At 62.1% G+C, this 57,671-nt stretch carries 46 protein-coding genes and 1 pseudogene (1 of these 47 only partly in view); 21 read left to right on the forward strand and 26 right to left on the reverse strand.

Going from position 1 to position 57,671, the window contains the following annotated elements; translation table 11 throughout:
* Positions 1–779, reverse strand: a pseudogene (locus HX875_RS30175) (type IV secretion protein Rhs); the annotation flags it as partial.
* 338 nt (positions 780–1,117) lie between these two features.
* On the opposite strand from HX875_RS30175, the gene HX875_RS30180 reads away from it, so the two are divergent.
* The 7 genes from HX875_RS30180 to HX875_RS30210 all read left to right on the forward strand — a co-directional run bounded on the left by HX875_RS30180 (position 1,118) and on the right by HX875_RS30210 (position 8,590).
* Positions 1,118–2,548, forward strand: coding sequence for an amidase (locus HX875_RS30180; protein WP_177048379.1), 1,431 nt, complete (start codon positions 1,118–1,120; stop codon positions 2,546–2,548).
* Between the two features lie 212 nt (positions 2,549–2,760).
* The gene (locus HX875_RS30185) at positions 2,761–3,519 is read left to right on the forward strand and encodes a DeoR/GlpR family DNA-binding transcription regulator (protein WP_177048381.1); all 759 of its coding nucleotides are present in this window, start codon (positions 2,761–2,763) and stop codon (positions 3,517–3,519) included.
* A complete protein-coding gene (locus tag HX875_RS30190) occupies positions 3,497–4,777 on the forward strand; it encodes a M20 family metallo-hydrolase (RefSeq protein WP_177048383.1) in 1,281 nt (426 codons plus the stop codon). The genes HX875_RS30185 and HX875_RS30190 overlap by 23 nt, the downstream gene beginning before the upstream one ends.
* Positions 4,778–4,785: 8 nt before the next feature.
* Positions 4,786–5,742: an aminoglycoside phosphotransferase family protein gene (locus tag HX875_RS30195; RefSeq protein ID WP_177048385.1), complete on the forward strand. Its 957-nt coding sequence runs from the start codon at positions 4,786–4,788 to the stop codon at positions 5,740–5,742.
* Positions 5,739–6,674 (forward strand): choline kinase family protein, encoded by a 936-nt coding sequence (locus tag HX875_RS30200; RefSeq protein ID WP_177048387.1) that lies wholly within the window; start codon positions 5,739–5,741, stop codon positions 6,672–6,674. Before HX875_RS30195 ends, HX875_RS30200 begins: the two co-directional genes overlap by 4 nt.
* 132 nt (positions 6,675–6,806) lie before the next feature.
* Positions 6,807–7,061, forward strand: coding sequence for a hypothetical protein (locus HX875_RS30205; RefSeq protein ID WP_088427136.1), 255 nt, complete (start codon positions 6,807–6,809; stop codon positions 7,059–7,061).
* Positions 7,058–8,590 carry a sodium:solute symporter family protein gene (locus tag HX875_RS30210; protein WP_177048389.1) on the forward strand — a complete coding sequence of 511 codons (1,533 nt, stop codon included), beginning with the start codon at positions 7,058–7,060 and terminating at the stop codon, positions 8,588–8,590. The genes HX875_RS30205 and HX875_RS30210 overlap by 4 nt, the downstream gene beginning before the upstream one ends.
* Positions 8,591–8,712: 122 nt before the next feature.
* On the opposite strand, the gene HX875_RS30215 is transcribed toward HX875_RS30210, so the two are convergent.
* Entirely contained in the window at positions 8,713–10,557 is a 1,845-nt protein-coding gene (locus HX875_RS30215) for a sigma-54-dependent Fis family transcriptional regulator (RefSeq protein WP_177048393.1), read from the reverse strand.
* Positions 10,558–10,896: 339 nt separating this feature from the next.
* Here HX875_RS30215 and HX875_RS30220 point away from each other — a divergent pair, with 339 nt between their 5' ends.
* The 6 genes from HX875_RS30220 to HX875_RS30245 are packed head-to-tail and all read left to right on the forward strand — an operon-like array spanning position 10,897 to position 16,823.
* Complete coding sequence (locus tag HX875_RS30220) at positions 10,897–11,991, forward strand: ABC transporter ATP-binding protein (protein WP_177048395.1); 1,095 nt, start codon at positions 10,897–10,899, stop codon at positions 11,989–11,991.
* Positions 11,991–13,088, forward strand: coding sequence for an ABC transporter ATP-binding protein (locus HX875_RS30225; RefSeq protein ID WP_177048397.1), 1,098 nt, complete (start codon positions 11,991–11,993; stop codon positions 13,086–13,088). The genes HX875_RS30220 and HX875_RS30225 overlap by 1 nt, the downstream gene beginning before the upstream one ends.
* Positions 13,085–13,951 (forward strand): carbohydrate ABC transporter permease, encoded by an 867-nt coding sequence (locus HX875_RS30230; RefSeq protein WP_177048399.1) that lies wholly within the window; start codon positions 13,085–13,087, stop codon positions 13,949–13,951. Before HX875_RS30225 ends, HX875_RS30230 begins: the two co-directional genes overlap by 4 nt.
* Before the next feature lie 10 nt (positions 13,952–13,961).
* Positions 13,962–14,762, forward strand: coding sequence for a carbohydrate ABC transporter permease (locus HX875_RS30235; protein WP_008433050.1), 801 nt, complete (start codon positions 13,962–13,964; stop codon positions 14,760–14,762).
* 10 nt (positions 14,763–14,772) lie between these two features.
* Entirely contained in the window at positions 14,773–15,045 is a 273-nt protein-coding gene (locus tag HX875_RS30240; RefSeq protein WP_010173082.1) for a DUF2160 domain-containing protein, read from the forward strand.
* Between the two features lie 35 nt (positions 15,046–15,080).
* Complete coding sequence (locus HX875_RS30245; RefSeq protein ID WP_003218534.1) at positions 15,081–16,823, forward strand: ABC transporter substrate-binding protein; 1,743 nt, start codon at positions 15,081–15,083, stop codon at positions 16,821–16,823.
* A gap of 174 nt (positions 16,824–16,997) precedes the next feature.
* Here the strand turns inward: HX875_RS30245 and HX875_RS30250 are convergent, their stop codons facing one another.
* The 7 genes from HX875_RS30250 to HX875_RS30280 form a co-directional block, all read right to left on the reverse strand.
* Positions 16,998–18,638, reverse strand: a complete 1,641-nt coding sequence (locus HX875_RS30250) for a BatD family protein (protein ID WP_177048400.1) — start codon at positions 18,636–18,638, stop codon at positions 16,998–17,000.
* Positions 18,635–20,377: a tetratricopeptide repeat protein gene (locus tag HX875_RS30255; protein WP_177048402.1), complete on the reverse strand. Its 1,743-nt coding sequence runs from the start codon at positions 20,375–20,377 to the stop codon at positions 18,635–18,637. Before HX875_RS30255 ends, HX875_RS30250 begins: the two co-directional genes overlap by 4 nt.
* Positions 20,374–21,462: a vWA domain-containing protein gene (locus tag HX875_RS30260; protein WP_177048404.1), complete on the reverse strand. Its 1,089-nt coding sequence runs from the start codon at positions 21,460–21,462 to the stop codon at positions 20,374–20,376. The genes HX875_RS30255 and HX875_RS30260 overlap by 4 nt, the downstream gene beginning before the upstream one ends.
* Positions 21,455–21,949 (reverse strand): DUF4381 domain-containing protein, encoded by a 495-nt coding sequence (locus HX875_RS30265; protein WP_177048405.1) that lies wholly within the window; start codon positions 21,947–21,949, stop codon positions 21,455–21,457. The genes HX875_RS30260 and HX875_RS30265 overlap by 8 nt, the downstream gene beginning before the upstream one ends.
* Positions 21,946–22,878 carry a DUF58 domain-containing protein gene (locus HX875_RS30270; RefSeq protein WP_003218540.1) on the reverse strand — a complete coding sequence of 311 codons (933 nt, stop codon included), beginning with the start codon at positions 22,876–22,878 and terminating at the stop codon, positions 21,946–21,948. The genes HX875_RS30265 and HX875_RS30270 overlap by 4 nt, the downstream gene beginning before the upstream one ends.
* Before the next feature lie 5 nt (positions 22,879–22,883).
* Entirely contained in the window at positions 22,884–23,843 is a 960-nt protein-coding gene (locus HX875_RS30275) for an AAA family ATPase (RefSeq protein WP_003218556.1), read from the reverse strand.
* Positions 23,844–24,174: 331 nt separating this feature from the next.
* Entirely contained in the window at positions 24,175–24,531 is a 357-nt protein-coding gene (locus tag HX875_RS30280) for a hypothetical protein (protein ID WP_177048407.1), read from the reverse strand.
* A gap of 469 nt (positions 24,532–25,000) precedes the next feature.
* Between HX875_RS30280 and HX875_RS30285 the strand changes: the two genes are divergently transcribed.
* Positions 25,001–29,860, forward strand: coding sequence for an NAD-glutamate dehydrogenase (locus HX875_RS30285; RefSeq protein ID WP_177048409.1), 4,860 nt, complete (start codon positions 25,001–25,003; stop codon positions 29,858–29,860).
* 99 nt (positions 29,861–29,959) lie between these two features.
* Here the strand turns inward: HX875_RS30285 and HX875_RS30290 are convergent, their stop codons facing one another.
* From HX875_RS30290 to HX875_RS30305, 4 genes are all read right to left on the reverse strand, one after another.
* Positions 29,960–30,955, reverse strand: coding sequence for a tetratricopeptide repeat protein (locus HX875_RS30290; RefSeq protein ID WP_177048410.1), 996 nt, complete (start codon positions 30,953–30,955; stop codon positions 29,960–29,962).
* A gap of 192 nt (positions 30,956–31,147) precedes the next feature.
* Entirely contained in the window at positions 31,148–31,840 is a 693-nt protein-coding gene (locus tag HX875_RS30295; RefSeq protein WP_177048411.1) for a GntR family transcriptional regulator, read from the reverse strand.
* 17 nt (positions 31,841–31,857) lie between these two features.
* Entirely contained in the window at positions 31,858–32,562 is a 705-nt protein-coding gene (locus HX875_RS30300) for a FadR/GntR family transcriptional regulator (protein ID WP_177048412.1), read from the reverse strand.
* Between the two features lie 140 nt (positions 32,563–32,702).
* The gene (locus tag HX875_RS30305; protein WP_177048413.1) at positions 32,703–34,013 is read right to left on the reverse strand and encodes a C4-dicarboxylate transporter DctA; all 1,311 of its coding nucleotides are present in this window, start codon (positions 34,011–34,013) and stop codon (positions 32,703–32,705) included.
* A gap of 232 nt (positions 34,014–34,245) precedes the next feature.
* Here HX875_RS30305 and HX875_RS30310 point away from each other — a divergent pair, with 232 nt between their 5' ends.
* Complete coding sequence (locus HX875_RS30310; protein ID WP_177048414.1) at positions 34,246–34,875, forward strand: DNA-3-methyladenine glycosylase I; 630 nt, start codon at positions 34,246–34,248, stop codon at positions 34,873–34,875.
* A gap of 109 nt (positions 34,876–34,984) precedes the next feature.
* Here HX875_RS30310 and HX875_RS30315 read toward each other — a convergent pair whose 3' ends face one another.
* Positions 34,985–35,386, reverse strand: coding sequence for a cupin domain-containing protein (locus HX875_RS30315; protein WP_177048415.1), 402 nt, complete (start codon positions 35,384–35,386; stop codon positions 34,985–34,987).
* Between the two features lie 84 nt (positions 35,387–35,470).
* Entirely contained in the window at positions 35,471–36,904 is a 1,434-nt protein-coding gene (gene pdxR / locus HX875_RS30320; RefSeq protein WP_177048416.1) for a MocR-like pyridoxine biosynthesis transcription factor PdxR, read from the reverse strand.
* 162 nt (positions 36,905–37,066) lie between these two features.
* Between pdxR and HX875_RS30325 the strand changes: the two genes are divergently transcribed.
* Entirely contained in the window at positions 37,067–37,510 is a 444-nt protein-coding gene (locus HX875_RS30325; protein ID WP_177048417.1) for a carboxymuconolactone decarboxylase family protein, read from the forward strand.
* On the opposite strand, the gene HX875_RS30330 is transcribed toward HX875_RS30325, so the two are convergent.
* From HX875_RS30330 to HX875_RS30360, 7 genes are all read right to left on the reverse strand, one after another.
* Positions 37,511–38,278 carry an SDR family oxidoreductase gene (locus HX875_RS30330; RefSeq protein WP_177048418.1) on the reverse strand — a complete coding sequence of 256 codons (768 nt, stop codon included), beginning with the start codon at positions 38,276–38,278 and terminating at the stop codon, positions 37,511–37,513.
* Between the two features lie 19 nt (positions 38,279–38,297).
* Positions 38,298–39,365, reverse strand: a complete 1,068-nt coding sequence (locus tag HX875_RS30335; protein WP_076014879.1) for a phosphotransferase family protein — start codon at positions 39,363–39,365, stop codon at positions 38,298–38,300.
* Positions 39,366–39,495: 130 nt separating this feature from the next.
* Entirely contained in the window at positions 39,496–41,349 is a 1,854-nt protein-coding gene (locus HX875_RS30340) for a pilus assembly protein TadG-related protein (RefSeq protein WP_177048420.1), read from the reverse strand.
* A 90-nt stretch (positions 41,350–41,439) separates the two neighbouring features.
* Complete coding sequence (locus tag HX875_RS30345; RefSeq protein WP_177048422.1) at positions 41,440–42,390, reverse strand: 2-hydroxyacid dehydrogenase; 951 nt, start codon at positions 42,388–42,390, stop codon at positions 41,440–41,442.
* Positions 42,391–42,521: 131 nt separating this feature from the next.
* A complete protein-coding gene (locus HX875_RS30350; protein ID WP_177048424.1) occupies positions 42,522–43,058 on the reverse strand; it encodes a cysteine hydrolase family protein in 537 nt (178 codons plus the stop codon).
* A 217-nt stretch (positions 43,059–43,275) separates the two neighbouring features.
* A complete protein-coding gene (locus HX875_RS30355; protein WP_177048426.1) occupies positions 43,276–43,872 on the reverse strand; it encodes a TetR/AcrR family transcriptional regulator in 597 nt (198 codons plus the stop codon).
* Positions 43,873–43,924: 52 nt separating this feature from the next.
* A complete protein-coding gene (locus tag HX875_RS30360; protein WP_003210790.1) occupies positions 43,925–44,308 on the reverse strand; it encodes a tautomerase family protein in 384 nt (127 codons plus the stop codon).
* A gap of 252 nt (positions 44,309–44,560) precedes the next feature.
* On the opposite strand from HX875_RS30360, the gene HX875_RS30365 reads away from it, so the two are divergent.
* Positions 44,561–45,838: a serine/threonine transporter gene (locus HX875_RS30365; protein WP_177048428.1), complete on the forward strand. Its 1,278-nt coding sequence runs from the start codon at positions 44,561–44,563 to the stop codon at positions 45,836–45,838.
* A gap of 80 nt (positions 45,839–45,918) precedes the next feature.
* Positions 45,919–47,565, forward strand: a complete 1,647-nt coding sequence (locus tag HX875_RS30370) for a SulP family inorganic anion transporter (protein WP_177048429.1) — start codon at positions 45,919–45,921, stop codon at positions 47,563–47,565.
* An 8-nt stretch (positions 47,566–47,573) separates the two neighbouring features.
* Here the strand turns inward: HX875_RS30370 and HX875_RS30375 are convergent, their stop codons facing one another.
* Entirely contained in the window at positions 47,574–49,079 is a 1,506-nt protein-coding gene (locus HX875_RS30375) for an FAD-dependent oxidoreductase (RefSeq protein WP_177048431.1), read from the reverse strand.
* 52 nt (positions 49,080–49,131) lie between these two features.
* Here HX875_RS30375 and HX875_RS30380 point away from each other — a divergent pair, with 52 nt between their 5' ends.
* Entirely contained in the window at positions 49,132–49,632 is a 501-nt protein-coding gene (locus HX875_RS30380; protein WP_371321508.1) for a MarR family winged helix-turn-helix transcriptional regulator, read from the forward strand.
* A gap of 55 nt (positions 49,633–49,687) precedes the next feature.
* On the opposite strand, the gene HX875_RS30385 is transcribed toward HX875_RS30380, so the two are convergent.
* Both HX875_RS30385 and HX875_RS30390 read right to left on the reverse strand, forming a co-directional pair.
* Positions 49,688–50,182, reverse strand: coding sequence for a DUF934 domain-containing protein (locus tag HX875_RS30385; protein ID WP_017479943.1), 495 nt, complete (start codon positions 50,180–50,182; stop codon positions 49,688–49,690).
* A complete protein-coding gene (locus HX875_RS30390) occupies positions 50,166–51,824 on the reverse strand; it encodes a nitrite/sulfite reductase (RefSeq protein ID WP_177048435.1) in 1,659 nt (552 codons plus the stop codon). The genes HX875_RS30385 and HX875_RS30390 overlap by 17 nt, the downstream gene beginning before the upstream one ends.
* 451 nt (positions 51,825–52,275) lie before the next feature.
* On the opposite strand from HX875_RS30390, the gene HX875_RS30395 reads away from it, so the two are divergent.
* Entirely contained in the window at positions 52,276–53,355 is a 1,080-nt protein-coding gene (locus HX875_RS30395) for an ABC transporter substrate-binding protein (RefSeq protein ID WP_177048437.1), read from the forward strand.
* A 6-nt stretch (positions 53,356–53,361) separates the two neighbouring features.
* On the opposite strand, the gene HX875_RS30400 is transcribed toward HX875_RS30395, so the two are convergent.
* The gene (locus HX875_RS30400) at positions 53,362–53,577 is read right to left on the reverse strand and encodes a DUF2970 domain-containing protein (protein WP_177048439.1); all 216 of its coding nucleotides are present in this window, start codon (positions 53,575–53,577) and stop codon (positions 53,362–53,364) included.
* 148 nt (positions 53,578–53,725) lie between these two features.
* On the opposite strand from HX875_RS30400, the gene HX875_RS30405 reads away from it, so the two are divergent.
* A protein-coding gene (locus HX875_RS30405; protein WP_177048441.1) for an NEL-type E3 ubiquitin ligase domain-containing protein crosses the window boundary here: on the forward strand, positions 53,726–57,671 show its 5' portion. Its footprint extends 3,053 nt past the window's final position; the window shows 3,946 of its 6,999 coding nt (coding positions 1–3,946); the start codon lies at positions 53,726–53,728; its stop codon lies beyond the right edge, outside the window.

Below are 57,671 nucleotides of genomic sequence, written 5' to 3' on the forward strand. Positions count from 1 at the left end.
GACAGGTAGATAAACAGCAGCGGCTCATCGCTGAGGATCAACAACCCTTTGGCAATCGCCTCGTTACTGAGCTTCAGCAGCGCCGCAAGCTCGGCCTGGGAGAGGTACTGCAGCAGCTTTTCGCTGTTGGGCTTGATGTCAGCCAACCATTGGTACAGTTGCGCAATACCGTCCCAGAGACCGTAAAGCACGTTGCCAAACCCTTGCGCATAGGCCATTTGCAGCGAGGTGTACCGATCGACATAACCGGCCTTGGAATAGCTCTCCCATATCGGCTTGAACGTGCTCGTCCACTCGCCACGCAGGCGACCTTCCAGCGAGCTGATCTCGGACTGATAGGAGGCATACAGCGCCTTGACGTGGTCCTTGGAAACGTTGGGATAAAAGCTGACCCGGTACTGCCGGTCGACGGTGCACTCGGTGACTTCGAGAATGCCGCTGGGGCCGATGGTTTTATGGAGGGGGTCGCCGAGCGGGCCGCCGTCTTGCGCGATTTCCTGGAGCATCACCGGCGTGTTGCCGATGGGTACGAACCGTGTGCTCTGGAACATGTGCACCAGGGTCAACGGTGAGTTGGCCTTGCAGGTCGCGACGGTGCTGCTGGGATACAGAGCGCGGGTGATGGGCGCGACCAGTGAAACCTCATCCCCCACCTTGAACACTTGCTCGACATCCAGTGCCGAAAAACTCCAGAAGCTCTCGGCCCATGCGTCGTAGGTGTTCAGGCAGTGTTTGAAGTCATTGAGAACCGCATTGACGTCGCGCGTCTTCGGGTCCATCGCCGCCACGACGAAAAAGCCAATGGCGGGAATCAAGAGGCAGCCCCACTGGGCAGAGCAGTAATCGAAAAAGACATCGGCGTTCCCTCGCGCTGTGTGATCAGGCGAGGGACTTTGCAGAGGTTTGTGAGAGAAAGAAGTCAGAGCTATCCACTGCTACTGATAGGACGTTTCGCCAAATTCCCGGCTAAACCGGCCCATTTTCGTAAGCCAAATCTCCGACAAAAATAAAACCCACAAAACCCACATACACAACAAATCCAACTTGACAGCCGCCATTCCCTTGGCGTCTATTGACGTACCCGCTGGACCATTTCGCAGATGTCCCAGGATGCTCAATGAAGACTGATACCTCACTCACCGATATGCCCAGCGTCCTGCAGGCAGCCGAACGCATTCGCCAAGGCTCACTCACTCCCGTGCAACTGGTGGAGCAAAGCCTCGAATCCATCAAAACCCACAATCCCACACTGAACGCGTTTGGCGACGTCTACACCGAATCCGCACTTGAGCAGGCCCATGCCATGACGGCGGCCGCCGAGGCCGGGCAGATAAAAGGCCCGCTCCACGGCATCCCCTTCGGCATCAAAGACCTGTTCTCCACCGCCAACCTGCGCACCACCCGTGGCTCGCTCACTGGGCTGGATAACGTCCCCACACAAGACGCCCCGATCATCCGCCGTCTCAAAGACGCCGGTGCGATCATCCTTGGCAAGACCGCCACCACCGAATTCGGCTGGACCGGCGCCAGTACCTCCCGCGTCTTCGGCAACGGTCGCAACCCGTGGAACCCGCAACTCACCAGCGGCGGTTCCAGCTCCGGCTCGGCCATCGCCGTGGCGGCGCGGATGGTCCCGGCCACGCTGGGCTCCGACGGCGGCGGTTCGGTGCGTATTCCGGGCGCCTTCTGCGGTGCATTCGCCCTTAAAGGCTCCCTTGGGCGAATCCCTACCTGGCCCTGGTCCGCCACCGAAATGCTCAGCCACGCCGGGCCGATCACGCGCACCGTGCGCGACAGCGCGTTGCTCTTCGATATCCTCTCCGGCCCCGACCCGCTGGACCACCAGGCCTTGCCCGCGCCCACCGAGTCCTACCTGGCGCGCTGCGACCAGCCGCTGGGCCCTTTGCGCGTGGCGTACTGCCCGACCTTGTTCGATACACCCGTGGACCCGGTCATCGCCGCCACCGTCGAAGCGGCGGTGCATTACCTCGCAGATGAGCTGCCGGTCACTGTCACCACCCTGACCCTGGACTGGCAAGACCCGCTCTCCACCTTCGAAACCCTGTGGGTCGGCGGGCGCGGGATTGCCTACGGTAAATCCCTGGCCGATCGCCTCGACCAACTGGACCCCGGCTTCGCCGCGCTGATCAAGCGTTCCGCCGACTACGATCTGGCGGCTTACCTCAAGGCCGTGCAGCAACGCGCACTGTTCGCCAATCAGGTACACGCCTTGTTTAACGACTACGACGTGCTGTTGATGCCGACGATGCCGATCCTGCCGTTCGCCGCCGATCGCGTGGCCCCGCAAGGTTGGCCAGGCGAGGAGGGTGCAGTGCCGTGGGCGCGCTGGACGCCGTTTACCTACCCGTTCAATATCACCGGCAACCCCGCCGCCAGCCTGCCCTGTGGCTTCAGCCCGAGCGGTTTGCCGATTGGCTTGCAGGTGATCGGCCCGCGGTTTGCCGACGCCCAGGTGCTGCAATTCTGCGCAGCCGTGGAAGCTATCGCACCCTGGGATCAGCACCTTCCCCCGCTGCTGAATCCCTGATTGATTGCACCCGGAGTGGGCTCGATAGAAGCCCGCCCGTGATAAACGCTTTGTGTTGTCCTGCCCTTTCACACCCCGATGAGTGAGAGGTACCCGTGACCCTGTCCATGGCCGTATTACGCTCTATGCTCCCTGCTGGACCGGCGTGTGCCGCGTCTCGCCGTGGGCCGCGCAATACCGGCCGCCTGAACCTGCCCTGGAATACCTCTTTTATGCTCAACCAGCCACGTCTCGACGAAATCATGCTCCTGCTCACCCAACACCAGCGCGTCAAGGCGTCGGACCTGGCGCAGACGCTGTTCGTCTCCGAAGAAACCATCCGCCGCGACTTCAAGTACCTGGAAGAAGCCGGCAAGCTGCGGCGCATCCACGGTGGCGCGATCCTGCCGCGGCTCAACGAAGAGCAACCGCTGCAAGTGCGCAGCCGCATCAAGCCCCAGGCCAAGACGCGCATCGCGGTGTGTGCGGCGAAGCTGGTGAGCGAAGGCATGGTGCTGTTTCTCGACACCGGCACCTCGACCCTGGCCCTGGCCCAGCAACTGATCGGGTTCAGCCAGTTGCGCATCATCACCAACTCCCTGGACATCGCCCGCCTGATCACCGAACAAAGCGCCAACCAGGTGCTGGTGGTGCCCGGCGATGTACGCCGTAACGACAACGCGCTGATTGGCGCCCACACCCTGGAATTCGTCCGACAGTTCCACTACGACATTGCCTTCATGGGCATCGGCGCCGTCGACCTGGAACTGGGGTTCATGGACTACCAGGAACCCGAGGCGCTGCTGCGCCGGGAACTGACCAAACACAGCCTGCGCAGCGTAATCCTGGCCGACGACGCCAAGTTCGGCCACCGCACGTTCATCAATACGCTGCCATTTAGCGCCATCACGACCCTGGTCACCAATCGTGCGCCGTCCGACGATTTTGCGACCCGCCTGGAGCAAGCCCATGTCGACATCCTTTACCCCTGAGTTACTGGCGCCCAGTGAACAGGACCTTGAAACCTTCGAGGCGCTGTTTCGCGACTCTTCAGCTATCGGAGCGACCAAGGCCGGTGGGCTGCACCGCCTGGCAGCGTCGGCCGAGGACGGCGCCGTACGCGACCTGTTCGCCGCCTGGCTGACCGAGCGTGGCTTTGAAGTGCGGGTGGATGCAGTGGGTAATATGTTCGGCTTGATTACCTTCAATCCAGACGCGCCCTACGTGCTGTGTGGCTCACACCTGGACAGCCAGCCCAGCGCCGGGCGTTTCGATGGTGTCTATGGCGTGCTGGCCGGCGCGGTCGCGGTGGCGAGCCTGGCCCGCCAATTGCGCGAACGCGGCGAAGTACCGGCGTGCAACCTGGCGGTGGTGAACTGGACCAACGAGGAGGGCGCACGCTTCCAGCCCAGCCTGATCGGCAGCAGCGTGTTCACCGGCGACCTGGCCCTACAAGACGCCTGGGCGTGCCGCGATGGCGACGGCATCAGCCTCAAGCATGCGCTGCAACAGATTGGTTATTTGGGAGAGGGCCGGGTCGAGCTGGACGTGGCCGGTTATGTGGAGATCCACGTTGAACAAGGCGACGGCCTTGAGCGCGACGGCCTGGCCATCGGCGTGGTTCGCGACACTTGGGCCGCCCTCAAGCAACGGATTCGGTTTATCGGCGAACAGAACCACACCGGCCCCACACCCATGGCTGCGCGCAAGGACGCCTTGCTGGCCGCCGCCCATGGGATCATCGCGGTGCGGGCCGAGGCCGACCTGCACGGCACGCAACTGCACAGCTCGGTGGGGCGCCTGGAGATCTACCCCAACTCTCCGAACGTGGTGCCCTCCAGCGTGACACTGCACGTCGAGTACCGTTCGCCAGACACCGAGTTGCTGGCCGCCGCCGGCGTGCGCCTGGACGCCACGCTCAAGGCCACAGCCACCGCCACGGCGACGGACTACACCATCGAAAGCCGCGCCTTGCGTGAGCCGACTCATCTGCACCACGGTTTTGCCGAGTTGGCCTACAGCGTCGGCCAGCAACTGGGTTTGCCCATCGGCAACAGCGTCACCGTTTCAGGCCACGACGCCATCAGCCTGAGCCGGCATTACCCGGTGTGCCTGCTGTTTATTCCGAGCAGCAATGGCGTGTCCCATAACGAAGCGGAGTTCACCAGCGAGCAGGACATGCGTAACGGTTTGCACATGCTGACTGCGTTGCTGCACCGCGCCTGTTCCACCCCCAACGCCTACCGCTGAGGTCTGCCATGTCGAGTCGTTTGCAAGCTAAGTCACGGCTGCTGGGCGCCCTGGAGGCGGCCGGTTTGTCCGCCCATGTGGTGGTCGAAGAGGGCACCGCCGGGATTGCCTCGCCGGTACGGCTGGCCACCGAGTGGGCCGGTTATACCGTCACCGCGCCGTGGGGCCAGTGTTACGCCAAGGTCTTGCATGACGACATGCGCGCGCTGATCGACATCGAACGCACCGCCCGCGCCACACAACTGGCGGCCGATTGCGACGTGACGCCGGGCGTGCGTCTGGTGGATGCAGCCGCCGGTGTGTTGCTGCTGGATGCGTTGCCCGCCAGTGAATGGCGCTGGGCCCGCCTCGACGAATTGATGCAGCCCCAGCGCCTGCAGGCGCTCTGGGCCCTGAAGAAACAACTGCACACCGGCACTTCCCCGGGTTTCAACCGCTCGCCGCTGCAAGACATTCAGCACCTGCGCGAGTTGTGCGTGCGCTACAGCGTGGCCTTGCCCCTCGACCACGCCTGGATCAGTACCTGCATAGACCTGGCCTGGACTTCCCTGCAACTGAACGCCAGCGCGTCGGTGCCGCTGCACGGCGACGGCGTGGCCAGCAACGTGATGATTGGCCCGGAGGGCGCCTTGCAACTGATCGACTTCGACTACGGCGGCTGCGGTGACCCCTGGTACGACGTGGCCATCAGCCTTAACGAGCTGTATGTCTTCGAAAGCGACTGGCGTGAAGGCATCACTGCCTGGGCCGGCCAATGCCGCGAAAGCGACTACGCCCGTTGCCGCCTCTATGCCCTGATCAACGATTGGTACTGGACCCTCTGGGGCCTGTGGGTCGGCGCCACCTCGGTGCGGCCGCTGGAGTTCTCCAAGGTGGGGCAGTGGACGCTGTTGCGCTGCCGCCAGAGTCTGCAAGACCCACGGTTTGAAAGTTGGCTACGTCAGGTACAGGAGGGGCAGGCATGAAAGCGTTAGGTGAGGCGTGTACGCCACAAGAGTGTCAGCTGGAAGCGGCGGTGCGCGGGGTCGCCAGTTGGGGCGGCAGCGGAATTCGCTATGAGCCGGTCAGCGGCGGGATTTCCAACACCAACTGGCGGGTGGAAGTGGCCGGCATCGATACGGCGTATTTCTTCAAGGTGCCCGGTGTGGGCACCGAGATGTTTATCGACCGCCGCACCGCCCACGACGCCAGCCTCAAGGCGGCGCAAACCGGCTACGGCGCGCCGGTGTTTGCCTTCCTTGAGGAATTCGGCGTGGAAGTCTTCGAATTCATGGAAGGCTGGCGCGCCTCGTCCAACCACGACTTCCTCGACCGCGACGTGCGCCACAACGCACTGCACGCCCTCAAGGCCTTCAACGACCAGCCGCCACTGGTGCAGACCAAAACCGTGTTCGACATGATCGCCGAGCACCAGCGCCAGGTGGAGCAACTCAACGGCTGCAAACCCGCCGACGACGCCTGGCTGCGCCGCCAATGCGATCGCGCGCGGGGCGTGCTGCAAGCCTCCGGCATCGACCTGGCGCCGTGCATGAACGACACCCTGGCGGGTAACTTCATGCTCAACGACCGTCGGCAGATTCGCCTGGTGGACTTCGAATACGCCTCCAACAACGACCGGCATTACGAACTGGCGCTGTGGTTCGGCGAGATGTTTTTTACCGACGACATGGAGCTGGCCCTGATCGAAGACTACTTCGGCCAGGTCACCCCGCAGAACCTGGCGCGCATCAAGTTGCACAAGGCCCTGGCGGACATCAAATGGTCGACCTGGGCGATGGTGCAGCACGCGGTGTCGCAGCTGGATTTCGACTTCTACAAATACGGCACCTGGAAGCACATGCGCGCCCGCAGCATCATCAACGATTCGCAATGGGAAACCTGGCTAAGACAGGCTTGAGCCTGCGCCATAACAATAACGACGACACCTCAGGTTCCGCCTTTGGCGCTGGTTTGCGCTGACGTTTCACTGCTTGATTTTTTGTTTGATCACATAACAAACCGATCCAGAAATTCAAGGAGCACCCGACTCATGAAATCCGATACCGCACCACCCGGACGCCTGAAAAGCCAAATCTTCGGCGTGTACTTTTTCCTGTTGCTGATGCTCGCTTTATTCCCGCCGTTCTATTTGAGCGTGAGCGGCAGTACCGCGTTGGTACTGGGCATTCCGTTGCCGATCTTCTACTGGATCGCCATTGCCGTCCTTGCAGGCCTGGGCCTGTGGGCGCTGTACGTCGCCGAGCTGAAAGCCGGCGAAATACCCGAAGAGGGGGATGCGCAATGATCAGCACCACCAGCGATGCCAACCTCTTTATCACCTTTGGCGTGATCGGCCTGTTCCTGGCCGGGATGATCGCCGTGCTCTACGCCACCAACCGCGAGAGCACGAGCTTTTCCGATTACGCCGTAGGCGGGCGTTCCTATGGGCCGTGGTACATCGCCATGTGTTACACCAACTCCTGGTGGCCGGGCTCGACCTTTACCGCGTTTTTCGCCCTGACCATCGGCGGCGCCCTGGGCTTCTACGGCATGGTCTACGCCACCCTCGGCGTCACCGCGATGTACCTGATGGCGCGCCGCGCCTGGACCTGGGGCCAGCGCTTCAACCTGCGCACCCAGCCAGACCTGCTCGGCATGCGCTTCAACAGCCCGGTGGTCAAGCGGGTGGCCTCGATCATCGGCATCATCTCGGTATTCCCGTGGGTGGTGATGGGCATCCAGGCCTTGGCGATGCTGTTCCAGTTCGCCAGTTTCGGCCGCTGGGGCGTCACCACCTGCCTGATCGCCGGCGTGGTGGTGGTGCTGGTGCGCCAGTACTGGACCGTGAGCATGGGCATGCGCGGGCTGATCATGACCGACATGTTCCAGGGCCTGATTGCCTACGTGCTGTGCGCGGCGCTGTGTGTGTTCCTGCTGTTCGGCGACCAGGCGTCGTTCTCCAACCTGTCGCACCTGCCGGCCAAGATGTTGCTGATTCCCGGCGCCAGCGGCACCGGTTATGGCCCGTTGTACATGTTCAGCCTGATCTTCACCGGGGTGATCGGTTCGATGTGTTGGCCCATGAGTTTCCAGCGTATCTACACCGCCAGCGGGGTCAAGGCGGTGAAGAAAGGCACGCTGTATACGATCCTGTTGGTGGGTGGTTTCTACGGCATCCTGATGCTGTTTGCCGCAGCCATCAGCCAGGACCCGAACGTCATCGCGCACCCGCAACAAGGCTGGTTCCTGTCGCTGTTCGACATCGGCGGGCCGTGGATGCTGGCACTGGCGATCGTCATCGTGCTGGCGGCGAGCATCGGCCACGTGGACGGTTGCGTGCAGGTCTGCGGAACGCAGTTCGCCAATGACCTGGCCACCTGGAACACCCCCCGTACCGACCGGCAACTGACGCTGCTGGCCAAGTCCGGAATGGTGGTGTTTATCGTCGCCGCCTCGGTGCTGGCGTACCTGACCTTTGACTATGCGCGGCTGCAGTTGCTGGCGCAGATTTCCTACCAGGGGATCATCCAGTTGGCGGTGCCGCTGTTCTTCGGGATCTTCAGCCGTCGTGGCAACAAGCAAGGCGCGATTGCCGGGATGCTGGCCGGGATTGTGGTGGCGATTGTGCTGACGACGATGTACCCGGATGACATTCCCGGGCTGGGCTCGTTGACCAGCGGGATTGTCGGGTTGGTGGTCAATGCGGGGATTTTTGTGGTGTGTGCATTGGCGATCAAGCCGAGCGCGCAAGAAAGTGCCCGGGTTGAGCAGCTGTTCGAGATGGCGGCGCCGGGTCGCAAAGTGCCAATGGGGGCAACGCCGATCCTGAACTGAGCCCATATCTCAAACCCGACGCAGTTCCAATGTAGGAGCTGGCTTGCCTGCGATAGCGGTGGATCAGTGACAGAGATGTTGACTGACACTCCGCCATCGCAGGCAAGCCAGCTCCCACAGGTTTAACCGTGTCCCTGACCAGAATCCCCGTTTTGCTTAAGGCGCTTGTACAGCGTATTACGGCTAACCCCCAGCTCCCTCGCCAAGTGCGAGATATTACCGCCCGCCGCCTTCAGCCGCTGGGCCAGGTCCATGCTGTCATCCAGCCGTTCACCGGCTGGCTCCGGCACCACCCCATTCAAATCCACAAAAAAATCATCCGGCAAATGCTCCGCCCGGATCGGCTGCTCTTCCGCCATCGCCAACGCGACCTGCAACACACTGCTCACCTGGCGCAGATTCCCCGGCCACGGATGCTGCTCAAACAGCGCCAGCACCTCGTTACTCAACCCGGCCCACTGCGTCGGCTCCCGATGCTGTTGCCACAACTGCTTGAACAACGCCTGTTTATCCGTGCGCTCCCGTAGCGGCGGCAATTCCAGGGTCAGGCCGCCGATGCGGTAATACAGGTCTTCACGAAAACGCCCGAGCTGCACCTGTTCTCGCAGCGAGCGGTTGGTGGCGGAGATGATCCGCAAGTCCACCGGGAACAACTCGCTGCTGCCGACGGGCTGTACGCAGCGTTCCTGCAACACTCGCAGCAGCCGGGCCTGGGTCGGCAGCGGCATATCACCGATCTCGTCGAGAAACAGCGTGCCTTTGTCCGCCTTGCGGATCAGCCCGATGCTGCCTTTCTGGTTCGCGCCGGTGAACGCACCTTTTTCGTAGCCGAACAGTTCAGACTCCACCAGTTCGGCGGGGATCGCTGCGCAGTTGACCGCGATAAACGCCTGTTGGCTGCGGGAGCTGGCCTGGTGCAGGGCTTTGACGAACACTTCCTTGCCCACCCCGGTTTCGCCGTGGATCAGCAGCGGGATGTCCTTTTCCAGCAAGCGTTCGGCCTGGCGTACGGCCTTTTCCACCCGGGCGTCGCCAAAGTGCAGGGTCTTGAGACTGATGGCTGTGGAGGCGGGTGCGCTGGGTTTCTTGCTTTCCACAAATACGCGAGCCTGCACCGGTGCCTGTTTCGGGCGTTTCAACAGGCATTGGAAACGGTTGCGCCCGGCGGCTTGCAGTGAAAAGGGCAGGCCTTCGGGCTGGTTGAGCAGTTCCAGCAGCGAGACCTTGAACAGGCTATCGATCAGCACCCGCGACAGGCTGATGCCCAGCAGATTGTCCGCACGGCGGTTGGCTGACAGCACCTGGCCGCTTTCATCGAAGATCAGCAACCCGGCCCACTGGCTATCAAGGTTGTTCAACCCGGTGTTGAACGTCAGCTGGAAATGCTCACCGCGAAACAGGTTGAGGATCAGCCGGTTCTCCACGGTCTGGCTCATCATCTTGACCATGCCGAGGGTGTGGGAGGGCGGCAGGTAGCTGTCGCTGGACACATCCAGCACTGCGATGATTTCCCGCTGGGCATCGAAGATCGGCGCCGCCGAGCCGGTCATGAAACGGTTGGCCTTGAGGAAGTGTTCGTCGTGTTCGATATGCACCGCCTGGGCACAGGCCAGGGCCGTGCCGATGGCGTTGGTGCCGCTGGAACGCTCCATCCAGCTGGCGCCGGCGCTGAAGCCACGGGCCAGCTTGGGTTCGATAAAGCGCTGGGTACCCCACGAGGTCAGCACCTGGCCCTGGTTGTCGGCGAGCATGATCAGGCAGTTGGAGTTGCTGAGGATGTTTTCGTAGTAGGGCAGTACTTCCTGGTGGGTGGTTTGCACGAGGGAATGCTGGCTCTCCAGCAACTGGCTGACACCGTCTGCGGGCAGTTGGTCGAAGCTCGGGGTGCTCTGGTGATCCAGGCCATAGGCCCGGCAGCGGCGCCAGGAGTCCTGGATGATGGCATCGTGCGCCAGCGGTGTGCTCATGGCGGTGACCCTTGTTTTATTGTTGTTCTGGGTTCTATCTCTACCTATGTAGGAGCGAGCTTGCTCGCGAAGAACGTCAACGATAACGCGCCCATCCAGAATGAACGCGGCGTCCTGAAGTTCTTCGCGAGCAAGCTCGCTCCGACACAAAGTGTTGTTCAGAACTGTTCATTGTCAACCCGCCACGTGTTCAGTTGTTCAGGCCGGCCTGTTCATTTCTGTTCAGAGGTGAACGGCCGTTTTGCCTAACCCGTTGACCGGCCTGGATTTTGGGTTTTTGGCACGGAACTCGCTCTGTGCTCCCAGCCAGAACCATTCCAATAATAAAAAGGTCGTGTCATGTCATTGACCCTGGAGCACGTCACTCGCGTCGTCGAAGGCCAGACCTGGATCGACGACGCCAACCTGCGTTTCGAAGCCGGTTCCTTCAATGTACTGCTGGGCCGTACGCTGTCTGGCAAGACCAGCCTGATGCGCCTGATGGCCGGCCTGGACAAGCCCGACAGCGGGCGCATCCTGATGAACGGCGTCGACGTCACCCATAAGCCGGTACGCCTGCGCAACGTGTCGATGGTCTATCAGCAGTTCATCAATTACCCCACCATGACCGTGTTCGAGAACATCGCCTCGCCGCTGCGCCAGGCCGGTGTGTCGGCCGAGCAGATCCAGAGCAAGGTCCTCGAAACCGCGAAAATGCTGCGCATCGAGAAATTCCTCCAGCGCCACCCGCTGGAGCTTTCCGGCGGCCAGCAGCAGCGCACCGCCATGGCCCGGGCGCTGGTCAAGGACGCCGAGCTGATCCTGTTCGACGAACCCTTGGTAAACCTGGACTACAAACTGCGGGAAGAACTGCGCCAGGAAATGCGCGAGCTGTTCAAGGCCCGCCATACCATCGCCATCTACGCCACCACCGAACCCAATGAAGCCCTGGCACTGGGCGGCACCACCACCATTCTCCACGAGGGCCGGGTGATCCAGAGCGGCAAGGCCGCCGAGGTCTATCACCAGCCGCAAACCGTGCTGGCGGCCGAGCTGTTTTCCGAACCGCCGATCAACCTGATGCCCGGACGCATCAGCGGCAATGAGGTGAGCTTTGCCAACTTTGTGCACTTCCCGCTGAACGTCGACCTGCGGCCCATCGGCGAAGGCGAGTTCCGCTTTGGCGTGCGCCCCAGCCATATCAGCCTGGTGCCGAGCAACGACGATGACCTGGAGCTGGCAGTGACGGTGGAAGTCGCCGAGATCAGCGGCTCGGAAACCTTCCTGCATGTGCGCAGCGAGCATTTCCTGCTGGTGCTGCATTTACCCGGCGTGCACGAGTACGACGTCGACGCGCCGATCCGCGTCTATATCCCCACCCACAAACTGTTTGTGTTCGATGGCCAGGGGCGTCTGGTCCAGGCCCCGGGCCGCCGTGTCGCGAGGGTTGCCTGATGGCAGAGATCCATTTGCAGAACCTGGCCCACAGCTACAGCGCAAAGCCGGCCGGCCCCGAGGACTACGCGATCCGCGAAATGAACCACGTCTGGGAGCAGGGCGGCGCCTATGCCTTGCTCGGGCCTTCGGGGTGCGGCAAGTCGACCTTGCTCAACATTATTTCCGGCCTGCTCAGCCCATCCGAAGGCCAGGTGTTGTTCGACGCCAAGGTGGTCAACGAGCTGACCCCGGAAAAGCGCAACATCGCCCAGGTGTTCCAGTTCCCGGTGGTGTACGACACCATGACCGTGTTCGACAACCTGGCTTTTCCCCTGCGAAACCAGGGCATGGCCGAGGCGAAGATTCACAGCAAGGTGCAGGAAATTGCCGAGGTGCTCGACCTGCAAAACCTGCTGGACAAAAAAGCCCGCAACCTCACCGCCGATGAGAAACAGAAAGTCTCCATGGGCCGCGGGCTGGTGCGTGACGACGTGTCGGCGATCCTGTTCGACGAACCGCTGACGGTGATCGACCCGCACCTGAAGTGGAAGCTGCGGCGCAAGCTCAAGCAGATCCACGAGCAGTTCAACATCACCATGGTCTACGTCACCCACGATCAACTGGAGGCCTCGACCTTCGCCGACAAGATCGCGGTGATGTATGGCGGGCAGATCGTGCAGTTCGGTACGCCCCGGGAGCTGTTCGAGCGGCCGAGCCATACCTTTGTCGGCTATTTCATCGGCAGCCCGGGGATGAATCTGATTGAGGTGCAGGCGGAGGCGGGCGGTGTGCGCTTTGCCGGCACGCATCTGGCGCTGCCCGAGGCGTTGCAGCAACGCATTGGCGAAACGCCTTACAAGAAGCTGCAGGTCGGCATCCGCCCGGAATTTATCCATGTGTGGGATGAGCACAATCCTGACGCGCTACAGGCACAGGTCACTCATGTGGAAGACCTCGGCACCTACAAGATCATGACCCTCAACCTCGACGGCGCCCCGCTGAAAGTACGCCTGGCAGAAGACAAACCGGTGCCCGAGGGCCAGGCGTCCATCAGCTTCCCGGGGCAATGGCTGATGGTGTATGCCGACGACTACCTGCTGGAGGTGCAGCCATGAACAAGGTGCAGAACAACAAGGCCTGGTGGCTGGTGTTGCCGGTATTTCTGCTGGTGGCCTTCAGTGCGGTGATCCCGATGATGACCGTGGTCAACTATTCGGTGCAGGACATCTTCGACCAGTCCAGCCGCTACTTTGTCGGCGCCGACTGGTACAAACAGGTGCTGCTGGACCCGCGCCTGCATGACTCGCTGTTGCGCCAGTTCATCTATTCGGCGTGTGTGCTGCTGATCGAGATTCCCTTGGGGATTGCCATCGCCCTGACCATGCCCACCAAGGGCCGCTGGTCCTCGCTGGTGTTGATCGTGATGGCGATTCCGCTGCTGATCCCATGGAACGTCGTCGGCACCATCTGGCAGATCTTCGGCCGTGCCGACATCGGCCTGCTGGGTTCATCCCTCAATGCGATGGGCATCAGCTACAACTACGCGGCCAACACCATGGACGCCTGGGTCACGGTGCTGGTGATGGACGTGTGGCACTGGACGTCCCTGGTGGCGCTGCTGTGTTTCTCGGGGCTGCGGGCGATCCCGGATGTGTACTACCAGGCGGCGCGGATTGATCGGGCTTCCAGCTGGGCGGTATTCCGGCATATCCAGCTGCCGAAGCTGAAGAGCGTGCTGCTGATCGCGGTGATGTTGCGCTTCATGGACAGCTTCATGATCTACACCGAACCCTTTGTACTGACCGGCGGCGGGCCGGGGAATGCCACCACCTTCCTCAGCCAGACGCTGACCCAGATGGCCGTAGGCCAATTCGACCTGGGCCCAGCGGCGGCGTTTTCCCTGGTGTATTTCCTGATCATCCTGTTGGTGTCCTGGCTGTTCTACACCGCCATGACCCACTCCGACGCCAACCGCTGAGGCCGCCAACATGAGCAAGCGCAAGGTTATCCCGCTGTTGGTCTACATCCTGTTCCTGCTGGTGCCGATCTACTGGCTGTTGAACATGTCCTTCAAGAGCAACACCGAAATCCTGGGCGGCCTGACCCTGTTTCCCCAGGACTTTACCTTCGCCAACTACAAGGTGATTTTCACCGACCCGAGCTGGTACACCGGTTACCTCAACTCGCTGTATTACGTCAGCCTCAACACCGTGATTTCCCTGAGTGTGGCGCTGCCCGCCGCCTATGCGTTCTCGCGCTACCGCTTCCTCGGCGACAAGCATCTGTTCTTCTGGCTGTTGACCAACCGCATGGCGCCGCCGGCGGTGTTTTTGCTGCCGTTTTTCCAGCTGTATTCCTCCATCGGCCTGTTCGACACGCATATCGCGGTGGCCCTGGCCCATTGCCTGTTCAACGTGCCGCTGGCGGTGTGGATCCTCGAAGGCTTCATGTCCGGTGTGCCCAAGGAAATCGACGAAACCGCCTACATCGACGGGTACAGCTTCCCCAAGTTTTTCGTGAAGATTTTCATCCCGCTGATTGGCTCGGGCATCGGCGTCACGGCGTTTTTCTGCTTCATGTTTTCCTGGGTCGAACTCCTGTTGGCGCGCACGTTGACGTCGGTGAACGCCAAGCCGATTGCGGCGGTGATGACCCGCACGGTGTCGGCCTCCGGTATCGACTGGGGCGTGCTGGCGGCGGCGGGGGTGCTGACCATCCTGCCGGGCATGCTGGTGATCTGGTTTGTTCGCAACCACGTGGCCAAGGGCTTTGCCCTGGGCCGGGTCTGAGGAGTCGATGATGGAATGGATGGCCTGGACCACCCCGACTGCACTGTTCTTCGCCGCGATCGGCCTGCTGCTGGTGGGCATGACAACCTGGGAATTGCGCTCGCCGAGTATCCCCCGGCGCGGCTTGTTACCGATCAGCACCACCCGTGGTGATCGCTTGTTTATCGGTCTTCTCGGCAGCGCCTACCTGCATTTGTTGGTGATCGGCGTAACCGGCTGGAGCATCTGGGTGGCGTCCGCGCTGTCTCTGGTGTGGCTGTTGTCTGTGATGCGCTGGGGCTAGTTGCCCCGTTTGAACCCCAAAACCAGGAGGTCTCTATGTTCGATAAAAACAATAAGCTGCGACATAGCATTTCATTGGCGGCCGTGCTGGCGCTCAGCGGGCTCAGTGCTGCGGCCTGGGCCGATGCCTATGAAGACGCTGCGAAAAAATGGATCGGCAGTGAGTTCAAGCCGTCGACCCTTACCGAAGCCCAGCAGCTCGAAGAGCTGAAGTGGTTTATCAAGGCCGCGGAGCCGTTTCGCGGGATGAAGATCAACGTGGTGTCGGAAACCCTCACCACCCACGAGTACGAGTCCAAGGTACTGGCCAAGGCCTTCAGCGAAATCACCGGGATCAAGCTGACCCACGACCTGCTGCAGGAAGGCGACGTGGTGGAGAAGCTGCAAACCCAGATGCAGTCCGACAAGAATATCTATGACGGCTGGGTCAACGATTCCGACTTGATCGGTACGCACTTTCGCTATGGCAAGACAGAATCCATCACCGACCTGATGGCCAACGAAGGCAAGAACTTCACTTCGCCGACCCTGGACATCAAGGACTTCATCGGTATTTCGTTCACCACCGCGCCGGACGGCAAGATCTACCAGTTGCCCGACCAGCAGTTTGCCAACCTGTACTGGTTCCGCGCCGACTGGTTTGAACGGGCGGACCTGAAGGCCAAGTTCAAGGAAAAGTACGGCTATGAACTGGGCGTGCCGGTGAACTGGTCAGCCTATGAAGACATCGCCAAATTCTTCAGCGAAGACGTCAAGGAAATCGACGGCAAGCGCGTCTATGGGCACATGGACTACGGCAAGAAAGACCCGTCCCTGGGCTGGCGTTTCACCGATGCCTGGTTCTCCATGGCCGGTGGCGGCGACAAGGGCCTGCCCAACGGCTTGCCGGTGGACGAGTGGGGCATTCGCGTGGAGGACTGCCACCCGGTGGGCTCCAGCGTGACCCGTGGTGGCGACACCAACGGCCCGGCGGCGGTGTATGCCACGCAGAAATACGTGGACTGGATGAAAGCCTACGCGCCACCGGAAGCGGCGGGCATGACCTTCTCCGAATCCGGGCCGGTGCCGTCCCAGGGCAACATCGCCCAGCAGATCTTCTGGTACACCGCGTTTACCGCCGACATGACCAAGCCGGGCCTGCCGGTGGTGAACGCCGACGGCACGCCGAAATGGCGCATGGCCCCATCGCCGGTCGGGCCGTATTGGGAAAAGGGCATGAAGAAGGGTTATCAGGACGTGGGCTCCTGGACCTTCCTCAAGTCGACGCCCGAGAAGCAGAAACTCGCGGCCTGGCTGTACGCGCAGTTCGTGACCTCGAAAACCGTGTCGCTGAAGAAAACCATCGTGGGCCTGACGCCGATTCGTGAGTCGGACATCAACTCCCAGGCCATGACCGACCTGGCGCCGAAGCTCGGTGGCCTGGTGGAGTTCTACCGCAGCCCGGCCCGGGTGGAATGGACCCCGACCGGTACCAACGTGCCGGACTATCCACGCTTGGCGCAATTGTGGTGGAGCCATATTTCGGAAGCGGCCAGCGGGGAGAAGACGCCGCAGCAGGCACTGGATGGCTTGGCCAAAGACCAGGACGCGATCATGACGCGCCTGGAACGCTCCAAGGTGCAGCCGATTTGCGGGCCGAAGATGAACGAGGAGCGGGATGCGCAGTACTGGTTTGACCAGCCGGGTGCACCGAAGCCGAAGCTGGCCAATGAGAAGCCGCAGGGTGAGACGGTCAGCTATAACGAGTTGCTCAAGTCGTGGGAGGCGGCGCGCAAATAACCCAAACGCAGCAGATCAAAAAATGTGGGAGCCAGGCTTTTGTGGGAGCCGGGCTTGCCCGCGATGCAGGCACCTCGGTCTGTCAGCCAGACCGCGGTGATGCCATCGCAGGCAAGCCAGCTCTCACATAAGCCCGGTTCCCACATTGGGTTTCTGGTGTTGGTAAAAGAGGGGCTACTTGGGATACAGCGGCGGCAAGCTGGTGCTGTCGCCCGCAGGGTCCTGCTCGCGCTCCGCCATCGGAATCGCCTTCACCGCCCGCCACAATTCCTCACCCTGCCAATACTGCCCCGTCTCGCTGTAGAGCGCGCCATTCAACCCGTCCAATGCATCCGACAGCGGCACAAACCGTGCGGCCATGTCGGCCAGGGTCTCCGGCTGTTGCCGTGCCCAGGCATCCAGTGCCTGGCGCGTGGCTTGCGGGTCGTTGGCCTGGCTCGCGCGCTTGAGGTCGTCCAGCAACGTACGCGGGCTCGGGCCGGTCTGGGCGGCACGCAGGATCGCCGGCTGCCAGCGCGCACGCCACCACAAGCCGAAGCCCAGCAGGGTGGTGCAGGCCAGGATCAGGCTGGTCAGTTGCCAGATCCACAGGCTGTCGTTGTCCGGTGCGGTGATCACGGTCGGGCTGGCCGGTGTGTCCACCACCAGGCTCGGGTTGGTCGCCACTTGCAGGGTGCGCGCCGGCAGGCTGGTGCGTTCCAGGTGGTCTTCGTGGGTGTTCCACCACACCACTTCCACCGCCGGCAGCTCCAGTGCTCCGACGCGGTTGGGCACCAGGGCTTCGCGGTCTTCGCGGCTGCCGATCAGGCCGCGGTCGTTGTTCTGGTTGCTCAGCACCGGCTGGTCCGGGTAGCGGCGCAGGCCGGGAATGTCGCTCAGGGCCAGTGGCGGCAGTTGCGCGCCGGCCAGGCCTTCGGCTTTCAGGGTCAGGCTGCGGGTCAGGGAGTCGCCGACCTGTACATGGTCCGGCTCGGGGTTCCAGCTTTCAGTGAGGGTCAGGCTGCGTGCCGGCAGCCAGGGTGCGTCCGCCGGGTAGGCAGCCGGCTTGGCCTTGACGGTCAGCGACAACTCCGGCGAGCTGACGTGGATCAGCTTGCCGGGCTTGGAGCCTTGGGGGTTGTTGTCCTGGGCGGGCCGTGGCTCCACCAGGGTGGCGCTGAATGTCTGCGTCGGGATCGTCAGCGTGCCACTGTGCTGCGGGTAGATCGCATAGCGGGTTTCGATCACGCCATGGCGAATGCCGTTGATGACTTTCTCGTAGGTGCGCGACTCACCCAGTTGCTCGATGCGGGTATCGGCGACCTGCAACGGCGTGAGGCTGCTGTCGTCATACAGCGACACCGAGTGGTAGACGCGCAGGGTCAGCAGCGCCTGGGCCTGGACGTAGACGCTGTCCTGGTCGAGGCTGGTTTCGATAAATACCGGGGCCAGTTGGGCCTCGGTGTTCTGGCTGACGGTTTCCACCACTTGCAGGGTGATCGGCTGGGTCTTGAGTTCGCCGATCTGCAACGGCGGAATCACCACGGTGCCGTTTTCCTTGGGCAGCAGGGTGATGATCCAGCGGGTGGTGGCGTGGTTGTCGCCCCCCAGGGTGGTGAGCTGGTTGATCTGGCGGGTGCCGCTGACTTCAAACAGCGGGTCGAGGGGCGCCAGGTCCGGTTTGCCGAACAGCGTGACGTCGTTGGACTCCACCGTCAGCTCCACTGTCTCCCCGGAATTGATGCGGCTGCGGTCGACACTGGCCACCAGGCCGGCAGCCTGGGCCTGGCTGGCCCACAACGCGAGGGTGAGAAGAAGGGCGGTGCAGCGGTTCATCGAGTCTTGTCCTGATGTTGTTGCTGTTCGTACCAGAATTTGCGTCGCAGCAGCTCACCGGGGTTGTCCGGGATCTGCCGCAGCCATTGTTCCAGGGCCTGGCGCTGTTCGCCTTCCAGCGTCCCGTCGGCGGGGCGCAGGGGCGGTGTGGTGGTTTGCTCGTCCCCCAACTCGCTGCCGGGTACCTCGTTGCTGCCGGCGTGGGGCGTGGCGCCGGTTTGGGTGTCGGTGGCGCCGGGCTGGCCCTGGCCTTGGGACGTCTGCTCGCCACCGGTGGCGGTCTGGCTGCTGGCGCCCGGTTGCGCAGTCTGGCCGGGTTGCGTGGTTTCGTCATCCTCGTTTTTCGCAGGTTTGGCCGGCTCGGTTTTTTCCGGTTCCTGCTGCATCAGACTTTCCACCAGGGCTTTGTTCTTCAACGCTGGCTGCAAGTCTGGCTGGGCTTCGAGGGCTTGTTCGTAGGCGTCGATCGCCGCTTCCAGCTCGCCGCTTTTGGCCAGGGCATTGCCTCGATTGTAGTGGGAATAGGCGTCGCTGCCTTCGGCAAAACGCTTGCCGGCTTCGGCGTAGTTGCCTGCTTCGTACAGTGCGACGCCTTGCCATTGCGGGTCTTCGAAATGTTCGGCGGCCTCGGCCGGGCGTTTTTGCTTGAGCAGCAATTGGCCCTGTTGGTCCGGGCGCAGCCACAGGTCCTGGAAGTCGAAGGCGTAGCTGGGCTGCGGCGCGCCCAACAGCAGTAACGGCAGGCAGAACAGCCAGCCGCGGCGCCCGGCGCAGGCGGCGAGCAGCAGCAGTGGCAGGAGCAGCCAATAACCCTGGTCGGCCCAGGTGTCGAGGTGCAGCAGTTGGCCGTCATTGCGCAGGCTTTGCGGGCCGTCCAGCAGGCCCAGGCTGCGCAGGTCCTTGTCGTCCAGGCGCGCCTGGCGGTAGCGGCCGCCCATCTCGCTGGCGAAGGCCTTGAGGGTCGGGCTGTCGAGGCGCGGCACGAGGATTGCGCCTTGGGCGTCCTTGAGGAATTCACCGCTCTCCTGGGTCACCGGCGTGCCTTCGCGGCTGCCGATACCGAGGATCGACAGGCTCGGTGCCTGGCTACCTTGCAACTGCAGGCGAATGCCCTGGCGTTCCTGCTTGGACAGCGACGAGCCAATCAGCAGCAGTCGACCCTGGCCCAGGCCGCCATGCTTGAGCAGGCTCAGGGCTTTTTCCACGGCCAGGTCGGCGCGGTGGCCGGGCTCGGGCATGATCGAGGGGCGCAGGGCTTCCAGCAGGTTATGGCTGGTGGCCAGGTCGTCCGAAAGCGGCACCAGGGTGTGGGCGCTGCCGGCGTAGACCACGATGGCGGTCTGCGCATCGCTGCGGGCCTGGAGCAGGTCGAACAGCTTGCGCCGCGCCTGTTCGAGGCGGTTGGGCGGGCTGTCGGTGGCGAGCATTTCCGGGGTCAGTTCCAGCAGCACCACCAGCGGGTCGGCGGGTTTCTGGCTGGACTGTTCGACGCGCTCCCAGCTCGGACCAAGCAACGCCAGCACGGCCAGCAGCCAGGCAATCCCAAGCACCACCCACGGCGATTTGCTTTCCCGGCCACTGCCGCCGCTGAGCAGCGCGGCATGGAAGGCTGGTGGCAGGATCATCTGCCAGCGCCCGGCGCGTTTCTGGCGGTGCCACAACTGCCACAGCAACCAGCCGAGCAGCGGCAGCAGCAATAGCCACCAGGGGCGGAACCAGTGGGGCCACAGGGCGATCATCGACGCCTCCGCAAACGCAGGCGTTTGAGGCGTTCGCGCCATTCAGTATTGGGTTGCAGGAAACGGCCCTTGCTCGAGAGTTTGTTGAACAGGCGTTGCAGGGCGTTATCCGGCCAGCGCTCCTGGATCACCAGCAGCATGCTGAGGATCAGCGCCAACGCCAGCGGCGCGCTGTACAGCGCCTGGGCGGGGCGGGCCTGGGTTGGTTGCTGGGCCACGGGTTCGAGCTGGTCGAGGGTTTCCTTGATCTTCAGCAGTTCGTTACCGTCGCGGGCGCGGAAGTAGCGGCCCCCGGTGGCCTCGGCGATGGCCTTGAGGGCCGGCTCGTCGAGGTCCAGGCTCGGGTTGACGCCGAGGATGCCCAGGGAGCCGGTTTGTTCCGGGTCGGCGCCGATGCCGATCGGGTAGATTTTCACGCCTTCCTCGGCGGCCAGGCGGGCGGCGGTCAGCGGGTCGATTTCGCCGGCATTGTTGGCGCCGTCGGTGACCAGGATCAGCACCCGGCTTTGGGCCGGACGCTGGCGTAGGCGCTTGAGGGCCAGGCCGATGGCGTCGCCGATCGCGGTGTTTTTGCCGGCAATGCCGATTTTTGCTTCATCGAGCCAGGTACGCACGGTGCGCCGGTCGAAGGTCAGCGGCGCTTGCAGATAAGCCTGGCTGCCGAACAGGATCAATCCTACACGGTCGCCTTCGCGGCCTTCGAGGAAATCCCCCAGCAGGTGCTTGACCAGGCTCAGGCGGCTGACGTCTTCTTCCTGCCACTGCATATCGGGGAAGTCCATCGAGCCGGAGACGTCCACCGCCACCAGCAAATCGCGGCCACTGGCGGCAATCGGCAGCGGTTCGCCGAGCCATTCCGGGCGGGCGGATGCGGTCAACAGCAATAGCCACAGGAATACGAACGGCGCTTGCTGGCGCCAGCCCGGCAGGTTGACCCGCGCACGGCGTCGGGCCAGGCCTTCGAGGTCGCTGAGGAAGCTGACTTTCAGCGCCGGCTCGCCGCTGTCGGCCACCGGCAAGATGAGCCGCAGCAACCACGGCAAGGGCAACAGGGCAAAGATCCACGGCCAGGCGAACTCAAACATGTTTGCGAATCCAGGTGTCGACGGCCTGGGTCAGGCCGGCGATGGCCTTGTCGTCGAGTTTGCATTCGGGCTTGTAGGCGCCTTCTACCAGCACCATCCAGCGGGTCAGGCCGGCGGCGGGGCAACGGTTGTCGAGGAACGCCAGCCACTTGCGGCCGTTGAGGGTGTGGCTCTGGCTGTAGGGGTAGTCGTTGCGGCACAGGCGTTTGAGCAGACCGTTGAGTTGTTGCAGCCAGGCACCGGCGGGCGCGCCGTCGTAGGGTTTGGGCATCAGCGCCAGCTCGGCGAGGGCAGCGATGCGCAGCGGGTCCAGGGGTTGCTCGGCGCGCGCCAGCGGGCGCTTGGCCGGCAGGAAGCGGCGCAGCCACCACAGGCCCCAGCCCGCCAGCGGGATGATCAGCAGCAACAGCCACCAGCCCGGCGCCGGCGGCCAAAAGCCGATCACCGGTGGGGCGATCAAGGGTTGCAGTTGGTCGAGGCCGCTCATTGCTTTTTAACCGGGCGTTGCGGGTTCAGGTATTCGCGCAGTTGCTCGACCATTTCACCCTGGGTGCTCAAGGGCATCAACAGCACCCGCAGCTTTTGCGCGAGCAATTCCCAGCGCGCGCTGCGGGCTTCGGCCTGGGCCTTGTAGGCCTGGCGCAGATCAAAGTTCAGGGTGTCCAGTTCCAGTTGAGCACCGCGTTCGGCGAAACGCAGCAGCCCGGCGGCGGGCAGGGCGTGGTCCAGCGGGTCGGAGACCGGCAACAGCAGCAGGTCGCAGTGGCGCGACAACAGGCTCAGCTGTTGCTCGGCGCCTTCGGTCAGGGCGCGTTCGTCGCAGATCACAATCACCAGGCTGCCCGGGCGCAGTACTTCCCGGGCCCGGCGCAAGGCCATGCCGAGGGCGTCGGCTTCGGGGCGACGTTCGGTGTTGAGGCTCTGGTTGACCCGCACCAGGCGGTTGAGCAGTTGCAGCAGGCTCTGCTTGCTGCGACGGGGTTTGATTTCGTAGTGCTCGCTGTCGCCGAACACCAGGCCGCCAACCCGGTCGTTATGGCCGAGCGCGGCCCAGCCGATCAGGCTCGCCGCCTGGGCCGCCAGCACCGACTTGAACATCTGCCCCGAGCCGAAAAACAGCCGGCAGCTTTGCTCCACCATGATGAAGATCGGCCGTTCGCGTTCTTCATGGAACAGCTTGGTATGGGGTTCCTGGGTGCGTGCGGTGACGCGCCAGTCGATGGTGCGCACATCGTCGCCGGCCTGGTACACCCGCACCTGGTCGAAGTCGACCCCGCGCCCGCGCAGTTTCGAGTGGTGCAGGCCGATCAGCGGGCTGCGCTGGCTCGGCGTGGAAAACAGCTGCACTTCCCGCACGCGATGGCGCATCTCGATCAATTCGCTCAGGGTGACACGGGTTCCATCGCCAGCGTTCATGGGCGTCAAGCGACGGCAACGACGTCGAGAATGCGTTGCACCACGCGGTCCTGGTCGATACCGGCCGCTTCAGCCTCGAACGACAGAATGATGCGGTGGCGCAGCACGTCGAACAGCACCGCCTGGATGTCTTCCGGGCTGACGAAATCGCGACCGGCCAGCCAGGCGTGCGCCCGGGCGCAGCGGTCCAGGGCAATCGAGCCACGGGGGCTGGCGCCGTAGGCAATCCACTCGGCCATTTCCGGGTCGAACTTGGCCGGGGTGCGGGTGGCCATCACCAGTTGCACCAGGTATTCCTCCACCGCGTCGGCCATATACAGGCCAAGGATTTCCTTGCGGGCGGCGAAGATCGCCTGCTGGCTGACCCGGCGTTCGGGCTTGGTTTCACCGTTGAGGGCTTCGCCACGGGCCTGCTGCAGGATGCGGCGCTCGACGGCGGCGTCGGGGAAACCGATTTTCACGTGCATCAGGAAGCGGTCGAGCTGGGCTTCAGGCAACGGGTAGGTGCCTTCCTGCTCGATCGGGTTTTGCGTGGCCATCACCAGGAACAACGGCGACAGCTCATAGGTACTGCGTCCGACACTGACCTGACGCTCGGCCATGGCTTCGAGCAAGGCAGACTGCACCTTGGCCGGGGCGCGGTTGATTTCGTCCGCCAGCACCAGGTTGTGGAAAATCGGGCCTTGCTGGAACACGAAGCTGCCGGTTTCCGGGCGATAAATCTCGGTGCCGGTGATGTCGGCGGGCAGCAGGTCGGGGGTGAACTGGATGCGATGGAACTGTGCTTCGATCCCTTCGGCAAGTTCCTTGATGGCCTTGGTCTTGGCCAAGCCGGGAGCGCCTTCAACCAGCATGTGGCCATCGGCGAGCAGGGCAATGAGCAAGCGCTCGATGAGTTTTTCCTGGCCGAGAATCTGCGTTGAAAGAAAGGTTCGCAGCGCAAGCAGCGCTTCACGATGTTCCATCGATGACGGTTCCTGGAGAGGTGAGCCCGGGCGTTGTCAAAAACGCCAGGGCCTGGGGGGCTTACTTTAATGCATCAGAGGGGGTGGCGACTAACGGCACAGGGGGTATTTTTTGGGAATTGTGGGAAATGTCCGAGGTTTTTACAGGCTGACTCCGGCCTGTGTGGTGAGGGAGCTTGCTATGTGGCGAGGGAGCTTGCTCCCGTTGGGCTGCGAAGCGGCCCCAAAACAGCGAACCGGGATCTGCCTGGAAAAATGCGGCGGCCTTATTGGGGCTGCTGCGCAGCCCAGCGGGAGCAAGCTCCCTCGCCACATTGAGCGGTTTTGGCAGTCAGGCCCGGATATAGGTGCCGGTGCCTTTGAGAATGTTCTGCAGGGTTTCTTCCACTTCGGCCAAATCCGACTCCGCCGTGCCGTGGGTGATTTCCAGATGATCGTTGCCGCCCAGTGCGTCGGCGTCCGCCGCGCCAATCTCCACGAGCAATGTCGTGGCACCGAGGGTGATCTTCAGCCCGTCCAGGGTCGACGGCTCGTAATCCCAGGTGATTTCCACCTCATCCTCATCCGGATAACGGGTGACCATGAACATCTCGCCCTTGTCGCCGTGGCAGCAGAGCATGGCCATGTTGTCTTCCTCGTCATCGCACGGGTTGACGATCAGGTGGGCGGTGGTCAGTTGCAGTGGCATGGTCAATCCTGTCTTGGGGGAGGGCGCAGCAGGGCAATTGTGCCATTGCGGCGAATTTTGTGCTGCATCGTGTGTCAGACCTTGTGGCATGACCTGGCGGGCAATATCAGTCATTTCCGGTACTCGGCGCCTCGGGATTTCTCTGAAAACACCCGGTTGCCCAAGTCGCAACCCGCCAGCAGCGTGCCGATGACCGAATATGTCGCAGCGTCGCAAGCAGCACGCTTCCTACACTCGTTAAGCTGCGCAACGGATGTGCCTCGCCAGGAGTCTGACCTGCCCGTCGTACCGTCACCTGGCAAGCTGTACATCTTATGGAAGTTGAATGTGACCTCATTGTCTTGTCCAGCTTCACCCACCTGTCACTCTGAATTCGTTACTGTAGACCGCGAACAGAGCTGACGGTCTCCCCGCAAGGGGATAACACGCGACGCTTCCATCAATAACAAGCCCAAGCGGAGTACCACAGATGGCGTTCTTCACCGCAGCCAGCAAAGCCGACTTCCAGCACCAACTGCAAGCGGCACTGGCGCAGCACATCAGTGAACAGGCACTGCCACAAGTGGCGCTGTTCGCTGAACAATTCTTCGGCATCATTTCCCTGGATGAACTGACCCAGCGTCGCTTGTCCGACCTGGCCGGTTGCACCCTGTCTGCCTGGCGCCTGCTTGAGCGCTTTGACCACACCCAACCGCAAGTGCGGGTCTACAACCCCGATTACGAACGTCATGGCTGGCAATCGACCCACACCGCGGTCGAAGTGCTGCACCACGACCTGCCATTTTTGGTGGACTCGGTGCGTACCGAGCTGAACCGCCGTGGCTACAGCATCCATACCCTGCAAACCACCGTGCTCAGCGTGCGTCGTGGCAAGAAGGGCGAGCTGCTGGAAATCCTGCCCAAAGGCACCCAGGGCGAAGACGTTCAGCAAGAATCGCTGATGTACCTGGAAATCGACCGCTGCGCCAACGCCGCCGAGCTGAATGTCCTGAGCAAGGAACTTGAGCAGGTACTGGGCGAAGTGCGCGTCGCTGTCGCCGATTTCGAGCCGATGAAGGCCAAGGTCCAGGAACTGCTGGACGGTATCGACGCCAGCGCGTACGTGATCGACGGCGAAGAAAAAGCCGAGATCAAGAGTTTCCTGGAATGGCTGGTGGGCAACCACTTCACCTTCCTGGGCTATGAAGAGTTTGTGGTACGTGACGAGGCGGACGGCGGTCATATCGAATATGACGCCAATTCGTTCCTCGGTCTGACCAAACTGCTGCGCCCGGGCCTCACCGCCGACGATCTGCGCATCGAAGACTACGCGGTGAACTACCTGCGTGAACCGGCCGTGCTGTCGTTCGCCAAGGCCGCTCACCCAAGCCGCGTGCACCGCCCGGCCTACCCGGACTACGTGTCGATCCGCCAGATCGATGCCGACGGCAAGGTCACCAAGGAATGCCGCTTCATGGGCCTCTACACCTCTTCGGTGTACGGCGAAAGCGTGCGGGTAATCCCGTACATTCGCCGCAAGGTCGCGGAAATCGAACGTCGCTCGGGCTTCCAGGCCAAGGCGCATTTGGGCAAGGAACTGGCCCAGGTGGTCGAAGTGCTGCCCCGGGATGATCTGTTCCAGACCCCGGTGGACGAGCTGTTCAGCACCGTGATGTCGATCGTGCAGATCCAGGAGCGCAACAAGATCCGCGTGTTCCTGCGCAAAGACCCGTACGGTCGCTTCTGCTACTGCCTGGCCTACGTGCCGCGCGACATCTATTCCACCGAAGTGCGCCAGAAGATCCAGCAAGTGCTGATGGATCGCCTGAAAGCCTCGGACTGCGAATTCTGGACCTTCTTCTCTGAGTCCGTACTGGCTCGCGTCCAGCTGATCCTGCGGGTAGACCCGAAGAACCGCCTGGACATCGACCCGCTGCAACTGGAAAAAGAAGTGGTGCAGGCCTGCCGCAGCTGGCAGGACGACTACTCCAGCCTGGTGGTGGAAAGCTTCGGCGAAGCCCATGGCACCAACGTGCTCGCAGACTTCCCGAAAGGCTTCCCGGCCGGCTACCGCGAGCGTTTCGCCGCGCATTCGGCCGTGGTCGACATGCAGCACCTGCTCAGCCTGACCGAAGCCAACCCGCTGGTGATGAGTTTCTACCAGCCACTGGGTCAGGTTTCCGGCCAGCGCGAGCTGCACTGCAAGCTGTATCACGCCGACACTCCGCTGGCACTGTCCGACGTGCTGCCGATCCTGGAAAACCTCGGCCTGCGTGTACTGGGTGAATTCCCGTACCGCCTGCGTCATGCCAATGGCCGCGAGTTCTGGATTCACGATTTCGCGTTCATCGCCGCCGAAGGCGTGAACCTCGACATCCAGCAACTGAACGACACCCTGCAGGACGCGTTCGTGCATATCGTGCACGGCGATGCCGAGAACGATGCGTTCAACCGCCTGGTGCTGACCGCCGGCCTGCCATGGCGCGACGTGGCGCTGCTGCGTGCCTACGCCCGTTACCTGAAGCAGATTCGCCTGGGCTTCGACCTGGGTTACATTGCCAGCACCCTGAACAACCACACCGACATCGCCCGCGAGTTGACCCGGTTGTTCAAGACCCGCTTCTACCTGGCGCGCAAGCTCACCAGCGACGACCTGGAAGACAAGCAGCAACGCCTGGAGCAAGCGATCCTCACGGCCCTGGACGACGTTCAGGTGCTCAACGAAGACCGCATCCTGCGTCGCTACCTGGACCTGATCAAGGCCACCCTGCGGACCAACTTCTACCAGGCGGATGCCAACGGTCAGAACAAGTCCTACTTCAGCTTCAAGTTCAACCCACACGCGATTCCTGAATTGCCCAAGCCGGTGCCGAAGTTTGAAATCTTCGTCTACTCGCCACGGGTTGAAGGCGTGCACCTGCGCTTTGGCAACGTCGCTCGCGGCGGCCTGCGCTGGTCCGACCGTGAAGAAGACTTCCGTACCGAAGTGCTGGGCCTGGTAAAAGCCCAGCAGGTGAAGAACTCGGTCATCGTGCCAGTCGGCGCCAAGGGCGGCTTCCTGCCGCGTCGCCTGCCACTGGGCGGCAGCCGGGACGAGATCGCGGCCGAGGGTATCGCCTGCTACCGCATCTTCATTTCCGGCCTGTTGGACATCACCGACAACCTGAAAGACGGCGCCCTGGTGCCACCGTTGAACGTGGTGCGCCACGACAACGATGACCCGTACCTGGTGGTGGCGGCGGACAAGGGCACTGCGACCTTCTCCGACATCGCCAACGGCATCGCCATCGACTACGGCTTCTGGCTGGGTGATGCGTTCGCCTCCGGTGGTTCTGCCGGTTACGACCACAAGAAAATGGGCATCACCGCCAAGGGCGCGTGGGTGGGCGTGCAGCGTCACTTCCGTGAGCGCGGCATCAATGTCCAGCAAGACAGCATCACCGTGGTGGGCGTGGGCGACATGGCCGGCGACGTGTTCGGCAACGGCCTGTTGATGTCCGACAAGCTGCAACTGGTCGCGGCCTTCAACCACCTGCACATCTTCATCGATCCAAACCCGACCCCGGCCAACAGCTTCGCGGAACGCCAGCGCCTGTTTGACCTGCCGCGCTCGGCCTGGACCGACTACGACACCAGCATCATGTCCGAAGGCGGCGGTATCTTCTCGCGCAGCGCGAAGAGCATTGCCATCTCGCCACAGATGAAAGAACGCTTCGACATCCAGGCCGACAAGCTGACCCCGACCGAACTGCTGAACGCCTTGCTCAAGGCGCCGGTGGACCTGTTGTGGAACGGCGGTATCGGTACCTACGTCAAGGCCAGCACCGAAAGCCACGCCGATGTGGGCGACAAGGCCAACGACGCCCTGCGCGTCAATGGTAACGAGCTGCGCTGCAAGGTAGTGGGCGAGGGCGGTAACCTCGGCATGACCCAACTGGGTCGTGTGGAATTCGGCCTCAATGGCGGCGGTTCCAACACCGACTTCATCGACAACGCCGGTGGCGTGGATTGCTCCGACCACGAAGTGAACATCAAGATCCTGCTCAACGAAGTGGTGCAGGCTGGCGACATGACCGACAAGCAACGCAACCAGTTGCTGGCGAGCATGACCGACGAAGTCGGCAGCCTGGTGTTGGGCAACAACTACAAGCAAACCCAGGCCCTGTCCCTGGCGGCCCGCAAAGCTTTCGAGCGAGCAGCCGAGTACAAGCGCCTGATGAGCGACCTGGAAGGCCGCGGCAAGCTGGACCGTGCCATCGAGTACCTGCCGACCGAGGAGCAGCTCAACGAGCGCGCCGCCGCGGGCAAGGGCCTGACGCGTCCGGAGCTGTCGGTATTGATCTCCTACAGCAAGATCGACCTCAAGGAAGCGCTGCTTAAGTCCCTGGTGCCGGATGACGACTACCTGACCCGTGACATGGAGACCGCGTTCCCGCCGAGCCTGGTGGCCAAGTTCTCCGAAGCCATGCGTCGCCACCGTCTGAAGCGTGAGATCGTCAGCACCCAGATCGCCAACGACCTGGTCAACCACATGGGCATCACCTTCGTTCAGCGACTCAAAGAGTCCACCGGCATGAGCCCGGCGAACGTGGCCGGTGCCTACGTGATCGTGCGTGACATCTTCCATCTCCCGCACTGGTTCCGTCAGATCGAAGCCCTGGACCACCAGGTGTCGGCCGACGTGCAACTGGAGCTGATGGACGAACTGATGCGCCTGGGCCGTCGTGCCACGCGCTGGTTCCTGCGCAGCCGTCGCAACGAGCAGGACGCCGGGCGCGATGTTGCGCACTTCGGTCCACACCTCGCTGCGCTGGGTCTCAAGCTCGACGAACTGCTGGAAGGTCCGACCCGCGAAGGCTGGCAGAACCGTTACCAGGCTTACGTCGAGGCCGGTGTGCCAGAGTTGTTGGCGCGCATGGTTGCAGGCACTACGCACCTGTACACCCTGTTGCCGATCATCGAGGCCGCGGACGTGACAGGCCAAAGTGCAGCAGACGTCGCGAAGGCTTACTTCGCCGTCGGCAGCGCCCTGGACTTGCCGTGGTACCTGCAGCAAATCAGCAGCCTGCCGGTGGGCAACAACTGGCAGGCCCAGGCCCGTGAGGCCTTCCGCGACGACGTGGATTGGCAGCAACGGGCGATCACCATTTCCGTACTGCAAATGGCCGACGCGCCAGAAGACATGGAAGCCCGCGTGGCCCTGTGGCTTGAGCAGCACCAGGACATGGCTGATCGCTGGCGCGCCATGATGGTTGAAATTCGTGCTGCAGTCGGCACGGACTACGCCATGTACGCGGTGGCCAACCGTGAGTTGCTGGACCTGGCAATGAGTGGTCAGTCGGTGCTGTAAAAAGCCTGATTGAGGGTTAACACCGAAAAATCCCCGTGTCGAAAGACACGGGGATTTTTTTTGGGTGGACGCTTACGTCGAGGGCATGGCTGCCGTGGGTCAGTTGCCGGAACCCAGCACGACTTTTGGTTCATTGAATTGAGCGACCAGCAGCACCTTGCTGTTCAACTCAGCGAGGATGGACAGGGAGGCGTCATATTGCTTCGGACTCATCTGGTGCAAGATTTCCTCGAGGTCAGCGTCGAGTTGATCAACCGATTCAATACCGACGTTTCTGTCACGTGCAAATTTCAATAGTGCGCGGGCTTTGGGCAAGTCTTTTTCGAGTCCATAGATGCGCGCTTTTTTGGCCCCTTTCCATGGCATGCCGGCCAGTGCGTAGCCGTATTCCTGTATGCCTTCCAGTTCGCCCGCCGCTACCAATTGTGCAAACCTTTGCTGCTTCTCGAGCGTGCTGGCTGTTGATGTCTGGGGGTAGACGCGATCGTACAGTGCCGGTGGATACCCGCTGTCAGCAGATTTTTGGCACATCTCTTCAATCAGTGCGTTGCGCTCTACGGCGTTGGTCATCAGCCCAGGGTGTTCCCGGTAGGCTTGGGCCAGTTTGAATTGCGCCTTTGAGTTGCCTGTGGCTGCGGCCTGGGTCAGCCATGCAATGTCCTGGGTCAGGGTATACATGTTTAACATGCCCTGGGCATTGCCAGCGGCAACTGCCGCCATGGACAGCTCCCTGGCTTTTGCCAGAGATTCGGTGTCCCCGAGCCACATCAAGGCGAAGACGTTGTTCTGTGCCGCTGCAAGCCTGAGCCATTTTTTGGTTTCCGGGAACGCATAGCGAAATGCCCCGAATATATAACCGGTGCAAGTGGCCATGGCGTATTGCGATTGCGCGTCGCCATTCAGCGCCGGGAAGGTCAAATAGAATGCCGCGTCGTCAATTTTGCCTCGACGAAACAACGCGCTTCCAATCTTCCTTGCGGCGTCGGTCAGTTCAGCCAACGTTGCATTCAAGGGGGCCGGCAGAGAAGCCTTCTGATCATTCAATTGAGTAATCAGGGTGGACAGCTTCGACGACACGTCTGGGTCAATGTACATTTTCGATACCTGTAATAGAGCACTCAAGCAGTGCGGGATACAGGTTATGGAAAGGTCACCTGGCGCAGGCGTTACATAGCTAGGGCGGGCGCGGATCAGGCGGTGCTGGAGTTGGCTTGGCTGATTAGTAGACAAAACCATGTGTCGAAAGATACCGGGCTTCTTTGTGTTCGCTTTACAAGATTGGCGATGCTACGAAATAAGTAGCTTGGCTTCCAGGTGGTCCAGATGCCGGGTCATCAAGGTGACGGCGGTACCGGCGTCGCCTTGCTCCACCGCATCCACAATCGCCCTATGCTCCTGCCCCGCGCAATACGTGCAGGCCGTCGCCTCAAGCTGCGCTATCACCAACGACGTCAACGGCACCAGGCTGTTGAGAAACTGCGCCAGCGGTGCATTCCCGGCGATGGCCGCCAGTTGCAGGTGAAACTCCCCTGAAAGCCGAATCGCCGGGCCGCGTTCGTCACGCTCAATGCAGGCGCGTTCCCGTGCGATCAGCTCTCGCAGTTGGCGGATCTGTGCCGGTTTCGCGTGAGCACACGCCAGTTGCACCACGGTGATTTCCGTCAGGCGACGGGCCTCCAGAATTTGCCGGGTTTGTTGGGCATCCGGTGCTGCCACCTGGGCCCGATGGTTGGGCCGCAGGATGATTACTTGTTGGTGCGATAGCCGCGCCAGCACTCGGCGTATCACGCTGCGGCTCACACCAAAACTCTGCCCCAGGCTTTCTTCGGTAAAGCGGCTGGCCGGGGCGATGCGTTGTTCGAGAATGGCGTCGAACAGCCGCGGATAGATGTCGTCCACCGAGAGTTTTTTGCCGGGCACCAGGCGTATCGGCGGCAGGACATTGACGACGCTGTTACGTTGCAGGGCAGGGGCGTTCATGGGCGGTCTCCAAAAAGTCAGCTACCCAGATGGTCATCCGGGATGTTCAAGCGAATGCCCATGCGCAAGCCTTCCTGGAGGATGTGCCGGCGCATTTCGGCGCTGGCCAGGGCGCTGTTCTTGTTGCGGATCGCGCGCACCACGGCGTCGTTTTCCTGCAGGCGCTCCGCCAGGTGCTCGGGGGAGTTGCGCAGCACCTGGGCGCTTTGCTTGAGGGCGTTGCTGGTTTGTTGCACCACGTTCTGGAAGATCGGGTTGGAGGTCAGGGCGAACAGTTCTTCGTGGAACGCGATGTAGGCGTTCATCCCGGCTTCGCTGTCGCCGGCATCGAGGGCCTCGCGCATGTCCATCAGGGTCAGGCGCAGTTGCCCGACCTCCTTGCTGCTGATGGATTGAGCCACCAGGCCGACGATAAAGGGCTCGAGGGTGTAGCGCAGTTGCAGGATGTCTTCGAGACTGGCGTCGGCCACGCCGCTGTCCTGGGCCTGGGGTTCGCTGAGGGTGGCTTCCAGCACCACCACGCCCTTGCCGGGCATGGAGCGCACCAGGCCGAGGGTTTCGAGCACGATCACCGCTTCGCGCAGGCTCGGACGGCTGATGCCCAGTTGCTCGGCCAGTTCACGTTGGCCGGGGAGCATCTCGCCGCGTCGCCACTGGCCCTTCGCCAGGGCGGCGCGCAGTTTTTCTACCACTGAATTGACGACGGTTGAGGTGCTGATCACGTCGATGCCTCCTTGATGATCTAGTGTGGGAGCTGGCTTGCCTGCGATAGCGGTGTATCAGTCAAAAATTCATTTGCCGACCCGGCGCCATCGCAGGCAAGCCAGCTCCCACATTGGAGTGGTGTGTTGTCGGGAAAGAGTCAGAACTCCTGGTGGGCGGGCACTACCGGCTTCTTGGCCTGGAAGGCATACCCTTGCTGCCCGTCCAGCACCTTGTTGGCGCGCTGGATATCGATGTCTTTTTCCCAGCGGGCGATGGCCACGGTAGCAACGCAGTTGCCGATCAGGTTGGTCAGCGCCCGGCCAATCCCCATGAACCAGTCCACTGCCAACACCAGCACCAGGCCCACCACCGGAATCGCCGGGATCGCGGTGAGCGTCGCCGCCAGAATCACCAGGGCCGATCCCGGGATCCCGTGGGCACCCTTGGAGGTGATCAGCGATACCAGCAGGATGGTCAGCAGGTCGGTCATCGACAGCGGCGTGCCGGTGGCGTTGGCGATAAATACGATGGCCAGGGTCAGGTAGATCGAGAAGCCATCGAGGTTGAACGAGTACCCCGTCGGAATCACCAGACCCACGGTCGAGCTGCCGATGCCCAGGTGCTCCAGTTTACGCATGATCTGTGGCAACACCGCATCGGAGGACGCGGTGCCCATCACGATCAACAGCTCTTCGCGCAGGTACTTGAGCAGCGGCAGCATCCGCAGGCCCGACAGGCGCATCACCAGGCCGAGAATCACCGCCACGAACATGAAACAGGTGAGGTAGAACAGGCCCACCAGGCTACCCAGGTGTTGCAGGGAATCCAGGCCGTAGGTGCTGGTGGTGAAGGCGATGGCGCCGAACACGCCGATGGGTGCCAGGCGCACGATCATGCCCATGATGCGGAAGATCACGTGGCTCAGCTCGTTGATCAACCGCGAGATGCCGGAGGCGGCTTCGCCCACCAGGTTCAGGGCGCTGCCGAACAGCACGGAGAACAACAGCACCTGCAGCACGTTGTTGTCGGCGAAGGCGCCGATCACCGAGTTGGGGATCAGGTCCATCAGGAACTGGCTGGTGCCCTTGATGTGTTGGCCTTTGTCGGCCAGTTCATTCAAGCCGGCGGAGGAGAGTTGTTCCAGGTGGATATTGGCGCCGGTGCCGATCCCGGTACTGAAGGCCATGATCAGGCCGATCACCAGGGCCACGGTGGTCAGCGCTTCAAAGTAGATCACCGACTTGAGCCCGATGCGTCCGACTTTCTTCAAGTCGCCGGCACCGGAAATACCGCTGACCACCACGCAGAACACGATCAGGCCAATCAGCATTTTGATCAGCTTGATAAAGCCGTCACCCAGGGGTTTGAGTTGCGAGGAGAATTCGGGAAGGGCGAGGCCGCAGATTATGCCGATGACCAGGCCAATCACGACTTGCAGGAACATCGAACGCGAGCACCATCTGAGCATGGGAAGGATCTCTATTCGGTGCCCTGGTGGGTCCAGGGCTTAATTGTTGTGGTCTGACCGGTATGTCCAGTGCGGGGCCAGTCTACGCTCGGTTTTTTTCCAGCTGCAAGTAAATATTACAGAGAGGATGGGTCCCGGTCTGACCAGTTGGTCGCCAAGGTCGGGGCTTGAGCGGTTGGCGGCCCGGAATTTTTTTCGCTTATCATCCCGGGCTCGGTTCACAAGGTGAGTTATGGATATTCCAGGTTTGATTACCGACGCGGCGGGCATCACGAGCTGTACGTGGCGCACGGCGGCGCCGGAGTACGCGCATTACCACGACCATGAATGGGGCGTGCCGGTGGCCGAGGACATTGCGCTGTACGAGAAGATTTGCCTGGAGGGTTTTCAGGCAGGCATGGCGTGGATCACCATCCTGCGCAAGCGCGAGGCGTTTCGGCGAGCGTTCGAGGGCTTTGATTTTCGCCGGGTGGCGCAGTACACCGAGCAGGACATCGAGCGCTTGATGGCCGACCCGGGCATTGTGCGTAATCGCGCCAAGATCGTGTCCACCGTCAACAACGCCCGGCGCGCCTGTGAGCTGGTGGATGAGACCGGCTCGCTGGCGGCGTGGCTGTGGTCATTTGAACCGGCCGCCGATGAGCGTCCGGCAGTGGTGGACATGGCGTACTGGACGGCCAATCCCACGTCAGCTGCGTCAACGCGCTTGTCCAAGGCCCTGAAAAAGCGCGGCTGGAGCTACGTGGGGCCGACTACCATGTATGCGTTGATGCAGGCGATGGGCATGGTCAACGACCACCTTGAAGGGTGCGTCTGTCGGCCAAGAATCGAACACCTGCGCCGCCACTTCAAACGCCCCTGAGCGCGGTCAAAACTGTGGGAGCTGGCTTGCCTGCGATAGCGGTGGGTCAACAAACACAACTGTGTCTGATACACCGCTATCGCAGGCAAGCCAGCTCCCACAAGGACGGTTAATGTGGCAGCGGTGTGAGCACGTCGGCCTTGTCGTCCATCACCATCACCACCAGCAGTTTCGCCGGTTGGGTCTGGCTGGCATTGCTGGATTCAAAGTGCCGCGAACCGGCGGGCTCATAGAACGATTGGCCCACCTTGTAGGTGATCGCCTTCTCATCGTTGACCCGCGAGGTGATTGCACCTTCCAGCACATAGGCCACGGCCGTGCCGGTGTGGCTGTGGGGCACGGTGGCCTGGCCCGGGGCGTAGTCCACGGTGAGCATGATGGTTTTCTTGCCCGGAACATTGGTCAGGGCATGCTCTTGCAGGACGTTGATCTTTTCCTGGTTGTACACCGGGTCGTGGGCAAAGGCGCTTAACGAGGCCAGCAACAGGGTGGTGCCGAGCAGTATTTTCATGGCGATGCTTCCGGGAAGTTTTAGACCTCTTCACCCTACGCGCAGGTCATGGGGCGACCAATAACCAATCCGCCGGAAAATCCCTCAGCCAATCTCTTGCAGGATGTCGCGCACCTTGTCCAGCGCCGGGTCGATATCCAGGGTTTCAATGGCGCCGAAACCAATGATCAACCCGTCGCGCACCGGCGCCTCATGGAAGAACACGCTCAAGGGATACAGGCCGACCTCGACCTTGCGGGCCAGCTCCATCAGCAGCGGGATATTTACCGGCACCTTGCACAGCGCCGCCATATGGAACCCGGCCACGGTGGGCACCGCTTCGAACCACGGCGACAGGTCTGTGGCCAGGCGCTTGAGAATGCGCTCCCGGCGCCCCGCGTACACGGTATGGCAACGACGAATATGCTTGAGCAGATAGCCTTCGCTGATGAACTTGGCCAGGGCCCATTGCGGCAGGGTGGAGCTGTGTTGGTCGGTCAGTTGCTTGGCCTTGAGCACTGCGCCAAAAATCGCCGGCGGCAGCACGGCGTAACCCAGGCGCAGTTCTGGCAGCAGGGTTTTGGAGAAGGTCCCGACGTAGGTGACGACACCCCGGGTGTCCATGCTTTGCAGCGAATCGGTGGGGCGCCCCTCGTAGCGAAACTCACTGTCGTAATCGTCTTCGATGATGATTGCGCCCAGCTCGAACGCCCGCGCCAGCAACGCCTCGCGGCGCGCCAGGCTCATCGGCATGCCCAGGGGAAACTGGTGGGACGGCGTCACATAGATCAGCCGGGTGCCGTCGGGAATCAGCTCTACCTGGATGCCCTGTTCGTCGACCGGCACGCCCACCACCGTAGCGCCCACCGCGTTGAACATCAGGCGTGCCGGGGTGTAGCCGGGGTCTTCCATGGCAACGATGCTTGCGGGTTCCAGCACCACGCGGGCGATCAGGTCCAGCGCCTGCTGGGCCCCATTGGTGACCACGATGTCGTCATCCCGGCATTTGACCCCGCGGGAAAACGCAATATGCCCGGCGATCGCATTGCGCAAGGCCGGCAAGCCTTCAGGCTGGCTGTAGTAACCGCTGTTCTGGGCGATGCGGCGCAAGGCGTCCTGGGTGCAGCGGCGCCATTCTTCCTGGGGAAACTGGCTGCGGGTGGTGGCACCCCCGATAAACTCGCAACGCAAGGTGCCGTCCCGGGTTGGGTGGCGCATGGGGGAAGGCAGTGATTGCCACTTGGCGAGGTTGGCGGCGCAGGCCAGGTCTGTGGCGGTTTGCAGGCGCTCGGAACGCGGCGCCCGGGCGTTGACGAAGGTGCCACGGCCGATCTTGCCCACCAGCAGGCCTTCATAGGTCAGGGTGGCGTAGGTGTCGGACACTGTCTTGCGCGACACGCCCAATTGCTCGGCCAACAGTCGGCTGGGCGGCAGCTGCGCGCCGGCCGCCAGTTGTCCCGACTCAATGGCCGCGCGCAGTTGCTGGTAAAGCTGTTCGGCCAGATCCTTGCGGCCATTGATGACGACGTGCAGTTCCATGTTTCATCCAGAGGCGATCAATCCCTGGCAAGGTTACCCGTAACCGTCGCGGCTCGGTACCGCCAAAGTGGTCCCCTCATAAACCGGCGTTTTGGCTATAGGGCTTATGCCACGCGGCCTTTAGGCTGGGCAGTCATTGCATTTGCCACTGGGGCTACACCGATGGAACCTCGCCTGGATTACTACACCGCCTCGCCACAAGCGCTCAAGGGCATGTTGATGCTGGAAGCGGCGACCTTTGGCTTGTCCATCGAAAAGCCCCTGCTGGAGCTGATCAGGATCCGGGTTTCGCAGCTCAATCAGTGCGGGTTCTGCACCGACATGCACTCGATGGCAGCGCGTCAGCGGGGCGAGAGCGAGCGGCGGCTGTTCGCATTGTGCGTGTGGCGAGACTCGCCGTTTTTTAACCCGAGGGAGAAAGCCGCCCTGGCCTGGAGCGAATCCGTGGCCACGCTGCCGACCTCCAGCGTGCCGGATGAACTGTTTGCGGCAATGCGCGTGGAGTTCAGCGAGCAGGAGTTGGTGGACCTGACCATGGCGGTGTCCAGCATCAGTGCCTGGAACCGCCTGGCCGTAGGGTTTCGCCAGCAACCGCCGAACGATTGATCAGGACAGGAAACCACCGTCCACGTTCAGCGAAATACCCGTGGTGTAGCTGGATGCATCGCTGGCCAGGTACAGCACCGCGCCGGCCATTTCGCTCGGGTCGGCCACGCGCTTGAGGGGGATCTGCGCCAGGGCCATTTTCAGGATCGAATCGTTTTTGACCAGCGCGGAGGCGAACTTGGTGTCGGTCAGCCCCGGCAGCAGCGCGTTGCAACGAATGCCGAACGGCGCGCATTCCTTGGCGAAAACCTTGGTCATGTTGATCACGGCCGCCTTGGTCACCGAGTAGATGCCCTGGAACACGCCCGGCGATATCCCGTTGATGGATGCCACGTTGATGATGCTGCCGCCACCGTTCTCGCGCATCAGCTTGCCGGCTTCCACCGACATGAAGAAGTAGCCGCGAATGTTCACATCGACGGTCTTCTGGAACGCGCCCAGGTCGGTGTCCAGTACATTGCAGAACTGCGGGTTGGTGGCGGCGTTGTTGACCAGGATATCCAGGCGGCCGAACTGTTCGCGGATCGCGGCGAAGACATTCGTGATCTGTTCCATTTCGCCGATATGGCAGGCAATGGCCGTGGCCTTGCCGCCGTCGGCGATGATCGCATCGGCCACGTGCTGGCAGCCGTCGATCTTGCGGCTCGACACGATCACGTGGGCGCCTTGCTGGGCCAGCAATTTGGCAATCGCCTCACCAATACCGCGGCTGGCGCCGGAAACGAAAGCGATCTTGCCGTCGAGGTCGAACAGTTGAGTCTTGGACATGGTTTTTCCTTGAAGAGGGTCAGAGGGAAGACTGTTTGATGACATTCAGGCTCATCTGCTCCAGCAGCTTGTTCATGTGGATGAACTGCGCAAAGCGTTTGTCCTGGGTCTGGCCATGGAAGAAGCGGTAGTAGATCTGCTGCACGATGCCGGCCAGGCGGAACAGGCCGTAGGTGTAGTAGAAGTCGAAATTGTCGATCTGGATCCCGGAGCGCTCGGCGTAGTAGTCGACGAACTGGCGGCGGGTGAGCATGCCGGGGGCGTTGCTCGGCTGGCGGCGCATCAGCTGCACCGGGGCCGGGTCGGCCGCTTCGATCCAGTAGGCGAGGGTGTTGCCCAGGTCCATCAGCGGGTCGCCGAGGGTGGTCAGTTCCCAGTCGAGCACACCGATGATCTGCATCGGGTTATGCGGGTCGAGGATCACGTTGTCGAAGCGATAGTCGTTGTGGACGATGCTCGAGGTGGGGTGATCGGCTGGCATCTTGTCGTTGAGCCAGGCACGCACGGCTTCCCAGCTCGGTGCGTCAGGGGTCAGGGCTTTTTCGTAGCGATCGCTCCAGCCGCGAATCTGGCGCTCCACGTAACCCTCGGGCTTACCCAGGTCGGCCAGGCCGCAGGCGGTGTAGTCCACCTGATGCAGCTCGACGAACTTGTCGATAAAGCTTTTGCACAAGGCTTCGGTTTTCGCCGCATCCAGGCCCAGCTCCGGCGGCAGGTCCGAGCGCAGGATGATGCCGTTGACGCGCTCCATCACGTAGAACTCGGCGCCGATCACCGACTCGTCGGTGCAGTGCACGTAGGCCTTGGGGCAATACGGGAAACCGTCCTTGAGCTGGTTGAGAATCCGGTATTCGCGGCCCATGTCGTGGGCGGACTTGGCCTTGTGGCCAAAGGGCGGGCGGCGCAGCACGAATTCCTGGCCGGGGTATTCCAGCAGGTACGTCAGGTTGGAGGCGCCTCCCGGAAACTGGCTGATGTTGACGCTGCCGCTCAAGCCCGGAATATGGGCCTTGAGGTAGGGATCGATGAGGCTGGCATCAAGTTCTTCGCCGGGGCGAATCTGGGTCGATTGGTCATTAAGCGCCATGCTTATCCCTTCTGCTTATTCTTAAGGCCTTGGACTATTGGCTAATCTAATGCGCGTAGACGCCCAGCCACAAGGTTGGGGCGGCTTAATAGGTTAGCGTGTTGGCCGATGATCAGCGGGCCTGATGTGCTCAGATCACCAGAATTGCACGCCCGCTTGGGTTGCAGGACAGGTTGGCACCGATCTCGACTTTTGCCAGGTCGATGCCGAGGCCGGCGAGGAGGTTGTTGACCAACGGGTCGAGGAGTGGGCCGAGCAGGGCGGAGACCGTAGTGCTGACGAGGTTGAGCACCGTCGTCAACAGCCCGACGACCAGGCTCAGCACCAACCCCAGCAGCCCGCCCTTGGTGGGTGGATGGTTGATCAATTGGATGCCGTTGAGGGTGTTGGCCAGGCTGCCCACGACGTTGTTGGAGCTGAAACTGAAGTAATCCGGCGGGCTTTTTACCTCGGGTGGCGACAGGTAGGTATGGTTTCGGGTGGTCTTGGCCACGCTGCTGTCGACCTTCAGGCTGATACCGCCGACGGCATATGGCTCCCGGTCACACACACCCTTGCTGCAGGTTTTTTCGCCCAGGTCCAGCAGCGCAAATTCATTGACCTTCAGGGGTTCAGTGGAGGAAAACAGGTTCTTCGGATCGATCTGGCCCACCATCAACCGCACGGCAGAGGTAGTGCCCACAACCGACAACGATTTGTCCGCAGCGCTCGTGCAACTGTAACCGGTGACGCTGCTGCTGCCGCTGGCAGCCTCCAGGGCAACATCAATTTGCGAGCCGATTGCCGGGTCCAGGAAACCACCCAACAAGCCACCCACCAGCCCCGTTATTGTGCTGATAATTCCGTTCAGTCCGTCGATTACCGGCAGTTTGACGGAGATCAACGTCCTGACTTGCGCGGTCCTGACATAGATCGGCTGGGTGGCGATCAGCTTCGGGTTGCCAATGGCGGAAACCTGCGCCGGTTCAATCACCTTGGTCTTGACTGTGATATTCAGCAGGCCCAATACATCGATCGGCAACTCCACCGCCACGGCGTTGTACTTGTTCGACAGTTGCACAAACCCCTGAATCAGATTGAACAGTTGCAGGTTGACGTCCAGGGCGCTTTTGTCGGTGCCGTTCTGGATGCTCAGCAGGTCGCCCAGGTGCAGGATCTTGGTGCCGGGGGCAATCAGCTTGATCGCTTCCAGGTTATTGATCACCACCTTGACCGCATCGCCCCCCAGCTTGAGCACATCAATCGCAGCTTGAATCAGGTCGCCGACGCTGGCGTCGGTCTTGAGCAGTTCGTCGTAATTGCCGGCACTGACGTTAAGCCGAATCGCCAGGGCGTCCAGGTAACCGAGCAGGTTGATATTGGCCTTGATCAAACCCTCCCAGCCCAATGCGTCGAGTTGCAATTTGCCCCCCAGCAGCCCACCGATCAAGGCGTTGAGCGCTGCGGACTTGGTGCTGTCTACGGTCAGCAGCGTGCTGCGGATGGTCAGCACCGCCACCGGTGGTGCGGGCACGGCGGCCACAGCCACTGCGCGCAATTGAATCGTCGGGTTGAACGGGCCTGGGGCGAACAGCATGAAAAGGCCGTTGGCGATGCTGGTGACCACGCGATGGGTAGCAATGACCTGGATCGCATCGGCCTTGGAGGGATTGGGGGAGAAGGTGCGGATGAAGTCAGCGCCGGTGACCAGCGTGCCACAGGCGGTGCTCAGGGTACGGTTGTCGTCGATCGGGAAGTCATTGCGGGCCGCGCTTTGTATCGCAAACTGTGGGGCGTTGGTATTCGGGGTCAAGCAGGCGCCGCCGCGGCTCACCACCTCAAGCGCTGCGGTGTCGGCCACGCGTTGCAGCTTGCGCTTTTCCAGGTACAACCGGCCGCTGTCGACCACCAGCAACAGGAACAACAGCGCGATGCCGAGGGTCATCGCGCCCACCAAACCTATCGCACCGCGTTGGCGGGCCGGGCCGGGTCCATGGCAAACCATCCTGCGTTCCTTCGCCGGTCCAGTACCAGCGTCCTGAGCATCCCCGCAAGCAGTGTAGCCAGGATTTGGATGATTGCTGGCTACTGGCCATTATTTTCGCGGCGGCAGTATCACGGGCGTCAGTACAGGGCGGCCGGCGAAATACTCCAGCAGATTGTCTGCCACGCGTTGCACGGTGTCATGGGCCGCTTCCGGTGACAGGCCGGCGACGTGGGGCGTGAGCACGGTATTGCTGAGGTGCTTGAGCGCGTCTGGCACCTTGGGTTCATCGTCGAACACATCCAGTGCCGCGCCGCCGATACGGCGCTGCTCCAGGGCGGTAATCAGGTCGGCGGTGACCACCACGCTGCCGCGGCCGATGTTCACCAGGAAACCGTTGGGCCCCAGCGCGTCGAGGGCCTGGCGGTCGATCAAATGCCGCGTGCTGGTGCCACCGGGCGTGGCCAGGATCAGAAAGTCCGAGGCCCGCGCCAGTTCCACGGCGGTGGCGCAGTAGGTGTAGTCCACATCATCGCGGGGCTGGCGGTTGTGATAACTCACCTCCATGCCAAACCCCAGGGCCGCGCGCTTGGCGATCTCAAGGCCCACGGCGCCCAGCCCGAGAATCCCCAGCTGTTTGCCGGCCAGGGAAGGGCGCATGACTTTGGGCCATTCGCTGCGCCGCACCGCCGCGTCTGCCCGGGGAATGTCACGCACCAGCGACAGCAGCAGGGCCATGGCATGGTCGGCCACCGATGGCGCATTCACACCGGCGCCATTGGTGACCACAATGCCCCGGTTGCTGGCGGCTTGCAGGTCCACGTGTTCATAACCGGCGCCGATCACACAGATGATCTCCAGCACCGGCAGCGCGGCGATTTCCTCGGCGTACAGGCCCAGCGGGCCACGGGTCAGTACCGCCTGGATCTGCCCGCCGTGGGTCTTGATCGCCTTGGCGCGCTCGGCCGGGGTCGGCGCGAGGATCACGTGAAAGCCGTTGCCTTCGATAATCGGCAGGTAGTCGTTGATGGTTTCAACCAGGACCAGAACGGTGACGGGCATGCGAGGGCTCTTCCTGAAGGGTTTGAGGGGTTCAGTATGCGACATTTTGTCGGTATGAACCCCGCGCCAGGTGAAGAAAAATCCGACGCCCGCTGGGTATTGATACTCCAGCGGGCGCTCCGGAGAGGATGTTAAAAGCAGATATCTGCCGCCTTAATACGTTTCACAAACGCCCCGGCCAACGTGGCGTTGTGATGCTCGATAATCGCCTCGGCCGTTAACGCCGGCGTGTCCATGCACGTGTGACCATCCTCCGGCAGCACCACCGAGAACCCCAGTTCGACGGCAACCCGGCACGTTGTGTCGATGCAGTACTGGGTTTTCATCCCGACGATCACCAGCTCATTCACCTGTGACGCCGCCAGTTGTTGTGCCAGCCCGGTGTCGAGGAAACAGCTGGGCCTGGATTTATCGAACACCGCGTCGCGGGCTTCATCCACCTCCAGCGCCGGCCATAGCTGCCAGAGCGGGCTGCCCGACTCGATGGGCGAGCCCGCAGGGCCGGTGTGACGTGCGGCGAAAATCGGTACGCCGGCGAGGCGGGCTCGCTGAATCAATGAGTTGATGGTGTCGAGTACGCGCTGGCGTTCGTGGGGTTTCTCCGGGCCGTCGTACAGACCGGTCTGCATGTCGATGACCAGCAGGGCGGGGCGCTTGGCTTCAGGCATGGTGTTGCTCCTTGTAGTTGCCAGACGGGCGGAGCAATAAAAAGGCCCCGTCCATTGCTGGCGGGGCCTTGGGTAAACCTGGGTGGCTTAGTTTGCGCGCCACTCACCGCTACCACACGACCCGCCATAAGCGGTCGTGGTAGTGGTACGGGTGAGGGCCAGCTGGATAAGGTTCATGGGCCGATCATGCTGGCGCTGGCGTTTGGCTGTCAACGCATCAGACGAGGTTTTTTTCCGGGAGCAGGATATTTCTGGCGGCGGCGAGGAACTCCTCGGACAGGCTGTCGCCTTTGGTCGCACGGGCCAGGGTCAGGGCGCCGAACATCATCGTGTACTGGGCAATGGCGGCCTGCCGGTCACCTTCGGGTGTGCCGGTAGCCTGGGTAGCGGCCAGGATCCCCATGGACTCTTCAAAACCCTGGATAAAGCTGCGTTGCAGCGCGCTGTCGGGCGCTTCATGGCACATTTCCCCGGCAAACGCCGCCACCGGGCAACTGTCCCCGGGGTTGTCGCGATTGGCGGCCGTGAGGTACGGATCGATCAGTGCCAGGCGCGCAGTCTCGGGGTCAGGGCTTTGCTCGACCCGCGCTTGCCAGCGCAGGCTCGATTGCTCGAACGCCCGGTTGCAGGCTTCCGTGGCCAGCGCCTCGCGGGACTCGAAGTGCCCGTAGAAACCGCCATGGGTCAGGCCGGCAGCCGCCATTACGTCCGACACGCTGATGCCATGGATGCCCCGTTCACGAAACAGTCGCGTGGCGGCCTCGACGATGATTTCGCGGTTGAGTTCGGCTTGTTTGCGGGACACGCGTGGCATCGAAGGCTCTCTGGATCAGGTTGTGGCAGGAATGGGCGGCATCATAAAACGTTTAGCTGGCGTACTGCGCAATCCCGTTGCCGAACGACCAGTTTTCCTTCTTGACCTCCACCAGGCTGATAAACACGTCTTCCAGGCGCACCGCGAGTTCACGGTTCAGACTTTCGGCGATGGTCTTGTACAGCAGCTTTTTCTGCTCGGTGCTGCGGCCTTCATTCAGGGTGATCTGGATGATCACCAGGTTGTCGGTGCGCTGGATGCCCAGATACTCCGGGTCATAGATGAAGTGGTGCTCATCATGCTCGGTGAGGATCTGGAAATTATCGTGCTCGGGCACGCCAATCGCGGTGTGCATGGCGTTGTAGATCAGGACACCGACGCGTTTGGCGTAGGTGACGTCGGGGTTTTTCCGAAGGTCGATGCGCACGATTGGCATGGCAGTGATTCCAGTGAGAGGCGTGGCTTAAAAATACATGACGGTAGGCATTTATAAAATAGATTTCTTGTGAAATGTAAAATTAAAGGCGTAAAAATCACCTTCAACCCTCTGCTCCGCACAACCATTCCTCAGCTAAGTCTTTGCTTATTCAAGCGAATCCCGGACAATCGCGCCCCTGTTTCGGTCGAGGCGCTGCCTGTCAGGTTTTTCTGACTCGTCCCGACTGAGTGAATGCGGAGATCCGAACGGATGAATGATCAGGCCAATAGCGTCGACGAACGCTACGCAACGACACCTGCAACCCTCACAAGCTGGAGCCGCCAGGACACCACCTGGATGCTCGGCCTGTTCGGTACGGCCATCGGCGCCGGCACCTTGTTCCTGCCTATCAACGCCGGCCTTGGCGGTTTCTGGCCGCTGATGATCCTCGCGGTACTGGCGTTCCCGATGACGTTTTTCGCTCACCGCGGCCTGACCCGCTTTGTGCTCTCGGGCCGGGAAGGCTCGGACATCACCGACGTGGTCGAGGAACATTTCGGCCTCAAGGCCGGTGCCGCGATCACCTTGCTGTACTTCTTCGCGATCTTCCCGATCCTGCTGATCTACAGCGTGGCGCTGACCAACACCGTCGGCAGCTTCATGGAGCATCAACTGCACATCGCGCCGCCGCCCCGGGCGATCCTGTCGCTGGTGCTGATCCTCGGCCTGCTGGCCGTGGTGCGCTGCGGCGAGCAGGTGATCGTCAAGGCCATGAGCCTGATGGTGTATCCGTTTATCGTCGCCTTGCTGTTCCTCGCCGTGTACCTGGTGCCGCACTGGAACGGTGGCATCCTCAGCACCGCCAGCACGGTGCCGGCCCCTTCGGCGCTGCTGCACACCTTGTGGCTGGCGATTCCGGTGATGGTGTTCTCGTTCAACCACTCGCCGATCATCTCGGCCTTTGCGGTGGACCAGAAGCGCCAGTACGGCGAACACGCCGAGGAGCGCAGCTCGCAGATCCTGTCCCGGGCGCACATCCTGATGGTGGTGATGGTGCTGTTCTTCGTGTTCAGCTGCGTGTTGACCCTGTCGCCTGCGCAACTGGCCGAAGCCAAGGCGCAGAACCTGTCGATCCTGTCGTACCTGGCCAACCACTTCAGCAACCCGACCATCGCGTTTGCCGCGCCGCTGATCGCGTTCGTGGCGATTGCCAAGTCGTTCCTGGGCCACTACATCGGCGCCAGTGAAGGCCTCAAGGGCCTGGTGTTGAAAAGCGGCCGTCGTCCGGCTGCCAAGACCCTGGACCGCATGACCGCCGCGTTCATGCTGGTGGTGTGCTGGATCGTCGCCACCCTGAACCCGAGCATCCTCGGCATGATCGAGACCCTGGGCGGGCCGATCATTGCGTCGATCCTGTTCCTGATGCCGATGTACGCGATCCGCAAGGTACCGGCCATGGCCAAGTACCGTGGGCAGGCGTCCAACGTGTTTGTGACGGCGGTGGGCCTGGTGGCGATTACCGCGCTGATTTACTCGTTGGTGTCCTGACAGCACCCCGTTTCAATGCAATGATCACGGCCAATTCGCAGACTGCGGATTGGCCGTTTTTTTTGCCAGGGAATTAAGGATTGATCACCAAGCCTGAGAGCGACACCACGCCGAATCGTGCACAAGACTTGCTGGCCGGGCTGTCCATCGCCGGCCTGCTGCTGCCTGAGGCCGTGGCCTATTCCAGCATCGCCGCATTGCCGCCCCAGGCGGGCGTGATCGCCTTGTTCGCCGGGTTGCTGTGTTACGGCCTGTTTGGCACCAGCCGCTTCGCGATTGTCTCCGCCACCTCGTCCTCGGCCGCTGTGCTGGCGGCCGCCACCGCGAGTCTGGCCGGCGACGATCCGGCGCTCAGGCTGGACCTGGCGATGGGCCTGGTGCTGGTGACCGGAGCCTTTTTCCTGCTGGCCGGGTTGCTCAAGCTGGGCGGCCTGACCTCGTTTATCGCCAAGCCGGTGCTGCGTGGCTTTGCCTTTGGCCTGGCGCTGACCATCATCCTCAAGCAACTGGCCAGCGTGGTCGGTGTACACCTGACCGACAACAACCTGATTCGCTTCCTGCCTCAGCTCCTGGAGCAACTGCCGCGCTGGAACTGGGCCGCCGCTGCGGTGGCGGCTGTCGCGCTGCTATTACTGTGGCTGTGCGCGCGAGTCCGGCGCCTGCCGGGCGGTTTGCTGGTGGTGATCCTCGGGATTGCCGCCGGTCAGTGCCTGGATTTGCAGGCCCATGGTGTGGCGTTGATCGGGGTGATTGACCTGCGCCTGGAGTTTGCGCACTTGCCGGTGTTGCCGTTTGCCGACTGGTTGCGCCTCGGGGAGCTGGCGTTTGCCATGGTGATGATTCTTTACGCCGAGTCCTACGGCTCCATCAGTTCTTTCGCCCTCAAGCATGGCGACCGGGTGTCATCCAACCGTGACTTGCTGGCGTTGGGGGCTGCGAACCTGTTGTCCGGGCTGTTTCAGGGCATGCCTGCGGGTGCCGGGTATTCGGCGACGTCGGCCAATGAAGCGGCAGGCGCCAACTCCCGGTTGGCTGGAGCGGTGGCGGCGCTGGTGGTGTTGGCCATCGTGCTGACGGTGTTGCCGCTGGTGGCATTGACGCCGGAGCCGGTACTGGCGGCCATCGTCATTTATGCCTTGGGCCGTGGCTTGAGCCTGCAACCCTTGGGCCGCTATTTCTCCTGGCGCCGCGACCGGCTGCTGGTGATTTGCGCGGTGGCCGCCGTGCTGGTGCTTGGCGTACTGGATGGTTTGCTGGTGGCGGTGGGCATCAGCGTGGTGCTGATGCTGCGGCAGATGTCGTCGGCGGATGTCCGTGAGCTGGGGCGCATCGATGGCGGGCATGATTTTGTCGACCTGCAGCATCATCCAGGTGCCGAACAGATTCCGGGTGTGCTGATCGTGCGTCCCAGCGAAGCGTTGTTTTTCGCGAATGCCGAGCGGGTGCTGGGAGCGGTGTTGCGCTTGATGCGGCGCGCGTCGTCACCGGTTCACAGCGTGGTGCTGAGCCTGGAAGAGTCCCCGGACCTGGACGGCACCAGTATCGAGGCTTTGCAGGCGTTTTTCGTGCAGGTGCAAGGGGAGGGCAAGTGCCTGGTGCTGGCCCGCGTAAGGCATGAGGCACAGGAGGTGTTGCAGACGCTGCCTGAGGCGTGCGCGCCCCAGGTGTTGATCAGCGGGTTGAGTGTGGACGGCGCGGTGCAGTTGGCCTTGCAGCCAACTGCCTGAGCCCGGAATTAAAACGTCTCGGCGCTGACCCCCGCGTGGGCGAGATAGCGGTGCAGCGCCTCAAGGTTGTCATGCGTGATGATCGCACCGACATAACCATCCGGACGCACCAGCACCCATTCGCCAGGGGCGAGGTTGTAGGCATCCTTGAACTGTCGTTGATCATCCACCAGGTCGCCGCCTGGGCCAAAGCGATGGATATGCAGCCCGGCCGCAGGCTTCAGCGACCCGCGCTCCACCTCGTAGCCTAACAACGTCCAATGCGCGCCCTGGAACAGCTTGAATAACCGGGACGAATGGCCGGCGGCGTCGCGCAGGGTTGCATCGGGCGCCCGGTCACCGGCGAGCAAGCGCCCGTCACGTTCTGCCGGTTGCAGCGCGAGGCTGGAGTGGGGATACCCGATATCGAGTTGGTGCACTTCGCGGCCACGACGCATGTCGCCGTTTTTCATCCCGTCCAGCAGCTTGGTCGACAGGCCGAGCATCGACGCGGCCACAGGCCGCCGCTCTTCCTCATAGGTGTCGAGCAATGCGTCGGGCGCACCGGCAATGACCGCCGCCAGCTTCCAGCCCAGGTTGTAGGCATCCTGTACGCTGGTATTGAGGCCCTGGCCGCCGGTTGGTGGGTGAATGTGCGCGGCGTCTCCAATAAGAAACACCTGCCCGACGCGATAGTGATCGGCGAGCCGCGCATTCATCGTGTAGGCCGACGCCCAGGAGACAGACTGGATGTGAATGTCCTGCCGACCGGTGCGCTGCGCCACCATGGTCATGAGCCCTTCAGCGCTGAGGTCAACTTCTGCGTCCAGTGGAATCGGCGCCTGTACCTGAAACAGCTCGGTCCCCGCCAAGGGGCAGATTGCGATCTGCGCTGTCATGCACTCATTGCTGAACCGGTGCCAGTAGTCCCGTGACAGGCCGGTCATTGCAACGTCGGCCACGATGGCGCGAACGCCGAGGGTTTGCCCGGGAAATCCGATATCCAGCGTGCGCCGTACCACACTGCGGCCGCCGTCTGCGCCAACGAGCCAACGCGCGTGAACGCTGTGTTCGCCGTCATGGCCGGCCAGATGTGCGGTCACGCCTTGGCTGTCCTGCTCAAAGCCCACCAGTTCGTAGCCAAACTCCGGGCGGTGCCCCAACTCCTGCAGGCGGTCGCGCATCAGCCCTTCGGTAAGGAACTGCGCCAGCATCAAAGGCTGCTGATAGGGCTCCGCTGGCGTCGGCTCGGACTGCTCGACCACCTTGGCGTCTGTGTGGCTGCCGTCTGCGTTGTATCGCCGCTCGGGCGGGTAGACGCCGCCCGTTGCGATGATGCGGTCGAGAATGCCGAGGTCTTCGAAGATTTCCTGGGTTCGCGGTTGAATGCCCTTGCCCCGTGAGCCATGAAACGGCGAGGGGGCTTTCTCGATCAGCCGGAAGGATACGCCCCGTCGCGCCAGCTCGATCGCCAGGGTCAAGCCGGCCGCACCCGCACCACAAATCAGAACGTCGACTGCGCTTTGCTGTTTCATCTGGATCGCCTTTATATGTAATATGCACATATATTTGAGCAAGGAAAAATCCGTGTCAATAGAAAGCGTGCAAAATACACCTATTGGTCGTCAGATTCGCGAGCTTCACGGGGCGTTGATTGAAATTGTCGGCGCCATGAACCGTCCCCAGCGCGACGAAGTGATGGTCCGCGAGGCCGGGATAGCCCTCGATCGGGCACTGTTTCCGCTGGTGGTGCTGGTGGAGCGGCTGGGTCCGATCGGCGTTGTCGAGCTGGCCGACCGCGTGGGGCGCGACTACACCACCGTCAGTCGCCAGGTGGCGAAGCTGGAGAGCCTTGGCTTGGTCGACCGCCAGGAAAGCGCCAAGGACCGCCGCGTGCGCGAGTCGGTTATCACCCCAGAGGGCAAGGCGATGACGGATCGGGTGGATGAGGCGCGGACCCGCATGGGCATGGCTATCTTCGCCAACTGGGAGCCGCAGGATATTGATGACCTGGTGCGGCTGATGGGCAAGTTTGCCGCCGACCTCAACGACGATGCGCTGGTCACGCTCAACCTGGAGAGCGAATAGAAAACCCGGGCAAAAAAATACCCCTCAATGAGGGGTATTCAAACGGCTTTCAGTGTTACCGGCGACGGAACAACGGCAACGGTTCGTCCGTCGCGGCCTGGTAGGTCACCGAGAAATCCTTGAGGCTTTCCAGCGCTTCGTACGGGTCTTTGTCGGCGCGCAAGGCGAAGGCATCGAACCCGCAGCGGCGCAGGTAGAACAACTGGTCGCGCAGCACATCGCCAATCGCCCGCAGTTCGCCCTTGTAACCGTAACGGTCACGCAGCAGGCGGGCGTTGGAGTAGTTGCGACCGTCGGTGAAGGCCGGGAAGTTCAGGGCGATCACCTGGAAATGCTCCACGTCATCACCGATCTCTTCGGCTTCTTCATCGGCGTCCAGCCACACACCCAGGCCGCCGTCGCGGGCCTTGAGGGCGTGAGCGTGCTCGCGCCACAGGGCCAGCGGCACGATCAGGTCGTCGCAGTTGGAGATGCCATCGAAGCTCGCGTCCTTGGGCAGCAGGTGCCAGGTTTCGTCGACGACTTCGTTGTTCTTAATGATTCGCTGCATAGACGCGCTCCTTGAACAGGTCAATGCCGATGCGCTGGTAGGTGTCGATGAAACGCTCATCTTCGGTGCGCTGTTCAACGTACACGTCGATCAGCTTGCCGATCACGTCAGGCATGGCTTCCTGGGCGAAGGACGGGCCGAGGATCTTGCCCAGGCTCGCATCGCGGCTGGCGCTGCCACCCAGGGACACTTGGTAGAATTCTTCGCCTTTCTTGTCCACGCCCAGGATGCCGATGTGGCCGACGTGGTGGTGACCACAGGCGTTCATGCAACCGGAGATGTTCAGGTCCAGTTCGCCGATGTCGAACAGGTAGTCCAGGTCGTCGAAACGGCGCTGGATCGATTCGGCAATCGGGATCGACTTGGCGTTGGCCAGGGAGCAGAAGTCGCCGCCCGGGCAGCAGATGATGTCGGTCAGCAGGCCGATGTTCGGCGTGGCAAAACCCTGCTCGCGCAGCTCGCCCCACAGGGTGAACAGCTGAGACTGCTCGACGTCGGCGAGGATGATGTTCTGCTCGTGGGAGGTGCGCAGCTGGCCGAAGCTGTAGCGCTCGGCCAGGTCGGCGACGCCATCGAGTTGCTTGTCGGTGATATCGCCCGGCGCAACGCCGGTAGGTTTCAGCGACAGGGTCACGGCCACATAGCCCGGCTTCTTGTGGGCCAGGGTGTTGCGGGTGCGCCAGCGGGCGAAACCTGGGTGCTGCGCATCGAGTTCGGCCAACTCGGCGTCCTGATTGCTCAGGGCCTTGTAGTCGGGGTCGACGAAATGCTTGGCGACGCGGTGCACTTCGGCGTCGGTCAGGGTGGTCTGGCCGCCGCGCAGGTGTTCCATCTCGGCGTCGACTTTCTGGGCGAACACCTCGGGGGTCAGCGCTTTTACCAGGATCTTGATCCGGGCCTTGTACTTGTTGTCACGACGGCCATAGCGGTTGTAGACCCGCAGGATGGCGTCGAGGTAGCTCAACAGGTCCTGCCATGGCAGGAATTCGTTGATGAACGCGCCGACCACCGGCGTACGGCCAAGGCCACCGCCGACGAGCACACGGAAGCCGAGCTCGCCCGCAGCGTTATGCACGGGCTCCAGGCCGATGTCGTGCACTTCGATGGCGGCACGGTCCGAGGTCGAGCCATTGATGGCGATCTTGAACTTGCGCGGCAGGTAGGCGAATTCCGGGTGGAAGGTGGTCCATTGACGGACGATTTCACACCACGGGCGCGGGTCGATCAACTCGTCGGCGGCAACACCGGCGAATTGGTCAGTGGTCACGTTGCGCAGGCAGTTACCGCTGGTCTGGATGGCGTGCATCTGCACGGTGGCCAGTTCAGCCAGGATGTCCGGCACGTCTTCCAGGGCCGGCCAGTTGAACTGGACGTTCTGGCGGGTACTGATGTGGGCGTAGCCCTTGTCGAAGTCGCGGGCAATCTTGGCCATCATGCGCGTCTGACGGGAAGTCAGTTGGCCATAAGGCACGGCAACCCGCAGCATCGGCGCAAAGCGCTGAACATAAAGGCCATTTTGCAGGCGCAGAGGGCGGAACTCTTCTTCGCTCAGTTCACCTGCCAGATAGCGTCGGGTCTGATCACGGAACTGCTTGACGCGGTCCTCGATGATGCGCTGATCGTATTCGTCGTATACGTACATATAGGTCCTGTTCTCGGCAAATCTGCGCGCACGGCCGCGCACTCCCAACGGAGCCGGCGCACGATACCAGTTTGCGTTTATGCGCAAAAGTGATGTTTGAGTATATGCAAATAACCAAATTGACTAATGAGAACCGTTATCGTGATACCCACATTTGTCATGCGGGCAATCATGAACTTTACTGTGCTCGTGTCTTTATGCAATCACCTATAAAACCGACAAGAGGCGATGCTATGAGCAATCCGACCAAAGCCCGCAAAAGTGACAGCAGTGTCGATGCCTGGGCGATTCTGTTCTTGATTATCCTGGTGGTTTCCACTGCCGTGTTCTGGGTCAGCCATCAATAAACGGACGTTACCCGAGCCGGATTGTCGGACAGTCGGCAATTAATCGAGATTGACCGGCCCATAGCCATTATCATGGGCGGTCATTCCGAAGGGCTCAGGCAACGATGTTGAAGGTTCTCTGCAAGTGCTTGCTGGTGCTGAGCACGCCGTTCTGGGCCATCGCCCAGGCGACGTCGGTGGTGTTTCTCAACCCTGGCAATTCGAATGAGACCTTCTGGGTCAGCTACGCACAATTCATGCAGGCCGCCGCCAGGGACCTCGGCCTGGATTTGCGTGTGCGCTATTCCGAGCGCAACCCCGACACCACGTTGTTTCAGGCCCGCGAGGCACTGCAAGGTCCTGAGCGTCCGGACTATCTGGTGCTGGTGAATGAGCAATACATCGCCCCGCAGATCCTGCGTCTGTCCCAGGGCAGCGGGGTCAAGCTGCTGATCGTCAATAACGCCCTGACCGCCGACCAGATCGAGTTGCTCGACGCAGGCAAGTACCCCAACTGGATCGGCAGCCTGGTGGCCAACGACGAACAGGCGGGCTACCTGATGCTCACGCAGTTGCTGCGTCAGCACGGGCCGGTCGCGCCCGGCCAGACCATCGACCTGCTGGCGTTCTCCGGTGCCAAGACCACACCGGCAGCACAATTGCGCGAGCGGGGTTTACAGCGTGCCCTGGCGGACCATCCGCAAGTGCGCCTGCGCCAGTTGGTGTATGGCGAATGGAGTCGCGAGCGAGCCTTCGAGCAGGCAAGGCAACTGTTCAAGCGTTACCCGCAGACGGCGTTGGTGTGGTCGGCCAATGATGAAATGGCCCTGGGTGCCATGGCGGCGTTGCAAGACAGCGGGCGTACGCCGGGCCGGGATGTGTTGTTCAGCGCGGTCAACAGTTCGCCCGAGGTGTTGCAGGCGCGGCTCGATGGCCGTTTAAGCGTGCTGGTGGCCGGGCATTTCACCGTAGGTGGATGGGCGATGGTGTTGTTGCACGACGATGCCAGGGGCCTGGATATCGCCAAGTATGGCGGGCGCGAACGCACGCTGGACCTGTTTCAGTTGATCGACCCGGAGCTGGCGCGCCGCCTGTTGCAGATCAATGCCAGCCAGGCCTACGGCGTCGACTTCCGCGCCTTGTCGGCCCAGGGCAAGCCCGCCGCCTACCGTTACCCGTTCAGCCTGCAACTACTGATGCACTGAGCGCGTTCAAACGCCGGCCAAGTGCAATACCAACTGGACGATGCCAAACAGCGTCAAGGCAAAGATCGCGGTGAACAGAATGCCCAGCAGCACAAAGTGACTGGGCTTGCCGTGGGTAAAGTCGCGGGCGCGGTTCTTCCCGCTTTGTACGCCGAAGGCCGCCGCCATGACGCTGTGGAGCATTTGCCAGAAGGTGGGTGGCTTGTTATTGGAGTCGTCCATATGGCCCTCAGCTCGTGGTGACAAGACCGATGCTCCCCACAGGATAGTCAAGTTCCGGCAAAACACCGGTCCATAGCTATCTACTGCCTTGGGTGGCAGCGCGCTCGTTGTACTGGGACTCCTCAACCAGAGTCACCAGGAGTCACCCATGACCATTTCAACCCCCGCGCCGGAAGAGGGCCTGCATACAGCCCTGATCAAGCAACGTTTACCCTTGTGGGTGGCCCACAGTGCCGGCGCGGATATCCGCCGCCTGCGGGGCGGTTTGCTCCCCGGCCGCGTCCCTGCCGGCCCGCCCCCGGCGTGGCTGACGCATGCACCGGCGGCGCTGCGCGTGGCCCTGAGCGTCAGTCAGCAGCGCAGTCACGCTTCCAACCTGGCACTGGCAAAGTGCATGAAACTGCTCAAGGGACCGACGGAATTTGCCGAGCCACTGTTGTTGAAAGCCTTGAGCGAACGCTTCGGGCAGGCCCCGGACGCCCATAAAAACGCACTGTTCTACCTGCGTTATCGCCAGGCCCCCGTGCAGCACACGCTGCTTCAGGCCGCGCTGTTGAACTTTGAGGGCAATGAAGATTTTTCCGAGGTGGCGTTGGGCGAAACCAGCGCCATTGCCCCCGTCGATGCGCTGGTGACCGATTACGGTGAGTTCAGTCGCGGAGGATGGCCGGCGCGCTATCGCTACACCGAAAAGTTGCCGATCCCGCCGCAGGACTTCTCGACCCTGTGCCGCACCCTGGACCTGGGCCGGCAATACCAGGACCATCTGAAGCAGATATTCGACGCCCCGGACACTGCACCTCAAGTGCGGGCCCGGATGATCCAGGCACAAAAGGACCTGCTGGCCGTGCGACTGCACACCGCGCGCATCAAGCAGGAGGTGAGCGAGTCGTTCTACGCCGTGCTGCTCAAGCTGCTGGCCGGCACCGGCGGCCTCACACTGGACGATCGCCCCGTGGGCTACAGCCAACTCTCAGTGCTGGGCTGCCCTTTGGGGGAGGTGGTATTGATTGGCCCGGGCGTCGGGGCTGACGGTGACGCCGCCAAAGCCTTGGGCTGGAGTGCGCTCCTGACACCGGTGGCAAGCGCGATCGACCTGCTGACAAGTCCCCCCACTTTCGGACGTTTTGTGGCCTGGATTCCCGGAGCACCGCTGTACCCGCTCAAGGAATACCCATCGATGCAGGCGTTTGAAAAGGACCTGGCAATCAACTTGCGCTCATCGGGTTATCAACGCTTGTTGGCCAGCCGCGTACCGCAAGGTGATGCGCCGGCCTTTCTGAAACGCCTGAAAGACAGGCTCCATACCTATCAATGGAATGCCACCAAAGGCTTGTATGAACAGGTCTACGACCAACAGATCAGCTTGAACCTGCGGCAAACACCCATCAGCGGCGAGCTGTTTGGCGACCTCTACGAAAAGCACGTCCAGCGCCTCAAGGACGATGCCCTCAAGCTCGCGGTACCGACCGCTGAAGCAGACCGCAAGGCGGCCCAGGAACGTCATGAGCATTGGTTGAGCCTGGGTATGAACCTGTTGAACGTGGCGGCGTTCTTCGTGCCGGGGTTGGGCGAGGTGATGCTGGCTGTCACTGCGATTCAGTTGGGGCTGGAGGTGTACCACGGCATCGAATCGTGGAAAGAGGGCGACCTGGACGCAGCCTGGGGCCATTTGGAGTCGGTGGCGCTGAATGTGGCCTTCATGGCAACGCTGGGGACGGCAGGTGCGCTGGCCGCCCGCAAGCCGGTGATCCAGGTCTCGAAATGGGTGGACGGCCTGGTGCCGGTCAAGTTGCCCAGCGGTGAAGCCCGGTTGTGGAAGCCCGATCTGGAGCCCTATCGCAGTGACGTGGTACTGGACCCGGACCTCCTGCCCAATGCCCAAGGCCAGTACGAGGTGGAGGGCAAGATCTACGTGCGTATCGGTGATGGTGTGTACGAAAAAGGTTTTGATTCCCGGCTGAAAAAATGGCGAATCAAACACCCCGATAATCCCAACGCCTACCAACCGGAGTTGCACAGTAACCACGCCGGGGCCTGGCGCGCAGTGCATGAGCGGCCACGGGATTGGGAACGCCTGACCCTGCTGCGACGCCTGGGGCACGACACCCTGGGTTTCTCCGACGAAACACTGGCGACCATTGGCGATATCAGCGGTGTGTCCGACGAGGCATTGCGCAAGATCCATATCGATGGTTTGCCCTTGCCGGCGCCACTGGCCGACACGTTGAGGCAGTTCAGGGGCGACCAGGAAGTGGATGAACTGGTCGCCCGGATTCGCAGTGGCGCCGGGCTGGGCCGGCACTACGAACATGTCCTGCCACTGGTGGTCGAAATGCCGCGCTGGCCGGTGGGCCGGGTACTGGAAGTGTTCGAGGGGCCGGAGCCCTGGGGACGCTCCCGGGTGTATGGCAGCCGTGCATCGGCGGCGGATGTGCGGGCCTCGATCAAGATTACCCGGGGTGAGCTGCGCAAAGGCAAGCTGCCTCAACACGTGTTGGCTGATCTTGGCGAGGATGAAACGGCTGAACTGTTGGGCAGCCAGGCGAACGCTACGAGCGGGAGCAAAGAACAGGCCTTCAACGGGCGCCTGGCGGATTTTGCGCAGAAGCGCAAAAAGGCTTTGTTCGATAGTTTGTCCCGTCCCATGCAAGCCGGTCTGCCCGATAGTGAGTGGCTTGCACGCCGGTTTCCCATGTTGTCCAGGGACGCGATGGCCGAGGTGTTGGCCCAGGCCAGCGAGCAGGATCGCCTGCAAATCCGCACTCAGGGCCGCGTGCCGGCGCGGCTGGACAACCTCGCGCGTGGCGTAGCCCAGCAAGTACGCCTGAGCCGGGCCATTGCCGGTATGCAGCGTGAGGCGCTGGCCGGTGCAGACAGTGACCGGCTGGCGCTGCACAGCCTGGAGCGTTTGCCGGGATGGCCGGGGAACCTGCGGCTGGAGGTGCGCGCCGACAGCATCGGGGGGCGGGTGCTGGACAGCATCGGCCCGGACTCGGCGCCCGTGCGCAGGTACCTGGTCAAGGACGGCGATACCTTTCAGGCCTGCGACGCGAACGGCGCAGAGCTTAACGGCAAGGTGCCCGGTAGCCGTAACTGGTTTCAATCAATCATGCACGCACTACCTGATGCCGCACGGCGAGAGCTGGGTGTGCCGCTGGTGAGCCAGGATGCCGAGCTGCAACGGCTACTGGCACAGCATGGGCTGAGTCATCGCAAGCAAATGAGCGAATTTCTCAAGCAGCGGATCGCTCGCTTCAGACCCAAATGGCGCCTGCCGGGCGGGCGCCCGGGCTATGCAATGACGGGCCGCGGTGACGCCTTTGCCGCTGATGCATCACTGGTTGCCAGGGTGCGTGACCTGTATCCCGACCTCAGCGATGAGCAGGCCAGTCGTTTTGTACTGGGTCGCCTGGGGGGCGGCGAGACGACACAGCAAGTGTTCCACCTGTTGACCACTCGCCAGCGTGAATTTGACGGCCTGCGGGCGACCCTGGATGAGTGGGCGCGGGCGGTGGGCGAGCCGCAGCATCTGGCCGCCAGGCGCAGGCAATTGGCCGAGGACCTTATCGCGTGCTGGCGGCAAAATTTGTATCGCGGGATTCGCCCCCATGCCCGGTTGAACCTGCAGTGGGGAATCCGCTTGCCGACCTTGCAGGCAGACTTTTCCCATGTGTACGCCTTGCGTCTGCAAGGCCCGGCGATGCTCGGCGAAAACGGCAGCGCCTTGTTCCAGCAATTTCCCGGGCTACGGCAATTGGACCTCTATGTAGCGCAGGCCGAGCTGGGCGCGGTGGGCGAGCGTTTGCGCAACTTGCCGAACATCACCCGTTTGTCGATTGATGGGGACGCGCTGAATTTTGCCAACGGGCTTGAGCCGGTGCTCAATGGCATGCCGCAGTTGGAGACGCTGAGTCTCTGTGGCGCCCTGGAGAGCCTGGACGTGAGCAGCCTGCCAAACCTGGAGACACTGAACGTTTCCGGTTCCCTGGCGACCTTTCCAGAAGGGCTCGCGAGTCTGGAGCGGCTGGTATGGACGAATCTGTCGGGCACCCGCATCAACAGGTTGCCCGAGGCCTTGTTTCAAGGGTCGG

The organism is Pseudomonas yamanorum (assembly GCF_013386765.1).
Lineage (GTDB): Bacteria > Pseudomonadota > Gammaproteobacteria > Pseudomonadales > Pseudomonadaceae > Aquipseudomonas > Aquipseudomonas yamanorum_A.

Bases quoted from the DNA above. Each gene is read 5' to 3' on its own strand.
- HX875_RS30180 (WP_177048379.1), top strand. From the start codon at position 1,118: ATGAAGACTGATACCTCACTCACCGATATGCCCAGCGTCCTGCAGGCA.
- HX875_RS30185 (WP_177048381.1), top strand. From the start codon at position 2,761: ATGCTCAACCAGCCACGTCTCGACGAAATCATGCTCCTGCTCACCCAA.
- HX875_RS30190 (WP_177048383.1), top strand. From the start codon at position 3,497: ATGTCGACATCCTTTACCCCTGAGTTACTGGCGCCCAGTGAACAGGAC.
- HX875_RS30195 (WP_177048385.1), top strand. From the start codon at position 4,786: ATGTCGAGTCGTTTGCAAGCTAAGTCACGGCTGCTGGGCGCCCTGGAG.
- HX875_RS30200 (WP_177048387.1), top strand. From the start codon at position 5,739: ATGAAAGCGTTAGGTGAGGCGTGTACGCCACAAGAGTGTCAGCTGGAA.
- HX875_RS30205 (WP_088427136.1), top strand. From the start codon at position 6,807: ATGAAATCCGATACCGCACCACCCGGACGCCTGAAAAGCCAAATCTTC.
- HX875_RS30210 (WP_177048389.1), top strand. From the start codon at position 7,058: ATGATCAGCACCACCAGCGATGCCAACCTCTTTATCACCTTTGGCGTG.
- HX875_RS30215 (WP_177048393.1), bottom strand. From the start codon at position 10,557: ATGAGCACACCGCTGGCGCACGATGCCATCATCCAGGACTCCTGGCGC.
- HX875_RS30220 (WP_177048395.1), top strand. From the start codon at position 10,897: ATGTCATTGACCCTGGAGCACGTCACTCGCGTCGTCGAAGGCCAGACC.
- HX875_RS30225 (WP_177048397.1), top strand. From the start codon at position 11,991: ATGGCAGAGATCCATTTGCAGAACCTGGCCCACAGCTACAGCGCAAAG.
- HX875_RS30230 (WP_177048399.1), top strand. From the start codon at position 13,085: ATGAACAAGGTGCAGAACAACAAGGCCTGGTGGCTGGTGTTGCCGGTA.
- HX875_RS30235 (WP_008433050.1), top strand. From the start codon at position 13,962: ATGAGCAAGCGCAAGGTTATCCCGCTGTTGGTCTACATCCTGTTCCTG.
- HX875_RS30240 (WP_010173082.1), top strand. From the start codon at position 14,773: ATGGAATGGATGGCCTGGACCACCCCGACTGCACTGTTCTTCGCCGCG.
- HX875_RS30245 (WP_003218534.1), top strand. From the start codon at position 15,081: ATGTTCGATAAAAACAATAAGCTGCGACATAGCATTTCATTGGCGGCC.
- HX875_RS30250 (WP_177048400.1), bottom strand. From the start codon at position 18,638: ATGAACCGCTGCACCGCCCTTCTTCTCACCCTCGCGTTGTGGGCCAGC.
- HX875_RS30255 (WP_177048402.1), bottom strand. From the start codon at position 20,377: ATGATCGCCCTGTGGCCCCACTGGTTCCGCCCCTGGTGGCTATTGCTG.
- HX875_RS30260 (WP_177048404.1), bottom strand. From the start codon at position 21,462: ATGTTTGAGTTCGCCTGGCCGTGGATCTTTGCCCTGTTGCCCTTGCCG.
- HX875_RS30265 (WP_177048405.1), bottom strand. From the start codon at position 21,949: ATGAGCGGCCTCGACCAACTGCAACCCTTGATCGCCCCACCGGTGATC.
- HX875_RS30270 (WP_003218540.1), bottom strand. From the start codon at position 22,878: ATGAACGCTGGCGATGGAACCCGTGTCACCCTGAGCGAATTGATCGAG.
- HX875_RS30275 (WP_003218556.1), bottom strand. From the start codon at position 23,843: ATGGAACATCGTGAAGCGCTGCTTGCGCTGCGAACCTTTCTTTCAACG.
- HX875_RS30280 (WP_177048407.1), bottom strand. From the start codon at position 24,531: ATGCCACTGCAACTGACCACCGCCCACCTGATCGTCAACCCGTGCGAT.
- HX875_RS30285 (WP_177048409.1), top strand. From the start codon at position 25,001: ATGGCGTTCTTCACCGCAGCCAGCAAAGCCGACTTCCAGCACCAACTG.
- HX875_RS30290 (WP_177048410.1), bottom strand. From the start codon at position 30,955: ATGTACATTGACCCAGACGTGTCGTCGAAGCTGTCCACCCTGATTACT.
- HX875_RS30295 (WP_177048411.1), bottom strand. From the start codon at position 31,840: ATGAACGCCCCTGCCCTGCAACGTAACAGCGTCGTCAATGTCCTGCCG.
- HX875_RS30305 (WP_177048413.1), bottom strand. From the start codon at position 34,013: ATGCTCAGATGGTGCTCGCGTTCGATGTTCCTGCAAGTCGTGATTGGC.
- HX875_RS30310 (WP_177048414.1), top strand. From the start codon at position 34,246: ATGGATATTCCAGGTTTGATTACCGACGCGGCGGGCATCACGAGCTGT.
- HX875_RS30315 (WP_177048415.1), bottom strand. From the start codon at position 35,386: ATGAAAATACTGCTCGGCACCACCCTGTTGCTGGCCTCGTTAAGCGCC.
- pdxR (WP_177048416.1), bottom strand. From the start codon at position 36,904: ATGGAACTGCACGTCGTCATCAATGGCCGCAAGGATCTGGCCGAACAG.
- HX875_RS30325 (WP_177048417.1), top strand. From the start codon at position 37,067: ATGGAACCTCGCCTGGATTACTACACCGCCTCGCCACAAGCGCTCAAG.
- HX875_RS30330 (WP_177048418.1), bottom strand. From the start codon at position 38,278: ATGTCCAAGACTCAACTGTTCGACCTCGACGGCAAGATCGCTTTCGTT.
- HX875_RS30335 (WP_076014879.1), bottom strand. From the start codon at position 39,365: ATGGCGCTTAATGACCAATCGACCCAGATTCGCCCCGGCGAAGAACTT.
- HX875_RS30340 (WP_177048420.1), bottom strand. From the start codon at position 41,349: ATGGTTTGCCATGGACCCGGCCCGGCCCGCCAACGCGGTGCGATAGGT.
- HX875_RS30345 (WP_177048422.1), bottom strand. From the start codon at position 42,390: ATGCCCGTCACCGTTCTGGTCCTGGTTGAAACCATCAACGACTACCTG.
- HX875_RS30350 (WP_177048424.1), bottom strand. From the start codon at position 43,058: ATGCCTGAAGCCAAGCGCCCCGCCCTGCTGGTCATCGACATGCAGACC.
- HX875_RS30355 (WP_177048426.1), bottom strand. From the start codon at position 43,872: ATGCCACGCGTGTCCCGCAAACAAGCCGAACTCAACCGCGAAATCATC.
- HX875_RS30360 (WP_003210790.1), bottom strand. From the start codon at position 44,308: ATGCCAATCGTGCGCATCGACCTTCGGAAAAACCCCGACGTCACCTAC.
- HX875_RS30365 (WP_177048428.1), top strand. From the start codon at position 44,561: ATGAATGATCAGGCCAATAGCGTCGACGAACGCTACGCAACGACACCT.
- HX875_RS30375 (WP_177048431.1), bottom strand. From the start codon at position 49,079: ATGAAACAGCAAAGCGCAGTCGACGTTCTGATTTGTGGTGCGGGTGCG.
- HX875_RS30385 (WP_017479943.1), bottom strand. From the start codon at position 50,182: ATGCAGCGAATCATTAAGAACAACGAAGTCGTCGACGAAACCTGGCAC.
- HX875_RS30390 (WP_177048435.1), bottom strand. From the start codon at position 51,824: ATGTACGTATACGACGAATACGATCAGCGCATCATCGAGGACCGCGTC.
- HX875_RS30395 (WP_177048437.1), top strand. From the start codon at position 52,276: ATGTTGAAGGTTCTCTGCAAGTGCTTGCTGGTGCTGAGCACGCCGTTC.
- HX875_RS30400 (WP_177048439.1), bottom strand. From the start codon at position 53,577: ATGGACGACTCCAATAACAAGCCACCCACCTTCTGGCAAATGCTCCAC.